This is a genomic window from Streptacidiphilus carbonis, from assembly GCF_000787775.1.
Taxonomy (GTDB): Bacteria; Actinomycetota; Actinomycetes; order Streptomycetales; family Streptomycetaceae; genus Streptacidiphilus; species Streptacidiphilus carbonis.
In genome coordinates, this window is sequence record NZ_BBPM01000008.1 from 57,672 (window position 1) to 112,306 (window position 54,635).

A 54,635-nucleotide genomic window follows, 5' to 3' on the forward strand; every position below is an offset into this window, starting at 1 on the left:
ACATGATCTGGGTGCCGCCGAGCTCGACCGTCTCCGCGCAGCGGCGCAGGATCTCCTCCAGATCCCGCGACCAGCCCTTCTCCACATCCTTGGGAGCGGCGTAGAAGGCGCAGAACTTGCAGGCCGTCACACACACATTGGTGTAGTTGATGTTGCGTTCGATGATGTACGTGGCGATGTGCTCGGTGCCCGCGTAGCGGCGACGGCGCGCGGCGTCGGCGGCGGCGCCGAGGGCGTGCAGGGGGGCGTGGCGGTAGATCTCCAGCGCCTCCTCGGGAGTGATGCGCCCCCCGGCCGCGGCGCGGTCGAGGACTGCCTGCAGATCCGTCTCCTGGGGCTGGGCGGTCTCAAGCACCTCGGCGTCCTCTCACTGTGTCCATACGGTCGCGCCCAGACTACGCCAGCGCCCCTACCGGACCTTGTGCAAGTCGCCGCTGGGCGTCCCACTGCCCGCGCCGTTGTCCTGGTAGTGCAGGGTGCCGTCCCTGTTGAGGGTGAACACCTGGGTGTCGGAGGCCGCCGAGCAGGTGCCGGCGCTGCTGCCGGGCAGCAGCCGGTCCTTGAAGGTGATCGTGGTCGCCGTGGACGACACCAGCTTGTCACCGCCCAGGCAGGCCACCCCGGCCAGGCCCCTGACGGTGGTGACGCTCGTGGTGTTCTCGGCGCCGACCGGTCCGGGCCGGATCGCGATCGCGTACGGCTCGCTGAGCAGGCCGTCCGAGGTGACCAGCGTCCCGGTCCAGATGCCGAGGAACACGGCCGGCACGGCGTTGGGACTGGTCGGACCGGGCGCCGGAGCCGGCGGGGGCGGTCCCGCGCCGGTCGTCGGCGACGAGGCGGAGGGGTTCGCCGTGGCGGGGGACGTTGCCGAGGGTATGGAGGAGGGTCCGGCGGACGGCGTGACGGAAGCCGTCGCCGTGCCCGCCCCGAGAACACCGCCGCTGGTCCCCGAACCGCCGTTGCCGCGCGTCAGCAGCGGGACCAGCACCGCTGCCAGCAGCACCACCAGCAGCACGCCGCCGACCAGCACCGGCGTCGCACGACGGCCCGGCCGGTGGGGCGGCGCCGCGTCGGACACCCCCGTCGAGCCCGGACCCGGCACCGGCCCCTGTCCTGGCACCGGCCCTGGTCCTGGCACCGCAGCCGGCGCCGACACCGGCACCGCCGCGGCATCCATCACCGGCGCGGGACCGAACCCGGCGGCCGGCCGTTCCGCCGTGCGGGGTTCCGCCGTGAGCGGTTCCGCCGTGAGCGGTTCCTCCACCGTCTCCAGATCCAGCAGCTCCGCCGTCCGCCGCCCCACTGAGGCGACCAGCAGCGGCGGCAGCCAGCCGTCGGCGGGACCGACCCCACCCAGCGCCGCACGCAGTTCCTCCAAGTCCGGTCGCTCCCCCGGCTCCTTGGCCAGGCAGCGCTCGACCACCGTGCGCAGCGGTCCGTCCGGCAGCCCCTCCAGCCGGGGCGCCTCGTGCATCACCCGGTACAGCAGCAGCACCGGCGAGGTCCCGCTGTCGCCGAAGGGTCCGGCACCGGTGGCCGCGAAGGCCAGCACCCCGCCCAGCGCGAAGACGTCGCTCGTGGGTCCCGCCGCCTCGCCCGCGCCCTGTTCCGGCGACATGTAGCCGGGCGAGCCCACGACGTACCCGGACCGGGTCAGCGCCGTCGCCGCGTCCAGGGCCCGGGCGATGCCGAAGTCGATCAGCCGCGGCCCGTCCAGGGTGAGCAGCACATTGGACGGCTTCAGGTCGCGGTGCACCAGCCCGGTTGCGTGGACGGCGGCCAGCGAGTCGGCCAGGCCGACGCCCAGCATCCGCACCGACTCGTCCGGCAGCACCCCGAACTCCCGTACCGCGACGTCCAGTCCGGGCCCGGGGACGTACCCGGTGGCCACCCAGGGCTGCTCGCTCTCGGTGTCCGCGTCCAGGACCGGCGCCGTCCAGACACCGCCCACCCGCCTCGCGGCCGCCACCTCGTGCCGGAACCGGGCCCGGAAGTCGCCGTCGTCGGCCAGGTCGGTGCGCACCAGCTTGACCGCCACGGTGCGGCCACCGGCGGTACGCCCCAGGTAGACCCGGCCCATGCCGCCCGCGCCGAGCCGCCCCAGCAGCCGGTACGCCCCGATCCGTCGCGGATCCCCCGCCGCCAACCGTTCCATGACTGGCCATCATGTCCGGCGGAGCGACGGCCTGTCAGCCGTCCAGCAGGATCACGTCGTCGGTGCTCGCGCCGATCCGGCGGGCGAACTCCCGCATGCCCTCCAACTGCCGTTCGCCGAAGGAGAAGTCCAGCGCCTCGGCGAAGTAGCGGCGCAGCAGCTCCTCGTCGAACAGCTCCCAGCGGGCGGTCTGCTCGGCGACCTTGTCGACCTCCTCCATGGACAGGTCCCGGGAGGCCAGGAAGGCCCGCCGCACCTCGCGCGCCATCTCCGGCTCACGTTCGAGGAAGTCCTTGCGCACCCCCCAGACCGCGAAGACGAAGGGCAGCCCGGTCCAGTCCTTCCACATCGCGCCCAGGTCGTGGACCTCCAGGCCGAGCCTCGGCCCGTCGATCATGGTGGCGCGCAGCGCGGCGTCGCCGATCAGCACCGCGGCGTCGGCTTCCTGCATCATCAGCGCCAGGTCGGGCGGGCAGCTGTAGTAGTCGGGCTGCACGCCGTACTGCTCGGCCAGCAGCAGCTGCGCCAGCCGCACCGACGTACGGCTGGTCGAGCCGAGGGCGACCTTGCGGCCGTCCAGCTGCTCCAGCGGCACCTGGCTGACGATCACACAGGAGAGCACCGGACCGTCGCTGCCCACCGCGATGTCCGGCATGACGACCAGCTTGTCGGCGTTGCGCAGGTACTCGACGCAGGTGATCGGGGAGATGTCCAGGTCGCCGGCGACCAGGGCGTCGCTGAGCCGCTCGGGGGTGTCCTTGCTCAGCTCCAGGTCGAACAGGGTGCCGGTGCGGGCCAGGCCCCAGTAGATCGGGACGCAGTTCAGGAACTGGATGTGCCCCACCCTGGGCCGCACGCGACGGTAGTCGCTGCCGCTTCCGGCGGGACCCTCCACACGGTCGAAGTCGTCGGGGTCGCCGTCACGCTCGGTGTATGTATCCACACCCAGCACAGTAGTCCGGGGGCTGAGATCGTCCCTGGCCGGGCCCGGAACCGCGTGCTAGGGTTTTCCGCAGTTGCAGTTTGATTTCCCATGCAGTACTCGAGCCTGCGGAGCATGTGACCGCGGGCTTCTGTCGTTTTCAGAAGCTTTGTCACAGAAGTACCTGAAGCGGGGCGATCAGCGCAGCGGACCGGGCGCCACGAGGTGTGGCGTCCTTTACGTCCCTCGCAAGGAGAACGGTATGGCGACCGGAACCGTCAAGTGGTTCAACGCCGAGAAGGGCTTCGGCTTCATCGCCCAGGACGGCGGCGGCCCCGACGTCTTCGTCCACTACTCCGCCATCAACGCGAACGGCTTCCGCTCGCTTGAGGAGAACCAGACCGTGGAGTTCGACGTCACGCAGGGTCCCAAGGGCCCGCAGGCGGAGAACGTCACCGCGATCTGAATCCCACCACTGATCACCCGCTCCTGATCATCCTTGATCGGGCCGCACGATCGTCCGGTGGCTGGTACAGCACCACCCAAGAGGGCCCGCGCCGCTGCAGCGACGACGGGCCCTCTGCCTGTCCCGGCACCGTGCCGCCGCGGCGCCCGGCTGCTCCGGCATCCTGCCGCCCCGGCTCCCCGGCGCGGCGGAACCCCGCTGCCCCCGCTGCCCCGTCAGCGCCCGTGCAGCCGCCGTCCCCGCAGGGCCAGCTCGATCTCGAAGCGGGCGTCGGGATCCGCCAGCACGTCCCCGAACAACTCCTCGATCCCCCGCATCCGCTGCCGCACCGTCTGCGGATGCAGCCCCAGCCGGGCCGCGACCTCCGGAGCGCTGCCGCTCGCGGTCTCCAGCCAGGCCAGCAGCGTCTCCTCCAGCCGGTCCCGGCGCTTCTCGGTCAGCCCCTCCAGCGGCGCCAGCCGGCGTACGCCCAGCAGCGCGACCAGGTCCTCGTCGCCCAGCAGCAGCACCGAGGAGAGCTGCCGGTCGCAGTGCACCAGCCCCGGCGCGGCACCCGCCGGCAGCCGCGTGGCGACGGTACGGGCCCAGCGCAGCGACTGCGCGGCCTGGACCACCGGGATCGTCGGCCCCAGCACCGCCGTACGGTCGGCCAGCACCTCGGCCAACTGCTCGATCCGCCCGGGCGTCTCCGGGTCCGCCAGGAACAGGCAGGGCTGGTGCCCCTCCAGGTCCGCGAGCACCGTCGGCATCGTCCGCAGCCCGGCGGCCGCGCCGGCCAGCCCGTCCGGGCGCAGCGCCACGGCGGCGATCCGCTCCGGCAGCGGGAAGCGGGCCATCCGCCCGCACTCCGCCAGCACCGGCTCGGCCGCGCCGCCGACGAGCAGCTGCACCAGCCTGCGCCGGGCCCGCCGCAGTGCGCCGGCCGCGTCCGCCCGCGCCTCGGCGTAACCCTCCACCGAGGCGGCGGCCATCTCGTCGATATGCGCGAAAATCGCCTCCGCGAGCGCCGTCATCGCCGCCGCCGGAACGCCGGCCCGGCGCGCGAGCGGGGCATACCGGCGCCATGCCAGCCTGGCCCCCAACCGGTAGGCCGCCTGCAGCGCGTCCAGGCTGCGGCCCTCGCGCCACTCGCCCCGCCCGAGCGCCCGGTACACCCGCAGCGACTCCTCGGGTGAGGCGTGGTCGTCCGCGACCAGCTCGGCGAACTGCGCCACCGCCCGCGCCGCGCCCTGCTGGATTCCGACCCCGAATCGACCGTCCAGCGGCCTCGCGTACTCGGGAATCTGACGGCGTATCTCCTGCACGATCTCCGGCACCAGCCGCACATTCTCGGCCCGGATCAGCACCGACAGTCCGGACGGCAGCGCCGCCCACGGACGGGGGTGCATATGGGCCCGGACCTGTGCCTCACCACTGCCCCGAGCGAGCCCCTGCATCTGTTTCGAAACGGCCATCAAACCTCCTGCGCCGGTCCGGGTATACCTGCCGTTGCAGCAATTCCAATAATTGCCAGCAATCGATGGCAGGTTCCGGAGGATCACATCCCCCGACGTGAAGAATCTGCGCACAATTTCATGCAGCAATGTAAATCATTGATGCCTGGGACGCAGTATCTGTCCCTTGTTACCGGAGTGTCAACGACAGAAAGCGGACGGCGATCACCCGCATGGGGAGACCGCCGCCGACGCCCGGACGGCGACTGTGAGTGGCCGACAGGGGCGGGACGCCGGACGGCCCGGGACGACGGACGGCCCAGTGTCCCCCACGGGTGGACACCGGGCCGCCGTGATCCGTCCGGCCGATCGAACCGGCCGAACCTTTCGCACCTGCCGAACCCGTGGGGACGTCAGGCGGTGACGAGCTCCTTCTCCGGAGCAGCCGCTTCCGCCGCCCCGGCCTCCGGGTCCGCCAGGTTGAAGTCACCCTTCGGGGCCGCGAACGCGGTCCGGTCGAGGATGCCCTCACGGGCCGCGACCAGGATCGGCACCACGGCTTGACCTGCGACGTTCGTCGCGGTCCGGATCATGTCGAGGATGGGGTCGATGGCGATCAGCAGGCCCACGCCCTCCAGCGGCAGGCCGAGGGTGGAGAGGGTCAGCGTCAGCATCACGATGGCGCCGGTGAGGCCGGCCGTCGCGGCGGAGCCGATCACCGAGACGAAGGCGATCAGCAGGTAGTCGCCGATGCCGAGGTGGATGCCGTAGACCTGGGCCACGAAGATCGCGGCCAGCGACGGGTAGATCGCGGCGCAGCCGTCCATCTTGGTGGTCGCGCCGAAGGGGACGGCGAACGAGGCGTACTCGCGCGGGACGCCCAGGTCGATGGTGACCCGGCGGGTGACCGGCATGGTGCCGACCGAGGAGCGGGACACGAAGGCGAGCTGGATGGCCGGCCAGGCGCCCTTGAAGAAGTCCAGCGGGTTGACCTTGGCGACGAAGCGCAGCAGCAGCGAGTAGACGCCGAACAGCACGATGGCGCAGCCGACGTAGACGTCGGCGGTGAAGGTCGCCAGCGGGGAGAGCAGGCTCCAGCCGTAGACGGCGACCGACTTGCCGATCAGGCCCAGGGTGCCCAGCGGGGAGAGCCGGATGATCCACCACAGCGCGGTCTGCACCAGGTCCAGCACGGACTGGGTGAGCTTGAGGAAGGGCTCGCCCTTCTTCTCGCCGATCTTGAGCAGGGCCGCGCCGAAGACGATGCCCAGGAACACGATCTGAAGGACGTTCACCTTGACGAACGAGTCGACGATGTTGGTCGGGACCAGCCCGGTGAGGAAGTCGGTCCAGGACGCGGTGACGTCCGTCAGCTTGGAGCCGTCGTGCGCGGTGAGCCCGGTGCCGTGGCCGGGGTTGGTGACGATGCCGATCAGCAGGCCGATGCTGACCGCGATCAGCGAGGTGATCGCGAACCACAGCAGGGTGCGGGCGGCCAGCCTGGCGGCGTTGTTGACGGTCCGGAGGTTGGCGACCGAGATCACGATCGCGCTGAAGACCAGCGGCGGGACGGCCAGCTTCAGCAGCTGTACGAAGATGGTGCCGATCTGGGTGAGCGTGGTGGTGAGCCAGCTCACCTCCGCTTCGCGGGCGACGAAGCCGAGGGCGACGCCCAGGCCCAGGCCGAGCAGGATCTGGGCCCAGAACGGGGTGCGACGGATCCGGCCGAAGAAGGATATGGAGGGCGCGGACTCGGAAGTCTCGGGCGATGACATGGGTGGGAGGGCTCCAGTGCGGGGAGCGGCCGCCGTCCGGCTCGGGACACAGGGTCAGGTCACGAAAGAGGGATGCCGGGGCGGTCGCGGGGTGGGAAGGGCTGGACGGTCGGAGGCGGCGGCGCGCTGGTCCTATCCCGCGAGCAGCGGACGGGACGGGCGCGACGCCCGCATACAGCCGCAGGCGAACGCGGACGCGGCGCGCAGCTCCGGCATGTTCGCCGCGCTCGACGTGCTCGCCAGCGCCCCGGCGCACGCGCGGGCAGCACGCAGCATCGCCGCGAGCCGGAGGCTCAGGACGTGGTGCGGGTGCGCGGCAGGGGCGTTCACGTAAGGGACCTTACCATCAAAACTTTGCCTTACCCAAAGCACTGGTTTGAGGTAGGCGAAGGAGGTGCCGGACCGGCCGCAGGAAGCTTTTGCTCTGGAGTGGTTATACGTATAACTTGGAGGGACGGAGCCACCCGCCCAGCCCGACCGAGGAGACCAGCCGTTGTGGGCTATCTGACCGTCCTGCGCAGCCCCCGGGTCGCCCGGCTGCTGCTGGGCACCCTCACCGGCCGACTCCCCGCCGGGATGACCGTCGTCGCCATCGCGCTGGCCCTGCACGGCGCGGGCGCGCCCTACTCCAGGATCGGGCTGACCACCGCCGCCTATGCCGTCGCCGCCGCCATCGGCGGCCCCGTGCTGGGCCGGCTGGTGGACCGGGCCGGGCAGCCGCGGGTGCTGCTGGTCTCCGCCGCGTTCGCCGCCTGTGGCTATGCCGCACTGGCGGTCGCGCCCGGCACCGCTGCTGTCGCACTGGCAGGCGCCGCACTGGCCGGGCTGGCCATGCCACCGCTGGAGCCGTGCCTGCGCTCGCTGTGGCCGGACATCGTCGCCCCGGCGGCGCTGGAGACCGCGTACGCGCTGGACTCCGCGGCCCAGCAGATCCTCTATGTCGCCGGGCCGCTGCTGGTCGCCGGGGTCGCCGCGTTCGGCACCCCCTCGGTCGCGCTGTGGCTGGCGGCTGGGCTGGGGCTGCTCGGCACCCTCACCGTGGCCACCTCCGCACCGGCCCGCGCCTGGCGGGCCCCGGTGCGCACGCCCGGCGCGGGCGCCGGCTGGCTCGGACCGCTGCGCTCCCCCGGCCTGGTACTGCTGCTGATCGCCTTCGCCGGGACCGGCTGGGCCATCGGCGCGCAGAACATCCTCTTCGTCGCCTACGCCCAGGAGCACCCCGGCATCCCCGGCGGCGCCGGCGCCCTGCTCGCGCTGGCGGCGCTGGCCGGACTGCTGGGCGCCCTCGGTTACGGCGCGGTCCGGTGGAAGGCGCCGACCTCCACCCGGACCTGGGCCCTCGCCGCCGGTATGGCGCTCTGCTACCTGCCGCTGCTGCTGGTGCCGGGACCGGGCTGGATGGGCGTGGCGGCCTTCGTCTCCGGACTGGGCCTCGCCCCGCTGCTCGCGGCGGCGTTCCTGCTGATAGCCGAGCTGGCCCCGGCCGGAACCAGCACCGAGGCGTTCGCCTGGCTGGTCACCCTGTTCGCGACCGGCAACGCCCTCGGCTCGGCCGCCTCCGGCGCAATCGTCGGCGGCTCGCTGCGCGCCGCCGCTCTCATCGCCGTCGGCGGGATCGCCGCCGGCGCGGTGCTGCTGCTGACCACCCGCCGTCTGCTGGTGCCCGCACCGGCCGCGGCCGGCTACGCGCCGCCGTCGCCGTCCTCAGCGGAGCCCGCGCCGAGCGCCCACTCCGCCACCGTCTCGTAGTGCGCGGGCCCGGCGCCCAGATGACTGCGCATCAGCCGCAGCGAGTCGGCCGGCCACTCCGCTCCGGAGAAGTCCGCCAGCGGGCCGGCCAGCCCGGACAGGCCCCGGCCCGCCGCCCTCGGCGGCCCGTTCCGACCGGCTGACCTGGCCAGGGTGAGATGGCCGCGGAACGGGCGCTCGTCCACGTCTATACCGGTGTCCCGGGCCGCCTTGACGACCTCGTCCGCGAGTCGGCGCAGCGGCAGGGTGTCCCCCGCGAGGCCCACCCAGAGCGCCCGTTCGCCGAAGCTGCCGCTGCCGGCCAGCCGCAGCCGGGGCGTCCGGTCGACGGCGGCCGCGACGGCGCCCAACCGGGTGCGCAGCGGATCCAGGTCCTCGGCGTCGACCTGGCCGAGGAAGGCCAGGGTGAGGTGCCAGGTCTGTTCACCGGTCCAGCGCAACCCGCCCGCCTGCGGCAGAGCGTGCAGCGGCGCCACCGCGTCGGCCAGTTCGCTGATCGCCGTCTCGGGGGGCAGCACAGCGGCGAAGAGTCTCATACGGGCAGTCTCGGCCACGGCCTTCTCCCGGGAAAGGGCTGACGGGTACAAAGATCATATGGAGATACGACTTGCTGCATCAGAAGACCTCCACCCCGTGCTGAAGATCCTGGACGGGACGGTGGAATGGCTCGCCGCCCAGGGGCGCACCGGCCAGTGGGGCACCGAGCCCTGGTCCACCCGTCCGGCCCTGGTGGAACGGATCACCGGACGGATCGCCCGCGGTGAGGCGCGGGTGGCGGTGCTGGACGGGGAGGTCGCGGGAGTGGTGTCGGTCTCGGGCGAGGCCGCGCCCTACGTCCGTCCGGCCGGGGAGCCGGAGCTGTACGTCAACCTGCTGGCGACCGAGCGCCGCCTCAAGGGCCGCCGCGTCGGCGGTGCACTGCTGGACGCGGCACGGGCGGAGGCCCTGCGGCAGGGGCTGGGGCTGCTCCGGGTGGACTGCTACGCCGGGGACGACGGGAAGCTGGTGGCGTACTACCGCAGCCAGGGCTTCACGGAGGTGGAGCCGTTCGACGTGCCCCGCGAGGGGCTGCCCGACTGGCCGGGGATGCTGCTGGCGCAGCGGTTGGGGTAGGCGGGGGTTTTCGGCTGCGGCGTGCGCCCGGCTTGTCGGGCACACTGTCGAATCAGCGCAGACCGACGCCCTTGTGCACCTGCAACTGCCCCGCTGCGAGCAAGTTGCAGCACCCCAGGGGCGCCGGGACCTGCGCACCAGCCATCTACGGTCCGCAGCCGAAAACCGCCAGAACCCACGGCTCACCCCGCCACGGCATGCTCCTGCCTCGGCACGAACGCGAGCAACTGGTGCTCGGGCCCGCGGTGCAGGTCGAACTGGACCCGGAGGTTGCCGATCCGGGCCAGCACCATGCCGATCCCGGCCGCCGCCGCGGCAGAGACGAGCCCGCAGGACAGCAGTCCCACCCGGGGGCCGTACTGCTCGGTGATCCAGCCGACCAGCGGCGCGCCCAGCGGAGTCCCGCCGGCGAAGACCATCATGTAGAGGCTCATCACCCGACCCCGCATCGCCGGGTCCGTACGCAGCTGGATCAGCGAGTTCGCCGCCGTGTTCACGGTCAGGCCGAACAGGCCGACCAGGGTCAGCAGCGCCGCGAAGGTCCAGTACCCGGGCGAGAGCGCCGCGGTCGACTCCAGCAGGCCGAAGACCAGCGCGGCGACCACCAGCAGCCGCAGCCGGGGCCTGCTGCGACGCGCGGCGACCAGCGCACCGGCCAGCGAGCCGACGGCCATCGCGGTGTTGAGCAGGCCGTAGAGCCCGGGTCCGACATGGAAGACCGAGTACGCGAACGCGGAAAGGATGGTCGCGAAGTTGAACCCGAAGGTGCCGATGAAACCGACCAGGACGATCGGCCAGATCAGATCGGGGCGTCCGGCGACATAGCGGAGCCCTTCCCGCAGCTGGCCCTTCTCGCGCGGCAGCCGCGGCGTGCGGTGCAGCTCGGAGCCGCGCATCGCCAGCAGGCCGAGGATGACCGCACCGAAGGAGAAGGCGTTGACCGCGAAGGCGTACCCCGCGCCGACCGCAGCCATCAGGGCGCCGGCGACGGCCGGGCCGATCAGGCGGGCGGTCTGGAAGTTGGCTGCGTTCAGGCTGACGGCGTTTCCGAGGTCCTTCTTGCCGACCATCTCCACGACGAAGGTCTGCCGGGTCGGGTTGTCGACCACGGTGACCATGCCCAGCAGGAAGGCGAAGAGGTAGATGTGCCAGACCTGGATGACGCCGGACAGCGTCAGCACGGCGAGGCCGGCGGCGAGCAGGCCCATGGCGGCCTGGGTGGCGATCAGCAGCTGACGCTTGGGGAAGCGGTCCGCGAGGACGCCGCCGAAGAGGCCGAACAGCAGCATCGGCAGGAACTGCATGGCGGTGGTGACGCCGACGGCGAAGGCGCTGCCGGTGATGCTGAGGACCAGCCAGTCCTGGGCGATCCGCTGGACCCAGGTGCCCGAGTTGGAGACGACCTGGCCGATGAAGAAGTAGCGGTAGTTGCGGTTCCGCAGCGCGGAGAACATCGCTCCCCGGCTCTTCTCCGCGGCAGCGGAGCCGGTACGGTCGCGCGAGCCCGCGCGTTCGGCGGAGCCGGTGCGGTCGCCGGAGCCGGTGCGTTCGTCGGGGTCGTCGTCGACGGGGACGACGAGTGGCTGCGCGGGGGTCTCCTCGGCGGCGTCGGCCTCGGTGGCGAGGCTGACCGCATTGGCGGTGGCGGCGCTGGTGGCGGTGTCAGTGATACGGGTGTTCGCTGTGGTGGCTCCGGTTGGTGCAGGCAATAGCTTGTCCCCTGGCTGGTAATGAATGATCAACTTCCTTGCGGCGGGCGGCGGGCGTCAGAGTTGCGCGAGACGCTCCAGCACCGGAGCGGCGGCGCGCAGCACGGCCCACTCCTCCTCGCTGAGCTCCCCGGCGAGGTCCGCGAGCCAGGCGTCCCGTTTGGCCCGGCTCTGGTCGAGGATGGACTCGGCCTGTTCGGTGCTGCTGACGACGACCTGCCGACGGTCGTCCGGATGCGGTTCCCTCCGCACCAGGCCCTTCTCCTCCAGCATCGCGATGATCCTCGTCATCGACGGCGGCTGGACGTGTTCCTTGCGCGCCAGCTCCCCCGGGGACGCGCTGCCGCAGCGGGCGAGAGTCGCCAGCACCTGCATCTCGGTGGGCGTCAGCGACTCCTCGACGCGCTGGTTGCGCAGGCGGCGGGAGAGTCGCATCACGGCTGACCGCAGCGTGCTGACCGCTGCGGCGTCGCTCTCGGAAAGCTCGGGCATGTTTGTTAGCCTAACTCATTACCGAGCCTAAGTAAAACCAATTGCACACGGCCCGCATCGGCCCGACCGACCCGGGGTGACTGACGGAATGAACACGGATGGGGCCGACCCGGGGTGGCACGGAGAAAAGCGGGAGCCTCAGGGCCGCAGGCTCGGTAGCGTGCGGGGCATGAACCTCGACGACCTTCCCTTGATGGAGTTCGACTTCCCCGGTCCGCTGCGGGACAAGCTGGTCGCCGCGGTCCTGTCCGGCGCCAAGACCTCTACCTCCGGGCTGGTGCTGGGATACGAGCGGGAGAACGAACCGTTGCCCGAAGTCGGCCAACTGTCGGCCGTGGTCGACTCCGAGGGGCGCCGGGTAGCGGCGATCGAACTGACCGACGTCCGGATCGTCAGACTCGCCGACGTCGACCTGCGGCACGCCCTCGACGAGGGTGAGGACTACGAGTCGGTGGCCGAGTGGCGTGCCGTGCACGAAAAGCTCTGGCACAGCGCAGCGGTGCGCGAGGAGTTGGGCGACCCGGATTTCACCGTTGACGAGGACACTCAGGTGCTGGCCCAGCGCTTCAGGCTGGTGCACACGGTCCCAGGAGCTGACCGCGAAGCAGCAGAGCCGGACCGGATCAGCTGAGACAACGCACTCCAATGCCCGCCGCAGTCACCCGATCGGGACTTCCACTTGATCGACACCACGTGATCGGTACGCCGCCTCAGTCCTGGGCGGCGATCCGGGCGAAGAGCTCGGGGTCGCGCAGTCCGACGCAGTCGTTTGCCCAGAAGGACTCGGAGTAGACGAACGTGCCGGTCATCCAGGGCTCGTAGGACGACAGCTTCGCGACCTGGAACGCCGGATCCGGGATGCGCAGCGAGGGTGATCGGAACCCGCACGCGCTGGCCCGTTGGAAACCACGCGTCCCGTAGTACGTCGGCGAGCCTTCCAGGAAGACCAGCGGTACACCGCGGTCGTCAGCTGCTTTCAGAGCTGCCTTGATCAGCTGGGTGCCGACGCCGTGGCGCTGGTGGTCCGGGTGGACGCCGAGCGGCGACAGGCTGAGGACGTCGACCAGCCGGGGCTGGGAATCCAGTCGGCAGGCGCTGAGCATGACGTGACCGACAACCTGATCATGCCGCGTCGCGACGAGCGAAATCGGCGCGTTCGCTCCCGGCGCGCCACGCAGCGCGTCGACCAGCTCGGGGACCTGTTCTGGATCGTCGAAGGCGAGTGCCTGGACACGGCGCACCGCCGAATGATCCTGATCCTGCTCGGGCCTGATCTCGTAGGCGAATGTCATGAGCGGCAGAGTAGGCAGCCATCCGCGGGCAGGCGAACGGAATTGCGGGCGCGAGGACGGGCGGTGGCGCCCTACCGCACCAGCACGGAACCCTCGTTCGGCCGTCAGGCGAACTACCCGATTCGGCAATGACCTCTGAGCGCATGCGCGCCCGAGCGCAACGGCCCGCCCCGCAACGAGCAGGGGGCGGGCCGCAGTAGCGCGCGACGGTACCGGTCAGCTGTGGTTGCCCGCGGCCTTCCGGCGCCGTGCGATCACGACGGCGCCCGCGCCCAGCGCGATCGCCGCAGCGCCGGCCAGCGTCAGCGGCATGGTGTCGTCGCCGCCACCGGTGGACGCCAGCGAACCGCCAGCCGAGGTGGACGGGGTGGACGGGGTGGACGGGGCCGCGTCGCTCGGCTGCGCCGAGGCCGGCGCGGACCCGGCGGAGGCAGTGGTGGCAGCGGAGCTGGGCGCTGAGGAACCCGAGGACGTCACCGCGTTGATGACCATCTTGGCGACGTCGTCATCGAAGTTGGCCGTCGTGTCCTCGACGCCCAGCGCCACGACATTGCCCCAGTCACCGCTGAACGTGTGCAGCGGCTTGACCCCGAAGGTGAAGGTCGCCGACTGGCCCGGGGCGAGAGCCTTCTGGGTGTCACAGGCGTAGGCGTGCGGAGTGCCGGATCCCGAGTACCCCTGACCGTCCGGGCCGGACTGCTCGGCCACGCACGCCTTGGGGACGGTCGTGACCTGGACGTCGCCGGGGAAGGTCACATAGGTGCCCACCGTGCCCTTGGGAAGGTAGGGCCCGATCTCGGTCAGCGTCTTGAAGCCGGTGTTCCCCGAGTTGCGGGTGCCCACGGTCACCGAGGACACCTTGCCGACGACTCCGTTCACCGTGCCGCCGACCGCTGCCACATCGCTGACGATGCCGGTGTCGAGGTTGGTGTAGTAGAGGTTGTTGTAGGCGTCGATGTCCTTGCTGGGGTCCGGTGCGGCCAGCGACCGGCCGACCGGGGAGACCTGGACGAGCTTCAACTCGGAACCGGTGCCCTTGGTCCCGGTCGTCGTGCCGATCCAGTCGTCGTGGCTGAGCCCGGCGAGGTACTGGATCTGGTCGCCGTGCGCACCGGCCGGCACCGAGACCGAGAGCGGGGTCTGCAGCTGGAACGTCTGCCCCGGCTTCACCACGGCGTCGGGGAAGGTGCACCGGACGTCGCGAACGCCGCCCTGGTACGACCCGTAGACGCAGTTGCTGAAGTTGCCCGGGATCGTGGCGTAGTCACGCTGGTCGTGCAGGCCGATGATGATGCCCTTGGCATCGGTGCTGCCGAGGTTGGTCACCCGGAGCGGAAGCGCGGTGGTCGTCCCGGCCGGGGCCTTGATGGTCGGGCCCAGGTCGGTGACGGCCAGGTCGGGGCCGTTCCCCACGGTGACGTTCGAGTAGTCATGGGCGCCCTGCTGCTCGACGGCGTTGTCAGCCGTCACCTTGAAGGTGACGTTGCCCTGCTGGCCCGCCACTGCGCCGACCGCGGCGCGGACGCCCACCACGAACTCCGTCGCGCCCTCGCCACCGAAGGCGCCCAGCGGCAAGTTCCCCAGGTCGCACGTCTCGTGCTGGTGGTCCGCGCTGGTGAAGGTGCAGTTCCTGCCGAGGGAGAGCTCGACCGCACCCTTCAGGGCCGAGGCGTCCACGGCGACCTTGACCCCCTGCAGGGCGGTCCCCTCACCGTAGATGGAGAGGTCCAGCGGCCGGAACGCCTCGCCGGTGCCGCCCGTACGCACCGGGACCGTGCGGTCGAAGCCGGGCTCGACGGAGAACCCCGGCTTGCTCGCCGCCGAGACGTGGGACACACCCGCGCCGACCAGCAGGCCGATGGAGGCGGTCATCAGAGCGGTCGCCGTAGCGGCAGCCCTCAGCGCGCGTATGTGTCCCATCAGTGTCCTTCGTTCACAGGGTTATCACGGCGGAGCATAGGCTCACGCACGGACCGGTCCCGACCCCGGACGCGCACGCAGAACAGACGGATACGGACATTCGCAGGTGAAGCGACGTCCTTCGTTATCGAAGTGGTACCGGGGCCCGGCCGACCGGCCGGTACGGAAGACAACCCGGTGCTCCTCCCGTCCGGGGACGGGAGGAGCACCGGGTTGCGAGCGGCACCGGGTGCGAGCCGGAGCGGGCCGGCTCAGGTCAGGCCGAGGGCCGGCATCAGGTAGTAGAAGGCGAAGACGGCGGCGACGGCGTAGAGGGCCACCGGGACCTCGCGGTAGCGGCCGGTGACCAGCTTGAGGACGCAGAAGACCAGGAAGCCGATGCCGATGCCGTTGGTGATGCTGTAGGTGAACGGCATGATCACCATGGTCAGGAAGGCCGGGACGGCCAGGGTGAAGTCGGACCAGTCGATGTCCCTGATCCCGTTGGAGAGGATCAGGAAGCCGACCACGACCAGCACCGGGGTGGCCGCCTGGGTCGGCACCATGGTGGCCAGCGGGGTGAGGAACAGCGCCACCACGAAGAACAGGCCGGTGACGATGGAGGCCAGGCCGGTGCGCGCGCCCTCGCCGACGCCGGCGGTGGACTCCACGAAGCAGGTGTTGGCCGAGCTGGAGGTCGCGCCGCCGATCGCGGTGGCGATGCCGTCCACCATCAGCACCTTGCTCATGCCGGGCAGGTTGCCGTTCTCGTCCAGCAGGTGTGCCTCGTCGCTGACGCCGAGGATGGTGCCCATCGCGTCGAAGAAGCAGGACAGCAGCACGGTGAAGACGTAGAGGATCCCGGTGAGGATGCCGACCTGGTGGAACCCGCCGAACAGGCTGACCTTGCCGAGCAGGCCGAAGTCCGGGGTGGAGACGAGGTGGTGCGGGACCGCCGGGACGGTGAGGCCCCAGTGGGCGGCCGGGATGTGCGCGGCCTTGTCCAGGATGACGGCCAGCACGGTGGCGACGACGATGCTGATCAGGATGGCGCCGGGGATCTTGCGGGCCATCAGCACCAGGGTGAGCAGTGCGGCGACCACGAACACCAGCACCGGCCAGCCGTTGAGGTGGCCGTCGTTGCCGAGCTGCAGCGGGACGGTGGTCTGCGCGGCGTCCGGGATGCGGGTCACGAAGCCGCCGTCGACCAGGCCGATCAGCGCGATGAACAGGCCGATGCCGATGGCGATGGCTTTGCGCAGGCCCAGCGGGACCGCGTTCATCACCCGCTCGCGCAGTCCGGTGGCGACCAGCAGCATGATCGCCAGACCGGCCAGCACCACCATGCCCATGGCGTCGGGCCAGCTCATCTTGGGGGCGAGCTGCAGCGCCACGATGCTGTTGGTGCCCAGTCCTGCGGCCAGCGCCAGCGGGATGTTGCCGATGACACCCATCAGCAGCGTGGTGAACGCCGCGGTGATCACGGTGGCGGTGACCAACTGGCCGCTGTTCAGGTGGTGACCGAACTTGTCCGTGGCCGACGACAGGATGATCGGGTTCAGCACGATGATGTACGCCATCGTGAAGAAGGTCGCGGCACCGCCGCGGATCTCCCGGGCGAAGGACGAGCCGCGCTCGCTGACCTTGAAGAAGCGGTCCACGGCGTTGGCCGGCGGGGCCACGGATGACATGCGCTGTTCCTTTTGCAAGTGCTGAACCCAGCAGCGGAGCGGATGACTCAGCAGGTGCTGATCGATCAAAGTCGGACCACGAAACGTCAAGAGGACTCGCCGTGCGATCCGGAATGGCCAGTATGAATTGCATAAACCGATGTGGCTATCTGCGCGCGTAGACTGTATGTTCCTCCAAAAATCGGCCGAACGGGGGTGTCATCCGTTCCCCTCGACGGCCCCCCGTACGCTTGTCCCCGTGAAGACGACCAAGCTGCCCTCGGCGCCGCCCATGGAGGCCAACGACGTCGCCATCGTCACCGGCGGCACCGTGGTCTGGCTGGTCGGCTTCGTCGTGCTGCTGCCGTTCCACGGCTGGCTCGCCCACCACGGCGACACCAAATGGCTCTGGACCTGCCTGGCCGGCTTCGGGCTGGGGCTGATCGGCATCTGGTACTGCCGCGCCCGCCGGGACGCCATCCGCCGTTCCCAGGCCGAGGCCCAGGCCGCAGCCGCTGGCCCAAGCGCCGGCCCGGGCGCCGGCCCGGGTACGGACACGGTCGCAGACATGGCCGCAGACCCGGGTGCGGACGCGCCCGCGACGGGGCAGCCCGGTCAGACACAGGCCGAGGCCGGGCACGCGCCCGGGCCGTCCCGAGCGGAGTAGGCCCGGCGGCGTCCGCGCACCCTGCCGTCTAGGGTCGGGAGCATGGCTGCTACGGGCGAACGCGCGACCGGGCTCAGCTCCGCCGAGGTCGCCGAGCGGGTCTCCCGCGGCGAGGTCAACGACGTACCGGTGCGGTCCAGCCGCTCCACCGCCGAGATCGTCCGGGCCAATGTGCTCACCCGGTTCAACGCCATCATCGGCACCCTGTTCGTCGTGATCATGGCGGTGGGGCCGTTCCAGGACGCGTTGTTCGGCTTCATCATCGTCGCCAACACGGGTATCGGGATCATCCAGGAGCTGCGCGCCAAGCGCACCCTCGACAACCTGGCCGTGGTCGGCGAGGCCCACCCCAGGGTCCGCCGGGACGGGACGAGCCTGGAGCTGACCAACGCCGAGCTCGTCCTCGGCGACCTGGTCGAGCTGGGCTCCGGGGACCGGGTCACCGTGGACGGCCGGATCAGCGAGGCCGAGAGCCTCGAAGTCGACGAGTCGCTGCTCACCGGTGAGGCCGACCCGGTGCTGAAGCACCCCGGCGACCCGATGCTGTCCGGCAGCTTCGTCGTCGCCGGCTCCGGGGCCTTCACCACCACCAAGGTCGGCCGCGAGGCCTACGCGGCCCAGCTCGCCGAGGAGGCCAGCCGGTTCACCCTGGTCTCCTCCGAGCTGCGCAGCGGCATCGACACCATCCTGCGCTACATCACCTGGCTGCTGATCCCGACCGCGATCGGGCTGATCCTCAGTCAGCTGTACGTCAACAATTCGGACATCGCCGAGGCCGTCCGCCGGATGGTCGCCGGGATCGTGCCGATGGTCCCCGAGGGCCTGGTCCTGCTGACCTCGATGGCCTTCGCCATCGGGGTGGTCCGGCTGGGGCGGCGGCAGTGCCTGGTCCAGGAACTGCCCGCGATCGAGGGGCTGGCCCGGGTGGACACCGTCTGCCTGGACAAGACCGGCACCCTCACCGAGGGGGGAATGGACGTCGCCGAGCTGCGCCTGCTGGACGGCACCGACCGGGGCACGGCCGAGCGGGTGCTGGGCATCCTGGGCACCGCCGACTCCCGGCCGAACGCCAGCCTGCAGGCGATCATCGACGCCTATCCGGTCGGGGAGGGCTGGCGGTTGCTCCAGGCCGCGCCCTTCTCCTCGGCCCGCAAGTGGTCCGGCGCGGTGCTGCAGGAGCCGGCCGGCGAGGAGGCGACCTGGCTGCTGGGCGCCCCCGACGTGCTGCTGCCGGCCGGGCACCCGGCGCTCACCGAGGTGGACCGGCTGGGCGCGCAGGGCCTGCGGGTGCTGCTGCTCGGACGGACCGGGACCCCGCTGGAGGCGCCCGACCCGACGGCCGGGCTGGTGCCGCTGGCGCTGGTGGTGCTGCGGCAGCGGGTGCGGCCGGACGCGGCGCAGACGCTGGCCTACTTCGGGCGGCAGAACGTCGCCGCCAAGGTGATCTCCGGCGACAACGCGGTGTCGGTCGGCGCGGTGGCCGCCTCACTGGGGCTGCCGGGGGCCGAGGACCCGGTGGACGCCAGGACGCTGCCCACCGACACCGGTCTGCTCGCCGACGTCGTCGAGAAGCACTCCGTCTTCGGCCGGGTGACGCCGCAGCAGAAACGCGACATGGTGGCCGCGCTGCAGTCGCGCGGCCACCATGTCGCGATGACCGGCGACGGCGTCAACGACGTGCTGGCGCTCAAGGACGCCGACATCGGCGTGGCGATGGGCGCGGGCAGCGAGGCGACCCGCGCGGTCGCGCAGATCGTGCTGCTGGACAACGGCTTCGCCACGCTGCCGCAGGTCGTCGGCGAGGGCCGCCGGGTGATCGGCAACATCGAGCGGGTCGCCAACCTGTTCCTGGTGAAGACGGTCTACTCGGTGCTGCTGGCGCTGGCGGTGATCATCTGCCGGGTGCCGTACCCGTTCCTGCCCAGGCACTCCACCGTGTTGAGCGCGCTGACCATCGGCGTTCCCGGCTTCTTCCTGGCGCTGGCGCCCAACAACGAACGGGCCAGGGCCGGGTTCGTCCGGCGGGTGCTGCGGTTCGCGGTGCCGGCCGGGGTGATCGCCGGTGCCGCCTCGTTCGCCTGCTATCTGCTGGCCCGCGCCGACCACGCGACCGGGCAGGTCGCGGACACCAGCAGCACCACGCTGACGCTGTTCCTGGTCGCGCTGTGGGTGCTGGCGATCATCGCCAGGCCCTACACCTGGTGGCGGGTGCTGCTGGTGCTGGCGATGGGCGGCGGCTTCGCGGTGGTGCTGGCGGTGCCGTGGCTGCAGACCTTCTTCCAGCTGCACCTGGTGGGCTGGCGCGACCCCTGGACCGGGGTCGGCATCTCGCTCACCGCCGGGGTGCTGCTGGAGGTGGTCTGGCGGCGGCTCAGGGCCCCCGGGGAGGAACCCGCCGACCCGACGCCCCACGCCGCGCCCGGCACGACCGCCCCCGGCGGCGCTGCGGACGGTGCTGGGGACGGCGCTGCGGACGGCGCTGTAGACGGCACTACGGGCGGTGCTGTTGACGGTGTCACGGGCGGCGTCACGGCCGAGGTCGGGGCCGACGTCACCGGAGGCGCCGGCAAATAGGCGCCGCAACGGTCTCCTGGCCGCATATGGATCCCCTGTACCGTTCTGGGCACACACGTTCCAGTCCGCAGGGGAGACCATGACCACTGACACCGATGCCCCCTACGCGGACATCGGCGCTGCGGACACCGGCTCCGGGGCCGGGACTCCGCGCCGCCGGCTCCGGATGCCGCCGCGGACCGCGGTGCCGCACCTGGTGCTGGGCCTGGTCTTCCTCATCGGCTACTGCGCGATCTCCCTGGTCCGCTACACCCACTTCGCCTCCATGTCCTGGGACACCGCGATCTTCGTCCAGGAGGTCAGGGACTACGCCCATCTGCAGGCGCCGGTCGTCACCATAAAGGGCGTCGGCTACAACATCCTCGGCGACCACTTCAGCCCGGTGCTGGCGCTGCTGGCCCCGTTCTACCGGGTCTTCCCCTCCCCGGTGACCCTGCTGGCGGCCCAGGCCGCGCTGTTCGCCGGCTCGGTCTCGATCGTGTCGGACACCGCAGCCAAGGTGACCACCCGGGCCAAGGGCCTGTGCGTCGGCATCGCCTACGGACTGTCCTGGGGGGTTCAGCGGGCCGTCGACTTCGACTTCCACGAGATCGCCTTCGGGGTGCCGCTGCTGGCCCTGGTGCTGCGCAACATCGTGCTCAGGCGCTGGTACCCGGCCGCCTTCTGGGCGCTGCCGCTGGTGCTGGTCAAGGAGGACATGGGGCTGACCGTCGCGGCGATCGGCATCGTGCTGGTGCTGCTGCGGCAGCGGATGATCGGCGCGCTGCTCACGGTCTACGGCGCGGCGATGCTGCTGATCACCGTCTATCTGGTGATTCCGCACTTCAACCCGACCGGGCACTACGACTACATGTCCAAGCTGCCCGGCGACTCCCCCACCCACGAGCTGTTCACCGCGCCGCTGGGGCTGCTGCACAGCCTGGTCTCGCCGGATGTGAAACTGCACACCCTCGGCTACCTGATCGCGATCACCGCCTTCCTGGCGCTGCGGTCGCCGCTGGTGCTGATCGCGCTGCCGACCCTGCTGTGGCGGTTCACCTCGTCCAACGACGCCTACTGGGGCATGGACTGGCACTACAGCGCCGTCCTGATGCCGATCCTGTTCCTGGCCCTGGTGGACGCGGTCCAGCGGTCCGGGGCCGGTTCCTGGGAGTGGCTGCGCGCCTACGCGGACCGGGCCGCGATCCCGGCCGCCACCGGGATCGCGGCGGCGCTGTGCATCACCATGAACCTGCCCGCCTCCAATGTGCTGTCGTCGTCCACCTATGCGTCCAACGACCGGGTCGGCATGCTGCAGCGGGCCTCGGCGGCCGTCCCCGACGGGGTGACGGTGGAGTCCAATGTGACGCTGATGGCGCACCTGGCCGGACGCACCCAGCTGTACTGGATAGGCGGCGACAAGACCTCGCCGCCGCAGTACGTGGCCCTGGACATGTCGTACGGCTGGTCGCCCAGCGCTCCGACCGACGTGCCCGGGTACGTGGAGGGACTGCACCCGGGCACGGTCTACCAGACGGTCTTCGACGAGCAGCAGTTCTACGTGCTGAAGCTGGTCAGCGGCTGATTCCGGAGCCGACTACTCGAAGTCCCTGGCCGCGCTGAGCTCATAGGCGCGGTCGGGGTCGCCGAGCACGGCCAGCACCTCGAACCGGCGGTGCCACTGGCCCGCCGCCCAGGCCAGCCCGGCGGCCAGGCCCTCCGGGGTGGCCGCGTGCAGGGCGCCGTGCGGGACCGGGGCGGCGAACTCGTCGCGCTCCGCCTCTTCCTCCTCCTCGGCCCCATCGGCCCCGCCGTCCGTGTCACCCGTCGGCCGGGGCGCGGGGCTGTCCGCGTCCCAGCGCCAGCCGACCGCCGCGTCCTGCCCGTCCGGGCCGACCACCAGCAGCTCGTCGTGCTCCTCGTAGACCTCGGGGCAGCCGGGCAGCAGCTCCTTGACCTCCTCCGGCACCCGGTGCACGGTGCCCTCGCTGAGCACCCGGCCGCCGGCCACCTCGCTGGCCAGCGAGACGTGCAGCCGCTCGCCGAGCGCGGCGGCCAGCGCCGGGGCGACCGTGATCAGCGGGAACCCGTCCAGCAGCTGGACCAGGTCGGGGGCGTCGGCGACGACCGCCTCGGTGACGTCGACGACCACCGTGCCGTCGGGGCGGCGCAGGGTCTCCGGGTCCATCGGCGGCAGCGCCCGGACCTCCTCGGGCAGGGCGATCCGGCTCAGCTCGACCGAGGCCAGCGCGGTGTAGAGGCCGTGCAGCTGACGGTGCGACACCTCGCTGTCCGGGTCGGTCATCCGGTACAGCACCTCGTCCGGGCCGTCGGCCTCGGCGAGCAGCGCGGACAGCGTGGTGCGGACCCCGAGGGCGTGCAGGAACACCTCGTCCAGGCCGGTACGCGCCTCCTCGTAGAGGCCGCGCAGCAGCGGGTCGGCGCCGGCGGCGCGCAGCCCGGCCGGGCGGCGGCCGTCCAGCACCGGGTGGTCCCGCAGCCACCAGGCGGCGTACGGCGGCACCTGGGCGGTGCGGCCGTCCGGCAGCAGCAGCCGTACCGGCACCACCACGGCGTCGCGCAGCGGCGGGGCGGCGAGCATGGCCAGCGCCTGCGGCCAGGCGTCGTCGGCGACCAGGTCGAGGTCGCGGACGGCGAGCAGCTCGGCCGCGACCGGCGGGACCTCGGGGCCCCGGGACCCGTCCTGGTCGTCCTTGTCCAGCTGCTCGGCGGCCTCCTCGGCCCAGTCGGCGAAGCCGTCCGGGGCCTCGTCCAGCAGGCCGACCGGCTCGCCGCCGGCGGCGCGGTCGGCCGGGACGGTGGGGTCGAGCCGCTCCAGGTCGTCCGGGTCCAGCACCACCTCCTCGGCGCGGACCAGCCCCAGGGTGTATCCGACGCCCACGGCGCGCAGCACCTCGGGGCCCCACCGCTCCAGCCACTCGTCGTCGAGGAACACCGCGTCGTCCTCGTGCACGATCGCGGCCAGCGGGCTGCCCGGGAGCACCAGTTCACCGGCTGCGACCAGCTCGCCCTCGTCGTCCGGCAGCGCCAGGTGCGCGAGCCACGGGTAGCCGCCCTCGGCCAGGTCCCCGGACCGCACGGCGGCCCTGACGATCCTGAGCACGGCCTCGGCGACGTCCTCGGCCTCGTCCTGGTCGTCCAGGTCGGCCGAGCGGCGGACGGCGGCCTGCAGTTCGGCGGTCTCCAGCAGGCCGACCGGGCCGGCGGTGCCGGCGCCCAGTTTCTCCAGCAGCGGGTGGGCTGCGTCGGGGTGGGCCAGCCGCAGGCCGAGCAGGGCCAGGTCCTCGGCGGGGATCGCCGAGTCGGCGGGCAGATCGGCCGGGACCAGCACCCGGCGCGGCCCGGTGACCAGCCGTCCGTCGGCGAGCGGGACCGGCAGCGCGCCCAGGGTCTCCGCGGCGGCACCCCCGGAGCCGCCGCCCGCCAGCGCACCGTAGAGGTTGCGCCACCAGGCGGGCTCCTTCTCCAGGTTGGCGAGCTGGTCCACGGTCTCGGCCAGGGCGACCCGGCGCACCCCCAGGGTGCGCAGCTCCTGCCTGCGCTCAAGACCGGCCGGCAGCAGCCCGGGCAGCACATCGGCGAGGGCGCGGACCGTCCCGGCGTCGGCATCCTCCAGCAGCACCGCGTCGCGCGGGCGGAGCGTGTTCCCCTCCTCGGCGACCGGCGGCAGGAAGGGCACCTCCGGCAGGCCGTCCAGCACCGCGCGGCGCAGCCGGGCGTCCAACTCGCCCTGGCCGAGCGGCCCGGGGACCAGGTCGAGCGAGCTCAGGTCGGCGCCGCGGTCGCGCAGCAGCGAGGCGTAGACCTCGCCGGCCCGGGCGACCAGGAAGTCGGTCAGCGGTCCGGGCGCGATATGACGGCGCGTCGAGTCCAGCGGGAAGGAGGCGATCAGCAGCGCCGGGACGCCCAGCGGCTCGTCGGTCGGCGTCGGCGCGTGCACGACCGGGGCGGTGCGCGGGCGCTGCGGGCGGCCCTCGGCGTCCACCGGGACGGCCCAGGTCAGCGACCAGTGCGGGCGGTGCCGCTCCTCGACGGTGCGGTCCTGCAGCAGTTCGGGGGCCAGCTCGCCGCCGGCCGAGGCCACCTGCCAGCGGCTCTCCCCGGCCTCTCCGGCCACCACGACCACGGCCGGGCCGCCGTCCTCATGGGTGGCGGCGGGGATTTCGCGGCGGGTCAGCGTCCTGGCGCCGGCCTCGGTCTCCACCACGACCTCGACCAGTCCGCCGAGCGTCAGCAGCAGCGCGTCGTCGACCTCGTCGAGCAGACGGCGGGTCAGATCGGCGGCGGCGGAGTCGCGCAGCGGCAGCACCACCACGGTGTCGTAGCCGTCCGGCGGGGTGCCCCGGGCCGGCAGCGGCAGCCGCAGCAGCGGGACGTGGCCGTCCCGGCGGCGCAGTTCCTCGGTCAGCTCGCCGCGCTCCTCGACCAGCGCCCTGGCCTCGCCCAGCGACCAGCGCACCCCGCCGGGGCGGCTCAGCACCGCGGGCTCGTCCGACACGGCGAGGACGGCGGCGAAACCGACGCCGAACCGCCCCACCTGCGACTCCTGCTCACGCTTGGACGAGGCCCGAAGCGTGGACAGCGACTCGACGCCCTGCGGGTCCAGCGGCGCACCGGTGTTGGCGGCGCAGAGCACACCGTCGCGCAGCGCCAGCCGCAGCCGCCCGGGCACCCCCGCGCGGGCCGCCGCGTCGGCGGCGTTCTGCGCCAGCTCGACCACCAGCCGGTCCCGGTAGCCGCCGAGGGCCAGCTCCTCCTCGGCGTTGGCGTCCTCCCGGAACCGCGCGGGCGAGGCCGTCCACGCGTCCAGGACCCGGTGCCGCAGCCCCGCCGTCCCGAAGGTGTCGGCCGCGCCGCCGGCCGTCTCGCCCACGATCCGTGTATCCATGGATGCCGTCTCCCCGTTCTCGCCGCCCCCACCCGTCGGCGAGGCTCAACCCGTACGGGTCGATCAACCTGTACGCGGGCATTCTGCCTGCTCCCGGTGACATGTCCGGACAGGGACTCCCCCGCACGCCCCCACGGCGCGAATGTTGCCCCGCTGTGACGGCTGGTGGACGACGCGGGGATCTTCCGGTGGCAGTCTTGTCGGTATCACCACCACCGTTCCCAGGGGGAACCTGCCATGTCCACTCGTGTCCGCATCGCCGTCGTCGCCGTCGCCGTCCTGCTGACCGCCGCCGTGACCGGCTGCACCGTGCTGCTGCCGACAGCCGCGCACGCGGCGGAGCCGACGCGGGTGGCGCACAGCAGCTCGGACGGGACCGACGCCGGGATGCTGGCCTGGGGCGCCGCCGCGTTCATCGGCACCGGCGTGGTGCTGATGATCGGCATCAGCCGCCACGGCCGGCACCGCCACTGACGGTGCGACAGGTCTGCCTTCTACAGACCCGCGTACGAGTGGACACCATTGATGCTGCATCCCCCCGGGGGGGCAACCCCCGGACCCCCGGCCTACAGACCGGCGTACGAGTGCACGCCGTTGATGAAGATGCTGACGCCGTAGGCGTTGATCAGGTAGCAGCTGAAGGCGATCAGGGCCAGCACCGCGGCCTTGCGGCCCTTCCACCCGGCCGTCGCCCGCGCGTGCAGGTAGCAGGCGTAGACGACCCAGGTGATGAAGGCCCAGGTCTCGGTCGGGTCCCACTGCCAGTAGTGGCCCCAGGCCGACTCCGCCCAGATCGCCCCGGCCACGATGGTGAAGGTCCACAGCGGGAAGACGATGGCGTTGATGCGGTAGGAGAGCTTGTCGAGGCTGGCCGCGGACGGCATCCGCTCGCAGATGTCGGACCAGCGGCCGCCCTTGGTGCGGCCCTCGGCCCGGGCGGCCTCGTAGAAGTCCTTGCAGATGTACAGGCCCGAGGTGATGGCGCCGGCGTACAGCGCGCCGCCGCAGATCATCGCACCGGAGACGTGGATCCACAGCCAGTACGAGTGCAGCGCCGGGACCAGTTGCTCGGAGGCCGCGTACAGGACGGTGACGGCGACGCCGAGGCCGGTCAGCACGCCCAGCATCAGGGGCAGGCCGAGCCACCGCACGTCGCGACCGGAGTACAGCAGCCCCAGGAAGAGCATCACCGCGACCAGCGTCATCGCGCAGGTGAACTCGTACAGGTTGCCCCACGGCGGGCGCCCCGCCGACAGCCCGCGCGCGACCACCCCGCCGAGCTGCAGCAGCGCGGCGAGGGAGGTGAGGCTGACCGCGATCCGGCCGAGCCGGTCGGCCTGGTCGTTGCCGCCGGCCGCGCCCGCGCCCTCGACCGGCGGCGCCGCGTCGCCCTTCGCCACGATATCGACCTTGCCGGCCTTCGCGGCGACGGTACGGGTCAGCGTGGTGGTGCCGCCGTTGGCCGCGGCGACGCTGATCGAGACCTTGGCCGGCGCCGCGGCCTCCGCCGCGGCCGCTTCCGCCTCGGCGAGGGCGGCCGACTGGCGGGCGACCCGGCTGCGTCCGCCGAAGGTCCACTCTGCCGTGTAGGCGAGGAAGGCGAAGAGGTACACCGCCATCGCCGAGTAGATCAGGACGTTGGAGACGTGGGCCAGGCTGCTGTTGACCGACTGTGCGGCTGCGATGTTCATTCGGCTTCTCCGGCTCCGGAAAGGGAGGTGGCGGTCAGTTCACGATCTGCTGCTGACGGATCGTCACCACTGTCGTCGCGGTCACCGTCGTCCCGGTCGGCCGGGGCGGTGTCCTGGAGCACCAGGGCCACTTCGGCCAGCTCCTCGGCGATACGGGAGGACTCGCTGCGGGCCAGCCCGGCCAGCTCCACCGTGGTCACCCCGTCCGGGCCGGTCACGGCGCGCACCCAGATCCGGCGGCGCTGGACGAACAGCGAGCCGATCAGTCCCAGGATCGCCAGCGCCGAGCTGACCAGTGCGGACCCGGTGCCCGGGTTGTGCGCCACGGTGAAGTTGGCCCACTGCTTGAGGCCGGTCATGGTGATCGTGCCGCCGTCCGGCAGCTTCATGCCCTGGCCGGAGTGCAGCTGGGCCTTCCAGGGGTTGGTCTTGTCCAGCTTGAGCTGCTTCATCGCGCCGGTGTCCAGCTGGTAGACGCTCTGCGCGTTCCCGGTGTCCATGCCCAGGTCGCCCTGGTAGCCGGTGATGAACAGGCCGGGGTCGGTGGCCGCCGGGAAGGTAGACCGGGGGCCGAGGACCGGGTCGATCTCGGCGGTGGGGGCGAAGATGCCGGTGAAGCCCAGCTGGGTCTTCTTTCCGTCCTTGCCGACATAGCCGTCGGTGACCTTGATGGTGCACAGCGAGGTCACGTTGGCGTCCTGCGGCAGGCAGGGCGTCGCGCCGTCGAAGATGACCTCGCCCTTGGCGTTGGTCACCTTCATCACCGGGGCGAAGCCGTGCGCGGTCAGGTAGATGTTGTCGCCGTCCACCTGGAGCGGGTGGTTGACCGAGGCCGTGCCGGAGGTCTGCTTGCCACCCGAGCCCAGCCAGTAGCTGAGCTTGGCGGCGAAGGTGATGGCCTGTCCGCGCGCGCTGCCGCTGGTCTGGAAGCTGGCGTCGAAGCCGTCCAGGGTGAAGCCGAAGGGCGGCAGACTGTCGGCGGTGTAGAGGGTGCTGGGCTCGAAGTCGTCGTACTGGGTCACGTTGTTGCTGAAGGAGCCGCCCTCGACGACGATCACCGTGCCCTGGCCGCCGGCCAGCTTGGTGACCGCGAAGGCGATCAGCATCGCCACCAGCGAGATGTGGAACAGCAGGTTCCCGAACTCGCGCAGGTAGCCCTTCTCGGAGCTGATCGCGCCGCCCGCGGTGGAGGTCCGGAACCGGCGCTTGCGCAGCGCGCCCTGCGCCGCGGTGAGGACCGCGTCGGCGTCGGCGCTGCTGCGCCAGGTCGCGTACACCGGCAGCCGGACCAGGTGCCGCGGGGCCGCCGGCGGCCTGGCCCGCAGCACGCCGACGAACTGCCAGGTGCGCGGGATGATGCAGCCCACCAGGGAGATGAACAGCAGGATGTAGATCGCCGAGAACCAGAACGAGCTGTAGACGTGGAACATCCCCAGCTTGTCGAAGAGCGGCACCCAGAACTTGTGGGCCTGCTGCCAGGCCTCGACCTTGGCCGGGGAGGCCGCGGTCTGCGGGACCAGCGAGCCCGGGACCGCGGCGAGGGACAGCAGGAACAGCAGGATCAGCGCGACCCGCATGGACGTCAGCTGCCGCCAGGCCCACCGGGTCCAGCCCAGCACGCCTATGCCGACGACCTCGGCCTCGGGCTGCTCCTGCTCCGCGAGCGGCGCGCTGCTGAGCCGTCCGGCGGCGGACAGCTCGTCACGCTCGTCGCCGTCACCGGGCTCGTCGGCGGCGGCCTCGTGGGCGGCGGCCTCGTCGGCGGCGTCGGGCAGGTCGGGGTCCGGCTCGGACTGCTCCGGGCTGTCGGCCTCGGCCGCTGCGGCCCGCTCGGCGGCGGCGGCGCGGGCGGCGTCGTCCGGCTGGTCGGTGGTGGTCATCAGTCAGATTCCCGTGGTGAAGTCGGAGGTCCAGTAGCGCAGCTGGCCGACCAGCTGGTCCCACGCCCCCGTGACCAGCAGGACGCCGACCACGACGAGCATGCCGCCGCCGATCCGCATCACCCACTGGTAGTTCTTCTTGATCCACCCGAACGCGCCCAGCGCCCGCCGGAAGGCGAGCGCGGCCAGGATGAAGGGCAGGCCCAGGCCCAGGCAGTAGACCGCCATCAGCAGCGCACCGCGGCTCGCGCTGGCCTGGTTCATCGACAGGGCGTTCACGGCGGTGAGGGTCGGCCCCAGGCAGGGCGTCCAGCCGACCCCGAAGACGATCCCCAGCATCGGCGCGCCCAGCAGCCCGACGATGGGCTTGCGGTGGCTGCGCAGCTCGCGCTGGGTGAAGCCGGGCAGGAAGCCCATGAAAGCCAGTCCCATGGCGATGGTGAGCACCCCGGACACCTCGGAGATCACCCGCTGGTGGGCCAGCAGGTGGTTGCCGAAGAAGCCGAACAGCGCGCCGCCGGAGACGAACACGGCGGTGAAGCCGAGGATGAACAGCAGCGCCCCGAGCACCACCCGACCCCGGCGCCTGCCCTCGGCACTGGCCAGGTCCACCGCGGAGAAGCCGGTCACATAGGAGAGGTAGCCGGGTACCAGCGGCAGCACGCACGGGGAGAAGAAGGAGACCAGCCCGCCGAGCAGCGCCACCGGGACGGCCAGTACCAGCGCGCCGGAGACCTGGCTGCTGATGTCCGCGAGCTGCAGCACCGGCGCCGCGGCGCTCACGACTTCTCCGCGAGGAGCGGCGCGAGCATCTGCGTCAGCTGCGGGGCGCTCAGCGGGAGCAGCGCCCGGGCGGCGACCCGGCCCTGCCGGTCCAGGATGATCGTGGTGGGGATGGCCTGCGGGTTGAGCGTGCCCGCCGGGAACTTCAGCAGCAGGTCGCCGGTGGGGTCGTAGAGGCTCGGGTAGGTGAGGTGGTGGTCCGCCACGAAGGCCTTGGGCTGCGCGGTCTGCAGGTCGCGGGTGTCGATGCCGACGAACTGCACGCCCTTGGCCTTGTCGGCGGTGTACACCGTCTCCAGACCGTCCGCCTCGGCCCGGCAGGGCGAGCACCAGGAGCCCCAGACGTTGAGGACGACGATCCTGCCCCGGTAGTCGGCGACGCTGAGCTGGTTGCCGTCCAGGTCCTTGCCGGAGATGCTGATCGGCGCCTTGCGGTCCTTGACCGCCACGGTGCTGGTCTGTCCGGTGCCCTTGACGAACTGCGTGTTGGCGCTGTCGCTCGACCCGGAAGAGGTTGAGCAACCGGCCAGAGCCAGGGCCGACGCGGCCGCGAGGGCGGCGATCAGCGTACGAGCGGAGCTGCTACGGAGCGGACGGGAACGCATGTGAAGAGTTTCGCATGGGTGTTTTGAGCAGTTTCACCGGCCCCGGCACGGTGTCGCGGCAGGCCTGCTGACCTGCCGCGACAGCGTGTTCTGTCAACCAGTCAGATGATCTGTCCGGCCCTCGTTCGAACGCGAACGCTGTGCTGTGGACGCCGTGCTGTGGACTCTGTCCCGTGGACGCCGTGCTTCGAACGCTAGGCGCCGAAGCTCTTGGCGACCGGGGCGTCGCCGAGGCGACCCTTGCCGGTGAGGTGGGCCGGCAGCAGGTCCCTGGCCGGCTCGCTGTAGCCGATGGAGACGATCTTGTCCCCGTGGTACGTGAAGCTGGTGAGGCTCGCCAGCGAGCACTGCCGCTTGCGCGGGTCGTGCCACAGCCGGCGGTGCTCGGTGAAGCTGCGGGTGATCCAGATCGGCAGCTGGTGGCTGACGCACACGGCCTCGTGCCCGCGGGCGGCGTCCCTGGCCGCGTTCAGCGCGCCCATCATCCGCACCACCTGCTCGATGTACGGCTCGCCCCAGGACGGGCGGAAGGGGTTGGTCAGGTACTTCCAGTACTGCGGGTTGCGCAGCGAGCCGTCGCCGACCCCGAAGGTCTTGCCCTCGAAGATGTTGCCGGCCTCGATCAGCCGCTCGTCGGCGGCGACGGCCAGCCCGTGGGCCGCGCCGATCGGAGCCGCCGTCTCCTGGGCCCGCTCCAGCGGGGAGGCGACGACATGCGTGACGTCCCGCCCGCTGAGGTGGTCGGCGACCCGGTCGGCCATCTTCCGCCCCAGCTCGGAGAGGTGGTAGTCGGGCAGCCGCCCGTAGAGCACGCCCTCCGGGTTGTGCACCTCGCCATGCCGCATGAGGTGGACGACGGTGGTCTCAGGACTGCTCACCTGTGCTGCTCCTCTACTAACAACAGACGTTCTGCCAGTATCGCCCCACAGCCTCGCGCGCCCTAAGGGGCGCGAGGCTGTCCTTGGCCAAAGGCGTGCGCGGCCGACCGGGACCGAGCCGCACCCCGCCGCAAACCCGTAGCCCCACCTGCCTACCCGGCGACCGCCGCGGCAGCGGCCTGCGCCGCCGCGGGCAACGCCTCCGCGATCCGCTCGACCGCACGGTCGTCGTGCGAGGCCGACACGAACCACGACTCGAACGCCGACGGCGGCAGGTACACCCCGTTCGCCAGCATCGACTGGAAGAAAGCCGTGAACCGGAAGGACTCCTGCCGCCGTGCCTCGTCGTAGTTGGTCACGGTGTCGTCCGTGAAGAACACCGAGAACATACTTCCGGCCTTCTGCACCCGGTGTGCGACGCCCTCCTTGCCCAGCGCCTCGCTCACGAGCCCGGAGACCTCGGCCGACACCCGGTCCACCGTCGCGTACACCTCGTCGGTGCAGCCCCGCAGCTGGGCCAGCCCGGCCGCCGTGGCCACCGGGTTCCCGGAGAGCGTGCCCGCCTGGTACACCGGCCCGGCGGGAGCCAGCTGCGCCATCACCTCGGCACGTCCGCCGAACGCCGCCGCGGGGAAGCCGCCGCCCATGACCTTGCCGAAGGTCATCAGGTCCGGCACCGTCTCCGGGCCCCAGCCCTCGTTCGCCGACTCGTACCCGTACCAGCCGGACCGGGACACCCGGAAGCCGGTCATCACCTCGTCGGAGACGAACAGCGCGCCGTCCTCGCGGCAGAGCCGCGCCAGCCCGGCGTTGAAGCCGGGCAGCGGCGGGACCACGCCCATGTTGCCCGGCGAGGCCTCGGTGATCACGCAGGCGATCTCGCCCGGGTGCGCGGCGAACGCGGCGCGGACCGCGTCCAGGTCGTTGTAGGGGAGCACGATGGTGTCGGCCGCGGTGGCGCCGGTGACCCCGGGGGTGTCCGGCAGCGCGAAGGTGGCCAGCCCGGAGCCGGCCGCCGCCAGCAGCGCGTCCACGTGCCCGTGGTAGCACCCGGCGAACTTCACGATCTTGGTGCGCCCGGTGAAGCCGCGAGCCAGCCGGATCGCCGACATGGTCGCCTCGGTGCCCGAGGAGACCAGCCGGACCTGCTCGACCGGAGTGACCCTGCTCACAATCTCCTCGGCCAACTCGACCTCGCCCTGACCGGGCGTGCCGAACGAAGTGCCGCGTGAGACGGCCGCCTGTACGGCCTCGACGACATCGGGGTGGGCGTGGCCGAGGATCATCGGACCCCAGGAGCAGACCAGGTCGACGTACTCCCTGCCGTCCGCGTCGGTGAGGTAGGGGCCCTGGCCGGACACCATGAACCGGGGCGTCCCGCCGACCGCTCGGAATGCTCTGACCGGGGAGTTGACGCCGCCGGGGGTCACCGCGGAGGCGCGATCGAACAGCTTCTGGGACTCGGGGGCTTCGTAGGGGTAGCTCACAGGGACCATGGTCTCAAATCCCCATCTTCTCCAAACCGCAGCCTGTCCTTCGGCATGTCCCGGCCGATCATCTGGGACGATGATCGGGCCGCAGTGCACAGCCGCATGCCGACGGGACTCGGTGTCAGGTGCGCCTTTTCGGGAGGCCGGACTGTCACACGCCCGTTGCCTGTTGGCAAAACGATGACTGCCAGTAAGGATGGTGCCGTGTCCGAGCCGCGCGAAGGGTCCGAGGGTCCGACGAGGGCTTCGCGCAGGCGTCGCGAGGGCAGTGGTAGCGGTAACAGCAGTGGTGGCAACAGAGGCGGTGGCGGTGTGGGGGTGACCTACAAGTACTTCGGTGCACCCGACCGCGCCACCGCCGCCCGTGTCCCCACCGCGCTGGGCCGGGACGGCCTCGGCCTGGACGCCGGCGAGCTCGGCACCCTCGGCCGCCTGGGCGAGCTCTACGGCGCGGAGGGCCGCGACGGCGACGAGACCTTCAGCGGCGGCCTCTCCACCAAGATCAAGCCGGAGACCATGAGCGCGATGGTCCTCACCGGCATCAAGGGCATCCCGCTGGCCAACGTCCCGCCGCTGGAACTGGTCGTACTCCACCCCGACTACGCCGTCTTCCAGCTCCCGCACACCGTCGTCGAACCGCTCCGCAAGGCCGACGAGGCCGAACTCGGCACCGCCGCCTTCATCTGGTCCACGGTCCCCGACCGCCGCGGCCCCCGCGACGCCTTCGTGATCTACCAGATGCTCCACGAGTGGCACGACTTCGCCAACCGCCTCCACGACGCCGGCCACCAGCTCTACTGCCTGATGTGGCCCTGACCTGCGGGTTCTCCGGCTCGCACGGGTGAATCCCGGGCTTGCGAACGAACACCCGCTCCGGGTCGCGCAGGAGAACCAGCGCGGGCGCGGCAGTCCCGTCAGCCGATCCGTCAGGTCGGCCGTCCTCGGGCAACTCCTCAATCAGGGCGACTCGTTCGGCAGTCGGCGGGTGCGAATCGTAGTCATGCGGACGCCGAGAACGCTGCCCGGCGGAAAGCGCGGCGAGCCGCTCGCTCGTCCGGGCGGCGAGCAGGCGTGGGAAGCCGGCGTGTACCTCGCCCACCGGCGGCAAGGCTCCCACCGGCTTGCCCATCCCGGCGTACGTCTCGAGATAGTAGGTGTGCGCGGCGTCGAGTAGCGGAAGGGCGCGCAGCGCAGCCGCCATTGCGTCACGACCTGCGTACCGAGCGGCCACCTGGTCGGCTGCCAGTTCCTGTTGGCGGGCCACGGGCTGCGAGGTCCGCAGGAACATCCGGGCATATCTGACGTAAAGGGAGCCGATGAGGTGGCTCAGCCGGGTGCCGACCCCGCCGAACGCCTCCACCGTGTGCATAACAGCCGCCCGGCCGCGCATGGTGACCCCGCCTAGCCTCGTGTCACGGTTGCTGTAGTGCCCGAACTCGTGGGCGAGGACGGCACGCAGCTGCGGGACGTTCAGCCCGGCGAGCAGCGGCAGACCCAGGAGCATACGGCGCCGTCCGGGCAGCAGCCCCAACAGGCGGCCTTGTTCGGAGACCCCCGCGTTGACCTCGGCGATCAGGTAGAGCTCGTCGGGCGGCCGCTCCCCGGTCGCTTCGGCCGCGGCCCGCACCTGATCCCACAGCTCGGGCTGCTCCTCGGGCGTGACCGCGGCCGCGTGGGACGCGGGCCCCAGACGTCCGGCACGCAGAAAGGCGAACATGCCCCGCAGGATCGCCACCGCCGCCAGAACGGTGCCCATCAGGGCAGTCGTTACGGGCCAGATCGCGACTGAGACGGACAGTCGCGTCACCACCAGCCAGTCGACCGTCGCCATGGCCGCCAGCAGAAACAAACCCAACAGATAGAAGCCCGCCAGCAGTACCAGCGCACGAACAGCGCGCAGTCGGAACGTCATCGCCGTATCCCCCACAGGACTCGGTCGGCCGGAGCGGCCGAGGAGCGCTCGCGGATCGTACCGCCCGCCCTCCGAGCAGGTCAGTCGGCCAGTGAGTGCGTATCCGTCCCGGTAGACGGGCTGGTGTTGATGTGCCGCATGGCCGCATGGCATTTCGGTACAGTGCAGCCGTTACGGACACATGGAAGGCGCGATCGGGTCAGACTCCGATGACAGTGATCGCCTGGCTGTCGTGAATCTGGTCCAGATACGCCTGGATGTCGTCCTGGTCCGAGGTCGCGACGATCGTCGCTTCGATCTCCACAGCCGTGAGCGCGACCAGGCCATCCACCGGATCAGGTTTCTTCTTCGGGTTGAGGTCCGCTCTGCCGATCAGCTCGCCCACCCTTCGCCACTCCGCCTCGGTGTAGCAGCACACCACCGCGCAGTCCTTGAGCGCCCGCGCCAGGTAGGCAGTGCGGGCACCTCCTCGCCACGCCTGAGCGACCACCGGGGCAGGAACGACCGGACGCCCGGTCAGGCAGTACTCCCCGTGGAGTACTCGGGTGCGCCGATCCCGCGGGTCGGAGAGCGCGATGAGCATCCCTGCGTCGTACACCACATCGCCGAGTGAATCGGCGTCAGGACACGTCGGGCAGCCCCGATTCATGCCACGTTCCGACGGGCACGGATCGCTGTCGCCCGAGCTCGGGCTGCCGCAACCTGCTCCCTGATCCGAACCGAATCCTCCGTCAGGGCGTCGCTCGCCGGCGGCCAGTCCAAGGACTCCGCCTCAGCCTCAGCAGCGGCGATGGCCGCGTCGATATCGGCAAAAGACGCAGCGATCCGCTCCCGGCGCACGGCCTCGGTGAGCGCGGCTGCCACCACGTAGGCGGAAACGTCCTGACCACCTTCCTCCGCGGCCAGCCGGATGCGTTCGGCCTGTTCGAGATCCAGGCTGATGGAGATCCTCGTCTTCGCCATGACGAAATCGTATCACGCCGTAATACGGCGACTGGAGCAGCAGCCCGGGCGGCCCCGTCTGCGAGCTAGAGCCAGGACACGGCCGCACCGTGCCCTCAACGCCACGGCCTGAACCAACCGCGAACCGCAGCCCCGGAGTGCCGTGGGACGAGCTCACGAGAAGGCAAGCGGCAGAAGGACGACTCAGGAGGCGGACGGCCCGATCTCCCCGGCAAAGACGATGACCTGGTCGATGAGGCTCCGCCGCAGATGGACGACGTCCGTTCCCGCCAGGCGGGGGCCTCCATCCGGCGTGGTGAAGACCCACTGGTACCGGGCCCACTCGTCAGGCATGTCCACCGCTGAGCAGCGCACCATCGTGCCGGCGCCCGCCGGGTGGTTCCGGATGTCCAGCATGAACCGCTCGACCGCCGCGATTCCTTCGCTGCGACCCAACGGCCCCCAGAAGACCACGTCTGAGGTCAGGGCCTGGGAGAGCAGGGCAGTCACATGGCTGTCGTCCGAGGCGTTGAACGCGGAGATGAACGAGTCGATCGCGGAGCGTGCCGTCTCTTCCTGCATGCCCCAGTAATACCAGCCGTTGCGCGTGAACGCGTCCCGCGAGCATGCGTCCTAGCCGCAGGACGCTCTCAAGGGCGCCTGTGGGGATGGTGTGGCAGTGGCGGGTCGGGTCGGGTCTAATGCTTGGTTGTGGATGCGAGCGCAGCGGCGGTCATAGGAGCGGCAGTTGGCGCGGTCAGTGGGTTGGGGGGCGGCTGGCTCTCTGTGGTCGGGCAGTCCCGGCAGCACCGGCTGCAGCAGGTGGGGGAGCGTGAGCGCTGGCGCGAGGAGATGCGGCGCGACGCCTACAACACCTTCATCGCCACCGGGAAGAGACTGTCGTCGGCGTGGTGGAAGTCGGCCGACCAGTTGCTGGAAGCGGGCAGTACGCCGACCGACTGGCAGGCCCGCTTCATCGATGCACACGAGGCCTGGGTGGAGTTCAGCACAGCTGCTGCCGCGGTGAGCGTCGCCGGTCCCCGAGCGGTGGCCGAAGCGGCGGACGAGCTTCGCAGGGCGATGTCCGAATGGGAGACCATCGGTACGGCGTGGAGCCATGAAGCCATCCGAGGGGGCGTCGGCCGGCTCGAACATTTCAACACCCGCTTCCAGGCTGCGGCGCAGGCGAAGCGGGTCCCGGACAAGGCGTTCCAGGCGGCGGCCCGAAAGGCACTCGGGACTGACGACTGACCGGCCGATCCCGCGCGCCGTCGACGCGGTGGAAATCGAGCGGCGCCCCCCGGCAGGCGCAGCAGCAGCGTGGACGTACCACGGGCGACCACGCCGACGACGCCCTCGGCCGCAAGCAGAGCGCCCTGGGCGCACAGCACCGCGAGCAGCGCGGTGTTCTGCCGCACGGTCAGCGGCGGCCCCGTGTCCGCCCCGTGTCCGGCCACGCTACCCGCCCCGGGGAGCACCGTGCAGGGGCGTGACGGCGAGGTAGACGGTGTTGGCGGCCTCGCGGCCCTGCAGCGGGTTGTCGAAGGTGACGATCTCCGCGCGCACCTCGGCGAAGGCCCGGGCCTCGGCCAGGGACGACATGAACTCCTGGTCGGGCGGGTCGTTGGACCAGAGGGCGAACACCCCGCCGGGGTTCAGCATCCCGGCGAGGCGGCGCAGCCCCGTCGGTCGGTAGAGGTCGGCGTTGCCGGGGTGCAGCCAGTGGCGCGGCGAGTGGTCGATGTCCACCACGATCGCGTGGAAGCGCCGCTCGCGGGTGTCCGGGTCGAGTCCGGAGCCGGTCCGGACCATCGCGAAGAAGTCGCCCTGCACCAGCCGGCAGCGCGGATCGGCCGCCAGTCCGGAGGGGATCAACTCGCGTTGATGCCATTCGATCACCTCGGCGAGGGCGTCCACCACGACCAGCGAGCGCACCGCCGGGCTCTCCAGCACGGCCTGCGCGGTGCAGCCGAGGCCGAGGCCGCCCACCACCACGTCGAGGGTCGCGTCGGCCGCGCCCGCCAACTCGGCGAGAGCCAGCCGCCCGAGCTCCAGCTCGGCGACGGTGAACAGGCTCGACATCAGGTATTCGTCATTGAGCTTGATCTCGTAGACGTCCCGGTCCACACCGCCCACATCGGGGTAGCGGCGGCGGCGGAGCGCCAGCTCACCGAGGGCCGTCCGGCGCCAGTCGAGCTCCTGAAAACGCACACTCACCGGTACTCCCTCGTCCGTCCTGCCCCCAGCTTGGCACTGCGGCGGACGTTCCGGGCGCGGGCGGCGCCGGTCAGCGCCGCGCCGCTCCGACCGTCTCCTGCTGCGAGACCGTCTCCTGCTGCGGGACGGTCTCCGGAGCCGGGACGGCCCCGTCGGCCGGGGTGTGCTCCCGGTACTCGTCCAGTGCCCTGGTGACGCCGCGTTTCAGCAGCCGGGCCAGCGGGCGCTCGACCAGCCGGTGCACCAGCCAGGCGAAGGCCAGCATGGTGACGGCGGTCAGGCCGACCAGCGGCCACGGGGCGATCCGCTGGTGCAGCAGCCTGATCATGGTCCAGCCGATGTTCTCGTGCACCAGGTAGAAGGGGTAGGTGAGCGCTCCGGCCCAGGTCAGCCACTTCCACTGGATGCGCGAGAGCAGGCCGAGCGCCACCATCGCCATCACCGCGTAGCAGAGCACCACCAGCACGGCGTCGGGCCAGACCGGATAGGTGTAGCCGAGCCACGGGTTCGACTCGCGCTGGTGCTCGTTCGCGTAGTCGATCGAGATGATCAGGTTGACCGCGACGATGCCCCACAGCAGCAGGTTCGGGCGGAACCGGTACATCAGGTAGTAGGCCAGACCCGCGATGAAGAAGGACGAGACCCCGGGCATGGCGACCAGGCTGAGCAGCGGCTCCTTGGTGGTCGGGCTCACCATCCCGGCGACCGTCCAGATCAGGCAGAAGGCGACGACCCGGTTGTAGGTCACCCCCTTCCAGACGACCAGGGCGAACAGCAGGTAGAAGCGCAGCTCGAACCAGAGGGTCCAGTAGACCGCGTCCAGGTTGAGCACCCCGACACCGGTCTGGAACATGGTCAGGTTGGTGACGATCGAGAAGAAGTCCAGCGGCTGGGTGACCATCGGCCAGGTGGTGAGCACCACCGTGGTGGCCAGGATCGCGAACCAGTAGGTCGGGTACAGCCGGGTCACCCGGGAGGTGAAGAACGCGCCGAGCCCCTTGCCCCAACTGCTCATGCAGATGACGAAGCCGCTGATCAGGAAGAACAGGCAGACGCCGGTCCACATGTAGGCACCGAGCCAGGCGGCGGTGGGGAAGACTTGGCGGATCGGCCGGCCCCAGGCGTTGTGCGCGGCTGTCGGGCTGCCGCCGAAACCGACGTAGTGGTGGAACATCACGGTCAGCGCGGCGAGGATGCGCAGACCGTCCAACACGACCAGGCGGGGAGGCCTGATCTGCTGCGGTACGGCCGACTCTCGGGCGTTCTGCGCTGTTGGTATCACCAGCCGGAGCCTATCCGCCGCACAACCGATCGACAGAACCCGGAGGGCTCGGGCCTCCCGTGATCCGTCCCACAGTGGTGGTCACGACTGTGTCAGGGCTTGTCGGGGAGCCCGGCGCCTGTCGGGAGAACGCCCGGCGTTCGCCGGCGGGATCGCCCGGCGCCGTCAGGCGTCCTCGCCGTCAGGCGTCCTCGCCGTCAGGCGTCCTCGGCGTCGACCACGGCGAAGCCGACCCCCTTGCAGGTCCCGCAGGGCGCGCCGTCCGACACCCCGTCGCCGTGGCACTCGCCGCACAGCCCGTCGTGCCAGAGCGTCCCGTCCAGCGCCAGATGCGGCGCCGGGTAGTGCGTGTCCGGCAGCACGCACTCGACCTGCGTGAGCGCGTGCCGCCTGAGGCACAGGTCCCCGCCGGGACGCCGCCATCCACTCTCCGCTTCAGCCATGTCGCCCGCTCCTGCCACCCGCCGCTGTTCCCGTGCTCTCCAGCTTCCCAGAGGGCACTGACAGTGGGCCCCGGGCCCGCGGCGCCCGCCTCAGGCCGTCGAGCGGCCCAGGTAGGTGAGCGGGCCCGGGTCGGTGACGGGGATCACATGGAAGCCCAGCCGGTCGTAGAAGGCCCGGGCCGGGGTGTTGGCGGTGACCATGCCGAGGTGGACCCGGGGGACGCCGGCCGAGCGCAGCGCCGCGAACAGCGCGTCCATCAGCTCGCGTCCATGGCCCAGCCGCTGGTGGCTGGGCAGCAGGTCGATGTGCAGGTGCGCCGGGTACTCCGCCAGCTCGTCCAGCAGCATCCGTTCCGGACGGTGCATCAGATCGACCATGGCCTCGCTCGGCGTGGTCGGCTCGCGCTCCGGCAGCGGGTAGCGATCCGCCAGGGTCGGCAGCCATTCGGTGCGGAAGCGCTTGACGAAGCTCGCGGTGTCGGCGGTGCCGACCACATAGCCGACGGCCCGTTCGCCGTCGTCCACGACGAAGGCCAGTTCCGGCTCCAGGACCGCGTAGGGGGCGGCGAAGATGCTCGGCATCAGCTCCAGGTCGGGGTAGACGTGCCGGGAGTCACCGCCGTCGTGGGCGGTCCGGACGCAGATGTCGAACAGGGCGTCGCGGTCCTCCGGCCGGTACGGGCGGACCGTTGCTCGCAGGGTCATGGCGCCGATGGTGGTCCATTGGGAGCGCTCTCACAAGCGGATTACTCCGCGGTAGAACGCTCTTCCCTCAGCGGTTGACAGCTGCTACTCTGCCATCAGCATGTGAGATCGCCGTAGTCCGGCGCCCGTGCTTCTTCGCACCACCGTTCCGCATCGCCGACTGCCCACTGACGCAGCCCGTCCTTCTGTGACCGGCTTCCAGGCGCAGCCCTCGCTCCACCTCCACCTGTATCGCAGGCCGCGCCGCTGTCCCGGGCGATGATCGCCGACACCTGCCGCCGTCTGCCTCGCCCTGTCCGCGAGAGGACTCCATCATGACCACCCTTCTTGAACCCCCGGTCACCCCGACCGAAACACCCGAACCCGTCCTGGCCGGCACCGCCGCAGCCACGGTCACCGCGGGCGTCTTCGACCTCGCCACCGGCCGCAACGCCACCGGCGGCGTCCTGCGCGGCCCCGGTTGCCTGCCGCTGCCCGGCGATCCGCGGATCACCGCGCAGCAGGTCCGCCGATACGGCCTGCGCCGCGGCGACCTGGTCGAGACGGCCGGCGGCGGCATCGTCCGCGTCAACGGCCGAGCGCCCGAACTGGCGCTCAAGCGGCCGCACTTCGCCGATCTCACCCCGGTCCATCCGCACCAGCGGCTGCGCCTGGAGACCGGGGCCGCCGGGCTCACCACCCGGATGATCGACCTGCTGGCGCCGATCGGAAAGGGCCAGCGCGGGCTGATCGTCGCCCCGCCCAAGGCCGGCAAGACCGCCGTACTGCAGGCCGTCGCCGACGCGGTGGCCCGCAACCACCCCGAGTGCCGACTGATGGTGCTGCTGCTGGACGAGCGCCCCGAGGAGGTCACCGACATGCGCCGCTCGGTCCGCGGCGAGGTGCTGGCCTCCACCTTCGACCAGCCGGCCAAGGAGCACACGGCACTGGCCGAGCTGGTCGTCGAGCGGGCCAGGCGCCTGGTCGAGGCCGGCGAGGACGTGGTGCTGCTGCTCGACTCGATCACCCGGCTGTGCCGGGCCCACAACACCACGGCCACCGCCGGCAGCGGCCGTACGCTCAGCGGCGGCGTGGACGCGAGCGCCCTGCTGGCCCCCAAGAAGCTCTTCGGCGCGGCCCGCAGCATCGAGGGCGGCGGCTCGCTGACCATCATCGCCACCGCCCTGGTGGAGACCGGGTCCCGGGCCGACGACTACTACTTCGAGGAACTGAAGAGCACCGGCAACATGGAGCTCCGCCTCGACCGCACGCTCGCCTCGCACCGGATCTTCCCCGCCATCAGCCCCGCCCCGAGCGGCACCCGCCGCGAGGAGCTGCTGACCGCCCCCGACGAGCTGGACGCGATGCACCGGCTGCGCCGCGCACTGCAGGCCCAGGGACCGCAGCAGGCCGTCGAACTGCTGCTGGAACGGCTGCGGAAGTCGTCCGGCAACGCCGAGTTCCTGACCCGGATCCTGCGCACCACCCCCTGACCGGGGCACAGCGTTCGACCGAAACACGGCGCCGTCGTCCCGGACGGGCCTGCCGCACCGCGCTGACCAGCCATTCGGGAGGCGCTTGCCGCATGCTCTCGTCACCCGGCCGGACAGCCGATAGGATACGCGATATGTCGCGAGATCCGATCCTCCACACCCACCGCCCTGACGACGACCACCAGGCCATGCGGGCCTCGCACGAGGACCGGGACGAGATCGTCGAGCAGCTGCGGGTCGCCGCCGGTGACGGACGGCTCACCGCCGAGGAGCTGGACGAGCGGCTCGGGATCGCGCTGGAGGCGCGCACCTACGGCGAACTGGCCGTCCTGGTACGGGATCTGCCGGCCACCACCGCCGGACCGCCGGCCCCGGCCGCTGCGGCCGTGGACGCCAAGGACCTGATCCGACTGCAGGCCCACCACTCCAATCTGCAGCGGCTGGGCCCCTGGATCGTGCCGCGCCGACTGGAGGTCGAGTGCCGCGCCGGCAACGTGGTGCTGGACTTCACCCAGGCCGCCATCGGCGCACCCGTGCTCGACATGGAACTGGTGGTGCGCCACGGCAATGTCCGGTTGATCGTCCCGCCCGAGGTGGTGGTGCAGATCGACAGCGTGGAGATGCACGGCGGCAATGTGCACCAGCGCGCGACCACCCCCGAACCCGGCACGCCGGTGCGGCTGCTGGTGAACGTGTCCGGCGAGGTGCGCCACGGCAATGTGGAGGTGCGAAGCCCGCGGGTGGGCTTCCGCGAACGGCGCCGCCGCCGGCAGCTGCAGCGCGATCAACTCGGCCGGTACGGCAAGTAAGCCGCACCCCGGCCCTGCTGGTGGCCCGGCACGGAAGGATCACTAGTCTGGGTCGATGACGACGAGACATATCGCGTTCGAGCGACTGCACAACTTCCGCGACCTGGGCGGCTACGCCGCGGCGGACGGCCGTTCGGTGCGCTGGGGTCGGCTCTACCGCTCCGACTCGCTCGGAAAGCTCACCCCGGGAGGCCCGGACCACCAGCGGTTCCTCGACCTCGGCATCCGTACCGTGGTCGACCTCCGCTACCCCTGGGAGGTCGAGCGCGGCGGGCGGGTCCCCGAGCAACCCGGCCTGGAGTACCACAACCTCAGCATCGAGCACCGGCCGTACGACCAGGCCGCGATCGACCCGGACGCCGACCCCTGGCGCCACCTCGCCGACCGCTACGCCGAGGTCGTCGAGGACGGCGCGAAGGAGATCCGCGAGACCCTGGACGTGATCGCCGCGGACGGACGGCCCGACAGCGCCCCGCTGGTGTTCCACTGCGCCTCCGGCAAGGACCGCACCGGGCTGATCGCCGCGCTGGTGCTCAGCCTGCTCGGGGTGGGCGAGGACGACATCCTCGCCGACTTCGCCCTGACCGAGCTCGCCTCCGCCCGGCTGCTCGCCGACTACCGCGCCGCCTATCCGGACCGCGAGCAGATCTGGCCCGGCTACGGCCGCGCCCCCGCCGCGGTGCTGCGCCACGTCCTCGACGACCTGACCGCGGCCCATGGCTCGGTCCGCGGCTACGCGGTGGAACGGCTGGGTGTGGACGACGAGTTGGTGGGGGCGCTACGAGCGCGACTGCTGGAGTGAGCAATAACTGGAAAGAGTGTTGACAGTTCATTGGTCTAGTCCAAAGATGTCAGTGTCCAGCCAGAGGTCTCCACCAGTCACACCCCCACAGGAGAGCCCGCATGAGACGCACGACATCACCGTCCACCCCGCTCCGCTCGGTCCTCACCGGCCTGGTCGCCGCTGCCGCCGCGGCGACGACCGCGCTGGCGGGAGGGGTCGGCACGGCGCACGCGGCGACCGGGACCCCACTCCCGGCGCATGTCTTCTCGCCCTACTTCGAGGCGTACAACGGCGACAGCATCACCTCGCTGTCGAGCCAGTCCGGCGCCGACTACCTGTCGATGGCCTTCATCCAGACCGCCAGCCAGGGCTCCTGCACCCCGGACTGGAACGGCGTCAGCAGCACGCCCATCGCCGCCGCCAACTTCGGCAGCGACATCGCCGCCATCCAGGCCAAGGGCGGCAATGTGGTCCCGTCCTTCGGCGGATACACCGCCGACGACACCGGCACCGAGATCGCCGACAGCTGCACCGACGTCAACGCGATCGCCGCGGCCTACGAGAGTGTCATCACCACCTACAACGTCACCCGGATCGACCTGGACACCGAGGACAACTCGCTGACCAACAGCGCCGGGATCGACCGCAGGAACAAGGCGATCGCCCGGGTCGACGCCTGGGCCGCGAGCAACGGGCGGAACGTCCAGTTCTCCTACACCCTGCCGACGACCACCGGCGGCCTGGCCCCCAGCGGCCTCGCCGTGCTGCAGAACGCGGTCCAGAACAATGCCCGCGTGGACGTCGCCAACATCATGACCTTCGACTACTACGACGGCGCCACGCACGAGATGGGCAATGACGCCGAGAGCGCCGCGACCGGCCTCTACAACCAGCTCGCCACGCTCTACCCGTCCAAGACCGCCGCCCAGCTGTGGAACATGATCGGGATCACCCTGATGCCCGGCATCGACGACTACGGCGCGGCCGAGACCACCACCGTGGCCGACGCCAGGGCCGTGGAGGGCTGGGCCGCCGGCAAGGGCCTGGCCGAACTGTCGTTCTGGGCGCTGCAGCGGGACAACGGCGGCTGCGTCGGAACCAAGGGCTCCGACTCCTGCTCCGGCATCGCCCAGGGCACCTGGGACTTCAGCCATGCTCTGGAGCCGTTCACCGGCGGCGGCAGCACCAACCCCAGCAATGACTTCTCGGTCGGCGTGGCACCGGGTTCGGGCACGGTCGCCGAAGGGGCCTCCACCACGGTGACGGTGAGCACCGCCGTCACCTCAGGCAGCGCCCAGTCGGTCAGCCTCAGCACCAGCGGGGCCCCGAGCGGCGTCACCGCCGCCGTCAGCCCGGGTTCGGTCACCGCGGGCGGCTCGGCCACCCTCACCCTGACCGCCTCGGCCACGGCGCCCGCGGGCACCTACCCGATCACGGTCACCGGCAGCGCGGCCTCCGGCAGCCACACCGCGACCTACTCGCTCACGGTCACCGGCACCGGTGGCGGCGGGGGCTCCGGTTCGCTGGTGAACGGGAACTTCGAGACCGGCAGCCTGAGCCCCTGGACCTGCCAGCCCGGCGGCGCGGTGGTCGGCACCCCGGTCCACGGCGGCAGCCACGCCCTCCAGGTCGCGCCGACCTCCTCGCAGACCGGGCAGTGCAGCCAGACGCTGACCCTCGCCGCCAACCACAGCTACACGCTGAGCGGCTGGGTCCAGGGCAGCTACGCCTACCTCGGCGTCAGCGGCGGAGCCACCGCCAGCACCTGGGCCAGCGGCACCGGCTGGACCAAGCTGTCGGTGCCGTTCACCACCGGCGCCAGCGGCACCGTCACCGTCTACGTCCACGGCTGGTACGCCCAGGGCAACGTCTACGCGGACGACCTGACGGTCGGTTAGCCGACCGGTCGGCGGTTCGGGCCGGGATCAGCCGGCCGGGCCGGAAGAAGCAGAGGTCAGGACCGCACCGGAACGTCGAGGTGCACCGTGCCGGCGATGCCGAACATCAGCATCACCGGCACGGTGCCCCCGGCCTTGGCCTCCGCCGTCCTGACCGCTGCCGTCGCGGTCGGCGGCAGCACGATCGAGGGGTCCTTCACATCCGTGGGCGCGCCGAAGACCAGGCTCTGCCCGGAGTCCAGCCGGATCCCGGCGGTGGACAGCAGCCCCTCGGCGGCGGGGCCGCCGTTCAACCGGGCCTGTCCGCCGTCCACGGTCACCAGCCCCAGGTGCTCGGTGACCGGACCCTTGTTGTCCACCGTGAACTGCAGGCTCGCCTTCCCCGACGCCGGGTCCAGCCGCAGCGTCGCACCGGTCAGCGCCAGGTCCACATTGCGCGCCTGGACGCTGTAGGACACCCCGTCCGGACCGGTGCTCAGCGTTGTCTGCGCCGAGTCCGGCGCCGCCCGTTGGACCCCGTCCGCCCCACTGGCCGAGCAGCCGGCCAGCAGCAGGCCCGCCGCCAGCGCGGCGGCCGGCGCCGCGGCGCCGGGCAGAGGGCTGCGGAGGGGTTTCCGTGGGTATCGCATCCCGCCAGTATGGTCCCCGGTCCCGGACCGCCCTCAGCGGGCCCCGGTGAGGGCCGGGGCGGCCGGGCCGTGCTGCGCCGCCGCGTTCCACTGGCTCCTGCCGGTCGGGTACCAGCGGCCCCCGCTCTCGCGCACCATTCCGTACTTCAGCAGGCCGTTGACGTGCCTGCCGATGGTCTGCGGCTGGTAGCCGACCACCGCGCTGATCTCCTCGACGGTGGCGCCGGCGGAGTCGGACTCCAGCAGGTGCCGCCAGGTGCGCGCCGCCGGGAGCCCGAGGCCGCCGTCCCTGACCGCCGTCTGGAACAGCGCTCCGACCGCCTCCTCCGCCGACACGGCAGGGGCCACCGGGACCGGCGCCACCTCGACCGGGGCCACCGCATCCGGCACCTCCGGGGTCGACGCCACCGCATCGGGCGCCACCGGGGTCGACCCTGCCGGGCGGCGGACGGCGGTGCCGACCGGGCGTGGCGTGCGGTCGACCGTGCGGTGCCTGCGCCCCTTCTGGGATTTGCTCATGGTTGTCCCCACTCCTGCTGATCGGCTACATTCCGACAATCGGCCGGGTGTTCAACGACCTCGGGAACAACAGGAAACGGTCGGCACCCGAACAGGCCCCCGTACACGCGGCGGCTTCGGTCATCCGGCTCTGCGAAGGCACGCGTTCGGGTGAAGGGGCGAAACGACCGTTGCGCCCGGGCCCTCCGCGCGTTGTTCCGACTGACGTTCTCTCAAGGACTTCGTGTCAACCACGCTCATTACGAGAAAGGACCTACGCACATGAACGCCAAGCGCACCATGTTCGTCGCCGCCGCCGCCGTCAGCATGATCGCCGCTGGTGCGGGCGCCGCCTCGGCCAGCAGCACCGCCGCCGGTGCCGCGACCAACTCCCCCGGCGTCCTCTCGGGCAACAACATCGCCGTGCCCGTGCACGTGCCGGTGAACGTCTGCGGCGACACCGTCGATGTCATCGGCGCCCTGAACCCGGCCTTCGGCAACACCTGCCACAACATCGGCTGATCACAGCGTCGGCCGACCGGCGAGAGGCGGGCCTCCCTCACGGAAAGGCCCGCCTCTCGCCATTTCCGTGCCATTGGACCGTACGTATGAATACGCCGTGTCGCACCCGCCGGTCGGGCTGACAGCGCCGAAGTATCACCTGTAGGAGACAACACCCGCGGGTGGGCACCGAAAGGGAATCCACCCCGGATGTTCCATCACACTGAAGGAGATCCCATGGGTTCGATTCGCAAGGCCGCACTGGTCCTCGGCGCCTCCGGCGCCCTGCTGTTCGGGGCCGCCGGCGTCGCCAGCGCCGACAGCAACGCCTACGGTGCCGCCAACAACTCCCCGGGCGTCCTGTCCGGCAATGTGGTCCAGATCCCGATCGATGTTCCGATCAACCTCTGTGGCAACTCGGTGAATGTCATCGGCCTGGCCAACCCGGCCTTCGGCAACACCTGCGTCAACGGCTCCGGTGAGAACGGCGAGAACGAGCACTCGTGGCACGCCGGCCACTGGGGCCACCACTTCTTCGGGAACGACGAGAACGGCGAGCACAGCGAGCACGGCGACAACGGCGACGACTGCAACTGACGGTCCGGAAACGGGCCCGCCGCATTCCGCGGCGGGCCCGTTTCCGTGTTCCGAGGTGGAGACAGGATTCGAACCTGTCTGTACGGCGTTGCATGCCGCAGCCTAACCACTCGGCCACTCCACCGGATATCGCCGCCACTCTACGCCGGGACAACTCACCGACAAAGGCGAATCGCCAGCAGTTGGGCATTCCGGGGGAATTGCCGGTGACCGGGACGGCCTTCGCGCGTTAAGCAGCACATGACCAAGCACAGACTTCTCCTCATCACCGCCGCAGCCGCGTCGATCATGGCGGCCGCGGCCCCGAGCGCATCGGCCCTCGACTCCTCCGTGCCGGCCGGCACCATCACCGGGGCGGCCGGAAAGGCCGCCGGAGCCGCCGCGCTGCGGGCCCTGCCGCTCGCCGCCGGAGCCGTCGGCGACCAGCTGGGCCGGAAGGTCGGCGATGTCCAGGGCACGGTGACCGACGGCGCGGACGCCGTCGGCCGGGTGAACGACCTCGTCGGCTAGGCCCTGTCCGGAGTCGCCCCGCGCAGCACAGCGGCCGACCGCTCCGGGAGCGGACGGCCGCTTGCCCGACCCGGGCCGGCCGGGAGTCAGCCCGCGTTGGTCGCGCCGTTGCCGAAGGCCGGGTTGAGCAGGCCGATCACGTTGGCGCTGACACCCGAGACATTGACCGGCACGTGGACCGGAACCTGGACGTTGTTGCCGGAACCGGCACCCGGGGAGCAGGCAGCGTCACCGGCCGAGTGCGAGCTGGCGAAAGCGGCGCCCGCGCCGCCCGTGATGGCACCGGCGGCGGCGACGGTGACCAGGGCGCCCTTGACAGCGTTCTTCATTGCTACTCCATCAATCGGTCTGCATCGGCCGGGCCGTACAGAAAACGGAACATATGGCGGAACGCGCAGGCGCGTGCGACGGTTTCGGCGGCGGAACACAATTCACCCGGAAGAAGCAGGCGTTCTGTGCGCTACAAGAGTGGTTGTGCCGGATTTCGCGCATCCACAGCGGCTCCGTACTCGTTCGCACGTTGTCCGATCCGCACAGGACGGCAGAACACAAAGGATTCTCGATGCGCAACGTGATGAAGACCGTGGCCCTCTCCGCCGCCGCTGTCGGCCTGGCCCTGTCGGGTGCCGGTGTCGCGGCCGCCGACGCCGGCGCCATCGGCACCGCCTCCAACTCCCCCGGCTTCCTCTCCGGCAACCTGATCCAGGTTCCGGTCCACGTCCCGGTCAACGTCTGCGGTGTCACCGTCGACGTGATCGGCCTGCTGAACCCGGCGTTCGGCAACACCTGCGTCAACAGCTGACGCAGTCCATCTCGCTCAGGAAGAAGAAGATGCGCAACTTCAAGAAGGCCGCCGTCATCTCGGTGGCCGCCCTCGGAACCGTGCTCGTCGGTGCCGGCGCCGCCTCGGCGGACGCCACCGCGACCGGTGCCGCCTCCAACTCCCCGGGTGTGCTGTCCGGCAACCTGATCCAGGTTCCGGTCCACGTCCCGGTCAACGTCTGCGGCGACTCCGTCGACGTGATCGGTGTGCTGAACCCGGCGTTCGGCAACACCTGCGTCAACGCGCCCGACAACTGCTGAGAGTTCACCCCGGCAGCTGACCGTGCCCCCCCGAATGGAACGCCTCGGGGGGGCACCGCTGCCTGCGCCGCACGGAACCGGACCCACGGAATCGGAGCCTTCCCCATGGCAGTTGCACGGATCCTCGCCCTGGCGACCGGGACCACCCTGGTCCTGGGCGCCATGGCCGTCCAGCCCACGATCTGCTCGGCGGCCGGGAGGGGCGCCGCCGAGCCCAGCATGGCGCTGCAGAAACCGCAGGTGGGGCCCGCCCTGGGCGGCCTCACCGGCGCGACCGGGTACGCCGTCTCACCGGTCAAGGTGCTGCGGCTGGACCCGTTGGCGCAGTCCTCCGCCGACCCGCTGTCCAACGCGGTCGCGCTGGAGCCCGACGGCCCCAAGGACCAGCCGGTCTCCACCACCCTGCTCACCGACTCGCTCAGCCACGGTGGCGGCGTGGGCGCCCTGCCGGTCGTCGGGACGGCCGCCGGCCTGCTCCCCGGCTGACGGACACGAACGGGCTGACGGACACGCACGGAAGGGCCCGACATCCCGGGGTGGGATGTCGGGCCCTTCCGCGTGTCCGGTCGGCTATCCGTTCGAGAGCTCCTGCGCGGTCGCCTTCGCGGTGGCCAGGAAGTCGCCCACGGTACGGCCCATCGGGCGCTGGGTGGCGCGCTGGTCCAGCGAGAGGAACGCCTCCGGGTCGCTCACCAGCTGAGGGCTGGTCAACTGCGGCTGCAGCTTGGTGAGGTCGAGCTGCTCCCTGGGGGTGTCGGCCGGCACGGTGCCCGGCTTGGGCACGCTGCCGGACCAGGTCAGCGGCGATCCCAGCGAGGCCGCCGAGCCGACCGCCTTGAGCGGCGCCTTGGGCAGCGACACGTCGACGCCGTTCGGCTTGACGCTCCCGTTGCCGGCCAGCGCGGGGGCCAGCAGGTGCAGGTCCGGGGTCTGGTCCGCGGCCTGGAGCGCGGGCACCAGCGGCTGCGGCAGCAGCGCGTGCTCGTCCCGCGCGCCCTGGGCCGGGCTCTGGACCGGCAGGCCCGGCAGCGAGCCCTGGACCGCGGTGGACGTGGTCGCGCCGGTCAGCGGGGCCAGTCCGGACCCGAGCGGAACGTCGAACGGGACCCGGGTCCCCGCTGCCGCCGCCTCCGCCGCCCCGGCCTGCTCGGGCGTCATGGCAGTCGCCGAGGCGACCTGGGCGCCGCCGGCCACACCGGCGACCGCCAGCAGGGCCACCACCGACACGCGTGGGCTGAATTTCATTCTTATCTCTCTTCCTTATTCTCCGGGACCGTTCCGCACCCTGAACCAACGAGCGAGGAAACAAGACACGGCCCCGAGTCACCTGTATGCCGCAGCAAAACCTCCCGGCAATGCGCGGAACGGGTGAATCCAAGAACGGTGCGACACAGAAGGTAACCACTCGGAGGCCGCGTCGTTACCCCTGGTGAGCCCGTGCTCAGCGGGGCTTGCACAGTGTCGGCCAGTGCCGGTTCAGCGGTCCGCACCCTGGCTCCGGGTCGGATATCGATCTGGTTCTCGCGCACACCGCCCATGCGACTGAATCCGTTCGCAGCGGGTTGACCGCGCATGCTCCTGTTCGTACTCAGACTCACCGAAACGAAGGAATCTCTCATGCTGAAGAAGGCCCTCGCTGCCGCGGGTATCGCCGCCGCCGCCATCGCCTCGACCGCCGGCCCCGCCTCCGCCATCGGTGACTCGGACGGCTCCGCCGCCGCGATGCAGGGCGCCGGCGGCACCAACGTCACCGGCACCTGGGGCGACCACAGCCCCAACTTCCACTTCCTGGACAACCCGAACATCTGCCTGCCGGAGATCCACCACGTCCAGGTCGGCCTCATCCCGGTCCAGGTCGACGTGCCGGTCGCCAACCAGCAGTCGCACCAGACCTGCAACATCGGCCAGGGCACCCAGAGCGTCGGCGACGGTCCCGCGTCGCACCTCATCGGCTGACCGAACCGCAGACCCGCCCGTACTCAGGAGAACCACCATGCTCAAGAAGACCCTCGGCACCGCCGGCTTCGCCGTGGCCGCCCTCGCGATGGCCACCGGTTCCGCTGCCGCCATCGGCGACTCGGACGGCACCGCCACCGCGATGCAGGGTGCCGGCGGCACCAACGTCACCGGCACCTGGGGCGACCACAGCCCCAACTTCCACTTCCTGGACAACCCGAACATCTGCCTGCCCGAGGTCCACCACGTCCAGGTCGGCCTCATCCCGGTCCAGGTCGACGTCCCGGTCCTGAACCAGCAGGCCCACCAGACCTGCAACGTCGGCCAGGGCACCCAGAGCGACGGCGACGCGCCGGTCTCTCACCTCGTCGGCTGACGCGCTCCACCCACCCCCTCACACCCGCTACCCCACTCGAAGGAGTAACACCGTGCTGAAGAAGACCCTCGCGACCGCTGGTCTCGTTCTCTCCGCAACCGCCATGGCGATGTCCCCGGCCGCGGCTCTGGGCAACTCGGACGGCTCCGCCACCGCCGTGCAGGGCGCCGGCGGCACCAACGTCACCGGCACCATGGGCGACCACAGCCCCAACTTCCACACCCTGGACAACCCGAACATCTGCCTGCCCGAGGTCCACCACGTCCAGGTCGGCCTCATCCCGGTCCAGGTCGACGTCCCGGTCCTGAACCAGCAGCAGCACCAGATCTGCAACGTCGGCCAGGCCAGCCAGAGCGACGGCGACGCCGCGCTCTCGCACCTGATCGGCTGAGACCGGTCCACGAAGGATCGGCGTAGGGGTCCCGGTCGGCCGGGGCGGGCGAAGCATCGTCCGCCCCGGCCGACCTCCGTCGTCCGGGGCCTTGCCGGGCCCGCCGGGTCGGCCCGCGCAGCCCGGGTCGGCCGCGCAGCCCGGTCAGCCGCGCAGCATCCGGGCGGCCTCGACGGCCCAGTAGGTGAGCACCTGGTCGGCCCCGGCCCGGCGGATCGAGGTCAGCGTCTCCATGATCGCCCGCTCCCGGTCGATCCAGCCGTTGGCGGCCGCGGCCTCGACCATCGCGTACTCGCCGGACACCTGGTAGGCGGCCACCGGCACCGGGCTCACGTCGGCGACCTGCCGCAGGATGTCGAGGTACGCCATGGCCGGCTTGACCATCACCAGGTCCGCGCCCTCGGCCAGGTCCAACTCCAGCTCACGCAGCGCCTCACGGGCGTTGGCCGGGTCCTGCTGGTAGCTCCTGCGGTCCCCCCTGAGCGAGGAGCCGACGGCCTCCCGGAACGGCCCGAAGAAGGCCGAGGCGTACTTGGCGGTGTAGGCCAGCACGGCCACGTCCTGGTGCCCGGCCTGGTCCAGCGCCTCGCGCACCACCGCGATCTGACCGTCCATCATCCCGGAGGGGCCGACCATGTGGACGCCGGCGTCGGCCTGCACCACGGCCATTTCGGCGTAGCGCACGAGGGTGGCGTCGTTGTCCACCGAGCCGTCCTCGGCGAGGACCCCGCAGTGGCCGTGGTCGGTGTACTCGTCCAGGCACAGGTCGGACATGATCACGAGCTGGTCGCCGACCTCGGCGACGACATCCCTGATGGCCTGCTGGAGGATGCCCTCCGGGTTGGTCCCCTCGGACCCGACCGCGTCCTGAACCGCGGGAATGCCGAACAGCATCAGGCCGCCGAGGCCGGCCTCCGCCGCCTCCACTGCGGCCTTGCGCAAGGTGTCCCTGGTGTGCTGGACGATGCCGGGCATCGAGCTGATCGGCACCGGCGAGGTGATGCCCTCGCGCACGAACAACGGCAGGATCAGCTCCGCCGGATGCAGCCGCGTCTCGGCGACCAGTCGCCGCACGGCGGGAGTCGTCCGCAGCCGCCGGGGCCGAACCACCGGAATCTGAACGCCCATCACTCACTCCTAGAAGTAGCTGCACCACTTGAGGGGCGCGGGGACTGCGCGACCAGCCCTGTACGGAGGTGCATGGTTGGCAGCGCAGTTCCCCGCGCGCCCCCGCCCCCAAGTAGTAACGGCTTGGTCCCATGCGAGAAGTCCCGCGCCCCCTTCACAACAGGCTAACGGGCCTTGCGGCGGGAGCCGGGGCGCCTTTCCGAGGGCCGGTAGACCTGTTCGCCGGCCTGCATGGCCGCGTCGCGGCGCGCGGCGCCGAAGTCCGCCAGGGCTTCGGCGAGTGCGGCGACCGAGGGGGCCGGCGCCAGGACGTCGACCCGGAGCCCGTGCTCCTCCGCGGTCTTGGCCGTCGCCGGGCCGATGCAGGCGATCACGGTCACGTTGTGCGGCTTGCCGGCGATGCCGACCAGGTTCCGCACCGTCGAGGACGAGGTGAAGATCACCGCGTCGAACCCGCCGCCCTTGATGGCCTCCCGGGTCTCGGCCGGCGGGGGCGACGCCCGCACGGTTCGATAGGCCGTCACATCGTCGACCTCCCAGCCCAGTTCGACCAGGCCGGCGACCAGCGTCTCGGTGGCGATGTCGGCCCGTGGCAGCAGCACCCGGTCGATCGGGTCGAACACCGGGTCGTAGACCGGCCAGTCCTCCAGCAGTCCGGCCGCGGACTGCTCCCCGCTGGGGACCAGGTCCGGCTTGACGCCGAAGTCGACCAGGGCCTGCGAGGTGGTCTCGCCGACCGCGGCGACCTTGATGCCGGCGAAGGCGCGGGCGTCCAGCCCGTACTCCTCGAACTTCTCCCGGACCGCCTTGACCGCGTTGACCGAGGTGAACGCGATCCACTCGTAACGGCCGGTCACCAGGCCCTTGATGGCCCGCTCCATCTGCTGCGGGGTGCGCGGCGGCTCGACCGCGATGGTCGGCACCTCCGACGGCACCGCGCCGTAGGACCGCAGCTGCTCCGAGAGCGCCCCGGCCTGGTCCTTGGTGCGCGGGACGAGCACGTTCCAACCGAACAGCGGCTTGGTCTCGAACCAGGACAGCGTGGCCCGGCTCTTCACCTGCTCGCCGACCACGGCTATGACGCTGCTGACCGGGTCCACCGGCGCCGACACCGGCGAGGGCAGTACCCGCGCCGCCTTCAGCTCGGCGGCCAGCGTGGCCAGCGTGGCGATGTAGGTGCGCTGCCGGGTGGTGGTACCCTCCAGGGTCACCGAGACCGGGGTGTCCGGCTTGCGGCCCGAGGCGACCAGCGCGGTGGCGGATCCCGGCAGCGCGTTCAACCGGGTCCGGACCACCAGGGTGGCGTCGCAGCCGCCGAGGTTGGACCAGTCGTAGGCCTCGGGCTGGCAGTGCGAGGCGTCCACGAAGCGCACGTCGGCGCCGGCCGCGGCGCCGCGCAGCGGCACCCCCGCGTAGGCGGGGACGCCCACCGACTGGGCCACCCCGGGCACCACCTGGAACGGGATGCCCGCCTGCGCGCAGGCCAGCATCTCCTCGGCGGCGCGGCCGTCCAGGCCCGGGTCGCCGTCCACGGTGCGCACCACGTGCTTGCCCGCCTGCACCACCGGGAACAGCCGCGCCAGCGGCCCGCCCTCGGGGAGGTCGAAGCCGTCCGCCCCCGGCAGCGCGTCGTGCAGTTCCACCCCGTCCGGGCAGTGCGTCCGCACCGCCGCGGCCGTGAGCGGGTCGGTGACCAGGACGTCGGCCGCCGCCAGCACCTCGACGGCGCGCAGCGTCAGCAGGCCCGGGTCTCCCGGACCCGCACCGAGGAAGGTGATCTGGCCGGCCGGGCGCCGACCCGCCTGGACTGCTGCATTCGGAGTGGGGCTCACAGGGCTCGCTCCCCCATCAGGCCGGCCGCGCCCTCGGCGAGCATCCGGGCCGCCAGCTCGCGGCCCAGGGCCGCCGCTGTCTGCTCGGACGCCACCGAGGGCCCGAAGGCGCCGGTAACGGACAACTGCACGACGGACGAGCCGTCAACTGTGCCGACCAGCGCCCGGAGGAGCAGCTCGTCGGCGGATTCGGCCCCGGCCGCGCCGGCGGTGCCACGCTGCACCTCGGCCAGGGCTCCGACCGGGGCGGAACAGCCCGCCTCCAGCGCGGCCAGCAGCGCACGCTCGGCCGCGACGGCGGCCCGGGTGGGCGCGTCGTCCAGCACGGCCAGTGCGGTGGCCAACTCCGGGCGGTCGGCGCGGCATTCGATCGCCAGCGCCCCCTGTCCCGGGGCCGGCAGCATCAGCGTGCTGTCGAGGATCTGGGTGGCCTCGCCGAGCCGTCCGAGCCGGTTCAGCCCGGCGGCGGCGAGGACGACGGCGTCGAGCTTCCCGGAGTGGACGTAGCCGATCCGGGTGTCGACATTGCCGCGGATCGC

At 71.4% G+C, this 54,635-nt stretch carries 55 protein-coding genes, 1 tRNA gene and 1 pseudogene (2 of these 57 cut by a window edge); 23 read left to right on the top strand and 34 right to left on the bottom strand.

Going from position 1 to position 54,635, the window contains the following annotated elements; all coding sequences use genetic code 11:
* The 3 genes in view from mqnC to TR46_RS08535 are tightly spaced (at most 54 nt apart) and all read right to left on the bottom strand, a layout consistent with a single transcriptional unit that may run on beyond the window.
* Positions 1-355 carry the 5' portion of a cyclic dehypoxanthinyl futalosine synthase gene (gene mqnC, locus TR46_RS08525; RefSeq protein ID WP_042396305.1) on the bottom strand. It extends 860 nt beyond the left edge of the window, so 355 of the gene's 1,215 nt are visible here — the first part of the coding sequence; it begins with the start codon at positions 353-355; the stop codon falls past the left edge of the window.
* Between the two features lie 54 nt (positions 356-409).
* Positions 410-2,155 (bottom strand): serine/threonine-protein kinase, encoded by a 1,746-nt coding sequence (locus TR46_RS08530; RefSeq protein WP_042396306.1) that lies wholly within the window; start codon positions 2,153-2,155, stop codon positions 410-412.
* A 34-nt stretch (positions 2,156-2,189) separates the two neighbouring features.
* A complete protein-coding gene (locus tag TR46_RS08535) occupies positions 2,190-3,050 on the bottom strand; it encodes a menaquinone biosynthetic enzyme MqnA/MqnD family protein (protein WP_042396524.1) in 861 nt (286 codons plus the stop codon).
* 289 nt (positions 3,051-3,339) lie between these two features.
* On the opposite strand from TR46_RS08535, the gene TR46_RS08540 reads away from it, so the two are divergent.
* Positions 3,340-3,543, top strand: a complete 204-nt coding sequence (locus tag TR46_RS08540; RefSeq protein WP_030261200.1) for a cold-shock protein — start codon at positions 3,340-3,342, stop codon at positions 3,541-3,543.
* Positions 3,544-3,758: 215 nt separating this feature from the next.
* Here the strand turns inward: TR46_RS08540 and TR46_RS08545 are convergent, their stop codons facing one another.
* Positions 3,759-4,997: a PucR family transcriptional regulator gene (locus TR46_RS08545; RefSeq protein ID WP_236655255.1), complete on the bottom strand. Its 1,239-nt coding sequence runs from the start codon at positions 4,995-4,997 to the stop codon at positions 3,759-3,761.
* Between the two features lie 392 nt (positions 4,998-5,389).
* The gene (locus TR46_RS08550) at positions 5,390-6,751 is read right to left on the bottom strand and encodes a dicarboxylate/amino acid:cation symporter (RefSeq protein ID WP_042396310.1); all 1,362 of its coding nucleotides are present in this window, start codon (positions 6,749-6,751) and stop codon (positions 5,390-5,392) included.
* Between the two features lie 495 nt (positions 6,752-7,246).
* Between TR46_RS08550 and TR46_RS08560 the strand changes: the two genes are divergently transcribed.
* Positions 7,247-8,500, top strand: a complete 1,254-nt coding sequence (locus tag TR46_RS08560) for an MFS transporter (protein ID WP_042396314.1) — start codon at positions 7,247-7,249, stop codon at positions 8,498-8,500.
* Here the strand turns inward: TR46_RS08560 and thpR are convergent.
* Positions 8,434-9,036 carry an RNA 2',3'-cyclic phosphodiesterase gene (gene thpR / locus TR46_RS08565; RefSeq protein ID WP_042396316.1) on the bottom strand — a complete coding sequence of 201 codons (603 nt, stop codon included), beginning with the start codon at positions 9,034-9,036 and terminating at the stop codon, positions 8,434-8,436. The genes TR46_RS08560 and thpR overlap by 67 nt on opposite strands.
* Positions 9,037-9,094: 58 nt before the next feature.
* On the opposite strand from thpR, the gene TR46_RS08570 reads away from it, so the two are divergent.
* Positions 9,095-9,613, top strand: coding sequence for a GNAT family N-acetyltransferase (locus TR46_RS08570; protein ID WP_042396318.1), 519 nt, complete (start codon positions 9,095-9,097; stop codon positions 9,611-9,613).
* 182 nt (positions 9,614-9,795) lie between these two features.
* Here the strand turns inward: TR46_RS08570 and TR46_RS08575 are convergent, their stop codons facing one another.
* A complete protein-coding gene (locus TR46_RS08575; RefSeq protein ID WP_439654350.1) occupies positions 9,796-11,349 on the bottom strand; it encodes an MFS transporter in 1,554 nt (517 codons plus the stop codon).
* Positions 11,350-11,379: 30 nt separating this feature from the next.
* Positions 11,380-11,814: a MarR family winged helix-turn-helix transcriptional regulator gene (locus TR46_RS08580; protein WP_030261178.1), complete on the bottom strand. Its 435-nt coding sequence runs from the start codon at positions 11,812-11,814 to the stop codon at positions 11,380-11,382.
* 169 nt (positions 11,815-11,983) lie between these two features.
* Between TR46_RS08580 and TR46_RS08585 the strand changes: the two genes are divergently transcribed.
* Positions 11,984-12,445, top strand: a complete 462-nt coding sequence (locus TR46_RS08585; protein ID WP_042396322.1) for an ASCH domain-containing protein — start codon at positions 11,984-11,986, stop codon at positions 12,443-12,445.
* Positions 12,446-12,524: 79 nt separating this feature from the next.
* On the opposite strand, the gene TR46_RS08590 is transcribed toward TR46_RS08585, so the two are convergent.
* The 3 genes from TR46_RS08590 to TR46_RS08600 all read right to left on the bottom strand — a co-directional run bounded on the left by TR46_RS08590 (position 12,525) and on the right by TR46_RS08600 (position 16,696).
* A complete protein-coding gene (locus TR46_RS08590; protein WP_042396323.1) occupies positions 12,525-13,106 on the bottom strand; it encodes a GNAT family N-acetyltransferase in 582 nt (193 codons plus the stop codon).
* Between the two features lie 216 nt (positions 13,107-13,322).
* The gene (locus TR46_RS08595; RefSeq protein WP_152626354.1) at positions 13,323-15,026 is read right to left on the bottom strand and encodes an LPXTG cell wall anchor domain-containing protein; all 1,704 of its coding nucleotides are present in this window, start codon (positions 15,024-15,026) and stop codon (positions 13,323-13,325) included.
* Between the two features lie 251 nt (positions 15,027-15,277).
* Positions 15,278-16,696: an NCS2 family permease gene (locus TR46_RS08600; RefSeq protein WP_042396326.1), complete on the bottom strand. Its 1,419-nt coding sequence runs from the start codon at positions 16,694-16,696 to the stop codon at positions 15,278-15,280.
* A 238-nt stretch (positions 16,697-16,934) separates the two neighbouring features.
* Between TR46_RS08600 and TR46_RS38800 the strand changes: the two genes are divergently transcribed.
* The 3 genes from TR46_RS38800 (at position 16,935) to TR46_RS08615 (ending at position 21,480) form a co-directional block, all read left to right on the top strand.
* A complete protein-coding gene (locus tag TR46_RS38800) occupies positions 16,935-17,342 on the top strand; it encodes a DUF2530 domain-containing protein (protein WP_063770552.1) in 408 nt (135 codons plus the stop codon).
* Between the two features lie 42 nt (positions 17,343-17,384).
* On the top strand, positions 17,385-19,916 hold the full coding sequence (locus TR46_RS08610; RefSeq protein ID WP_084718109.1) for an HAD-IC family P-type ATPase: 2,532 nt from the start codon (positions 17,385-17,387) through the stop codon (positions 19,914-19,916).
* Positions 19,917-19,995: 79 nt separating this feature from the next.
* The gene (locus tag TR46_RS08615) at positions 19,996-21,480 is read left to right on the top strand and encodes a DUF2079 domain-containing protein (RefSeq protein WP_052432636.1); all 1,485 of its coding nucleotides are present in this window, start codon (positions 19,996-19,998) and stop codon (positions 21,478-21,480) included.
* Between the two features lie 12 nt (positions 21,481-21,492).
* Here TR46_RS08615 and TR46_RS08620 read toward each other — a convergent pair whose 3' ends face one another.
* Complete coding sequence (locus TR46_RS08620; RefSeq protein ID WP_042396328.1) at positions 21,493-24,804, bottom strand: sacsin N-terminal ATP-binding-like domain-containing protein; 3,312 nt, start codon at positions 24,802-24,804, stop codon at positions 21,493-21,495.
* A gap of 237 nt (positions 24,805-25,041) precedes the next feature.
* On the opposite strand from TR46_RS08620, the gene TR46_RS08625 reads away from it, so the two are divergent.
* On the top strand, positions 25,042-25,278 hold the full coding sequence (locus TR46_RS08625; protein ID WP_042396330.1) for a hypothetical protein: 237 nt from the start codon (positions 25,042-25,044) through the stop codon (positions 25,276-25,278).
* A gap of 92 nt (positions 25,279-25,370) precedes the next feature.
* Here the strand turns inward: TR46_RS08625 and ccsB are convergent, their stop codons facing one another.
* The 6 genes from ccsB to hemL all read right to left on the bottom strand — a co-directional run bounded on the left by ccsB (position 25,371) and on the right by hemL (position 32,137).
* Positions 25,371-26,495 carry a c-type cytochrome biogenesis protein CcsB gene (gene ccsB / locus TR46_RS08630; protein ID WP_042396332.1) on the bottom strand — a complete coding sequence of 375 codons (1,125 nt, stop codon included), beginning with the start codon at positions 26,493-26,495 and terminating at the stop codon, positions 25,371-25,373.
* Positions 26,492-28,375: a cytochrome c biogenesis protein ResB gene (resB, locus tag TR46_RS08635; protein ID WP_084718111.1), complete on the bottom strand. Its 1,884-nt coding sequence runs from the start codon at positions 28,373-28,375 to the stop codon at positions 26,492-26,494. Before resB ends, ccsB begins: the two co-directional genes overlap by 4 nt.
* A 3-nt stretch (positions 28,376-28,378) precedes the next feature.
* The gene (locus TR46_RS08640; protein ID WP_236655256.1) at positions 28,379-29,158 is read right to left on the bottom strand and encodes a cytochrome c biogenesis CcdA family protein; all 780 of its coding nucleotides are present in this window, start codon (positions 29,156-29,158) and stop codon (positions 28,379-28,381) included.
* On the bottom strand, positions 29,155-29,763 hold the full coding sequence (locus TR46_RS08645; protein ID WP_042396334.1) for a TlpA family protein disulfide reductase: 609 nt from the start codon (positions 29,761-29,763) through the stop codon (positions 29,155-29,157). Before TR46_RS08645 ends, TR46_RS08640 begins: the two co-directional genes overlap by 4 nt.
* 194 nt (positions 29,764-29,957) lie before the next feature.
* On the bottom strand, positions 29,958-30,608 hold the full coding sequence (locus TR46_RS08650; protein WP_169790638.1) for a histidine phosphatase family protein: 651 nt from the start codon (positions 30,606-30,608) through the stop codon (positions 29,958-29,960).
* 185 nt (positions 30,609-30,793) lie between these two features.
* On the bottom strand, positions 30,794-32,137 hold the full coding sequence (gene hemL / locus TR46_RS08655) for a glutamate-1-semialdehyde 2,1-aminomutase (RefSeq protein ID WP_042396337.1): 1,344 nt from the start codon (positions 32,135-32,137) through the stop codon (positions 30,794-30,796).
* 312 nt (positions 32,138-32,449) lie between these two features.
* On the opposite strand from hemL, the gene TR46_RS08660 reads away from it, so the two are divergent.
* Positions 32,450-32,947: a hypothetical protein gene (locus tag TR46_RS08660; RefSeq protein ID WP_084718153.1), complete on the top strand. Its 498-nt coding sequence runs from the start codon at positions 32,450-32,452 to the stop codon at positions 32,945-32,947.
* A gap of 145 nt (positions 32,948-33,092) precedes the next feature.
* Here the strand turns inward: TR46_RS08660 and TR46_RS44060 are convergent.
* From TR46_RS44060 to TR46_RS08680, 4 genes and pseudogenes are all read right to left on the bottom strand, one after another.
* Positions 33,093-34,196: pseudogene (locus tag TR46_RS44060) on the bottom strand (M48 family metallopeptidase); the annotation flags it as partial.
* 46 nt (positions 34,197-34,242) lie between these two features.
* Positions 34,243-34,626: a hypothetical protein gene (locus tag TR46_RS08670; protein WP_152626355.1), complete on the bottom strand. Its 384-nt coding sequence runs from the start codon at positions 34,624-34,626 to the stop codon at positions 34,243-34,245.
* 62 nt (positions 34,627-34,688) lie between these two features.
* On the bottom strand, positions 34,689-35,006 hold the full coding sequence (locus TR46_RS08675; protein ID WP_042396346.1) for a hypothetical protein: 318 nt from the start codon (positions 35,004-35,006) through the stop codon (positions 34,689-34,691).
* A 183-nt stretch (positions 35,007-35,189) separates the two neighbouring features.
* Positions 35,190-35,567: a nuclear transport factor 2 family protein gene (locus TR46_RS08680; protein ID WP_042396348.1), complete on the bottom strand. Its 378-nt coding sequence runs from the start codon at positions 35,565-35,567 to the stop codon at positions 35,190-35,192.
* A 270-nt stretch (positions 35,568-35,837) separates the two neighbouring features.
* Here TR46_RS08680 and TR46_RS08685 point away from each other — a divergent pair, with 270 nt between their 5' ends.
* Positions 35,838-36,236 (top strand): hypothetical protein, encoded by a 399-nt coding sequence (locus TR46_RS08685; RefSeq protein WP_152626356.1) that lies wholly within the window; start codon positions 35,838-35,840, stop codon positions 36,234-36,236.
* 207 nt (positions 36,237-36,443) lie between these two features.
* Here TR46_RS08685 and TR46_RS08690 read toward each other — a convergent pair whose 3' ends face one another.
* The 4 genes from TR46_RS08690 to TR46_RS08705 all read right to left on the bottom strand — a co-directional run bounded on the left by TR46_RS08690 (position 36,444) and on the right by TR46_RS08705 (position 39,632).
* Positions 36,444-37,202 (bottom strand): polyamine aminopropyltransferase, encoded by a 759-nt coding sequence (locus TR46_RS08690; protein WP_042396352.1) that lies wholly within the window; start codon positions 37,200-37,202, stop codon positions 36,444-36,446.
* A gap of 70 nt (positions 37,203-37,272) precedes the next feature.
* Entirely contained in the window at positions 37,273-38,484 is a 1,212-nt protein-coding gene (locus tag TR46_RS08695; RefSeq protein ID WP_152626357.1) for an acyltransferase family protein, read from the bottom strand.
* Positions 38,485-38,681: 197 nt separating this feature from the next.
* Positions 38,682-38,927, bottom strand: a complete 246-nt coding sequence (locus tag TR46_RS08700) for a hypothetical protein (protein ID WP_042396354.1) — start codon at positions 38,925-38,927, stop codon at positions 38,682-38,684.
* Positions 38,928-39,017: 90 nt separating this feature from the next.
* Positions 39,018-39,632, bottom strand: a complete 615-nt coding sequence (locus TR46_RS08705; protein WP_042396356.1) for a GNAT family N-acetyltransferase — start codon at positions 39,630-39,632, stop codon at positions 39,018-39,020.
* Between the two features lie 314 nt (positions 39,633-39,946).
* On the opposite strand from TR46_RS08705, the gene rho reads away from it, so the two are divergent.
* The 4 genes from rho (at position 39,947) to TR46_RS08725 (ending at position 44,595) form a co-directional block, all read left to right on the top strand.
* Positions 39,947-41,104 carry a transcription termination factor Rho gene (gene rho, locus TR46_RS08710; protein WP_042396358.1) on the top strand — a complete coding sequence of 386 codons (1,158 nt, stop codon included), beginning with the start codon at positions 39,947-39,949 and terminating at the stop codon, positions 41,102-41,104.
* Positions 41,105-41,238: 134 nt separating this feature from the next.
* On the top strand, positions 41,239-41,913 hold the full coding sequence (locus TR46_RS08715; RefSeq protein WP_042396359.1) for a DUF1707 SHOCT-like domain-containing protein: 675 nt from the start codon (positions 41,239-41,241) through the stop codon (positions 41,911-41,913).
* 55 nt (positions 41,914-41,968) lie between these two features.
* Positions 41,969-42,715, top strand: a complete 747-nt coding sequence (locus TR46_RS08720; RefSeq protein WP_042396362.1) for a tyrosine-protein phosphatase — start codon at positions 41,969-41,971, stop codon at positions 42,713-42,715.
* A 101-nt stretch (positions 42,716-42,816) separates the two neighbouring features.
* Entirely contained in the window at positions 42,817-44,595 is a 1,779-nt protein-coding gene (locus tag TR46_RS08725; protein ID WP_042396363.1) for a carbohydrate binding domain-containing protein, read from the top strand.
* Positions 44,596-44,651: 56 nt separating this feature from the next.
* Here the strand turns inward: TR46_RS08725 and TR46_RS08730 are convergent, their stop codons facing one another.
* Both TR46_RS08730 and TR46_RS40790 read right to left on the bottom strand, forming a co-directional pair.
* Positions 44,652-45,224 carry a hypothetical protein gene (locus tag TR46_RS08730; protein ID WP_042396365.1) on the bottom strand — a complete coding sequence of 191 codons (573 nt, stop codon included), beginning with the start codon at positions 45,222-45,224 and terminating at the stop codon, positions 44,652-44,654.
* Between the two features lie 33 nt (positions 45,225-45,257).
* Positions 45,258-45,743 carry a hypothetical protein gene (locus tag TR46_RS40790; protein WP_152626358.1) on the bottom strand — a complete coding sequence of 162 codons (486 nt, stop codon included), beginning with the start codon at positions 45,741-45,743 and terminating at the stop codon, positions 45,258-45,260.
* A 261-nt stretch (positions 45,744-46,004) separates the two neighbouring features.
* On the opposite strand from TR46_RS40790, the gene TR46_RS08740 reads away from it, so the two are divergent.
* Entirely contained in the window at positions 46,005-46,244 is a 240-nt protein-coding gene (locus tag TR46_RS08740; RefSeq protein ID WP_042396368.1) for a chaplin, read from the top strand.
* 216 nt (positions 46,245-46,460) lie between these two features.
* Positions 46,461-46,820 carry a chaplin gene (locus TR46_RS08745; RefSeq protein WP_042396370.1) on the top strand — a complete coding sequence of 120 codons (360 nt, stop codon included), beginning with the start codon at positions 46,461-46,463 and terminating at the stop codon, positions 46,818-46,820.
* 53 nt (positions 46,821-46,873) lie between these two features.
* Here the strand turns inward: TR46_RS08745 and TR46_RS08750 are convergent.
* Positions 46,874-46,944, bottom strand: a tRNA-Cys gene (locus TR46_RS08750).
* A gap of 116 nt (positions 46,945-47,060) precedes the next feature.
* On the opposite strand from TR46_RS08750, the gene TR46_RS08755 reads away from it, so the two are divergent.
* Entirely contained in the window at positions 47,061-47,330 is a 270-nt protein-coding gene (locus TR46_RS08755; protein ID WP_042396372.1) for a hypothetical protein, read from the top strand.
* A gap of 86 nt (positions 47,331-47,416) precedes the next feature.
* Here TR46_RS08755 and TR46_RS08760 read toward each other — a convergent pair whose 3' ends face one another.
* Positions 47,417-47,659 carry a chaplin gene (locus tag TR46_RS08760; RefSeq protein WP_042396374.1) on the bottom strand — a complete coding sequence of 81 codons (243 nt, stop codon included), beginning with the start codon at positions 47,657-47,659 and terminating at the stop codon, positions 47,417-47,419.
* Positions 47,660-47,892: 233 nt separating this feature from the next.
* Between TR46_RS08760 and TR46_RS08765 the strand changes: the two genes are divergently transcribed.
* The 3 genes from TR46_RS08765 to TR46_RS08775 all read left to right on the top strand — a co-directional run bounded on the left by TR46_RS08765 (position 47,893) and on the right by TR46_RS08775 (position 48,899).
* Positions 47,893-48,132: a chaplin gene (locus TR46_RS08765; RefSeq protein WP_042396376.1), complete on the top strand. Its 240-nt coding sequence runs from the start codon at positions 47,893-47,895 to the stop codon at positions 48,130-48,132.
* A gap of 29 nt (positions 48,133-48,161) precedes the next feature.
* Positions 48,162-48,413, top strand: a complete 252-nt coding sequence (locus TR46_RS08770; RefSeq protein WP_042396379.1) for a chaplin — start codon at positions 48,162-48,164, stop codon at positions 48,411-48,413.
* A 105-nt stretch (positions 48,414-48,518) separates the two neighbouring features.
* Positions 48,519-48,899 (top strand): hypothetical protein, encoded by a 381-nt coding sequence (locus TR46_RS08775; protein ID WP_052432639.1) that lies wholly within the window; start codon positions 48,519-48,521, stop codon positions 48,897-48,899.
* 84 nt (positions 48,900-48,983) lie between these two features.
* Here TR46_RS08775 and TR46_RS08780 read toward each other — a convergent pair whose 3' ends face one another.
* On the bottom strand, positions 48,984-49,658 hold the full coding sequence (locus TR46_RS08780; RefSeq protein ID WP_152626359.1) for a hypothetical protein: 675 nt from the start codon (positions 49,656-49,658) through the stop codon (positions 48,984-48,986).
* Between the two features lie 372 nt (positions 49,659-50,030).
* Here TR46_RS08780 and TR46_RS40795 point away from each other — a divergent pair, with 372 nt between their 5' ends.
* Genes TR46_RS40795 through TR46_RS08795 form a run of 3 tightly spaced genes read left to right on the top strand, consistent with a single transcriptional unit; the run spans position 50,031 to position 51,136 of the window.
* A complete protein-coding gene (locus tag TR46_RS40795) occupies positions 50,031-50,369 on the top strand; it encodes a hypothetical protein (RefSeq protein WP_042396385.1) in 339 nt (112 codons plus the stop codon).
* 37 nt (positions 50,370-50,406) lie between these two features.
* Positions 50,407-50,745: a hypothetical protein gene (locus tag TR46_RS08790; RefSeq protein WP_042396388.1), complete on the top strand. Its 339-nt coding sequence runs from the start codon at positions 50,407-50,409 to the stop codon at positions 50,743-50,745.
* A gap of 52 nt (positions 50,746-50,797) precedes the next feature.
* Complete coding sequence (locus tag TR46_RS08795; RefSeq protein ID WP_042396391.1) at positions 50,798-51,136, top strand: hypothetical protein; 339 nt, start codon at positions 50,798-50,800, stop codon at positions 51,134-51,136.
* Between the two features lie 144 nt (positions 51,137-51,280).
* Here the strand turns inward: TR46_RS08795 and hemB are convergent, their stop codons facing one another.
* From hemB to hemC, 3 genes are all read right to left on the bottom strand, one after another.
* Positions 51,281-52,264, bottom strand: coding sequence for a porphobilinogen synthase (gene hemB / locus TR46_RS08800; protein WP_042396393.1), 984 nt, complete (start codon positions 52,262-52,264; stop codon positions 51,281-51,283).
* Positions 52,265-52,428: 164 nt separating this feature from the next.
* A complete protein-coding gene (locus TR46_RS08805) occupies positions 52,429-54,096 on the bottom strand; it encodes a bifunctional uroporphyrinogen-III C-methyltransferase/uroporphyrinogen-III synthase (protein ID WP_042396397.1) in 1,668 nt (555 codons plus the stop codon).
* Positions 54,093-54,635, bottom strand: partial view of a hydroxymethylbilane synthase gene (gene hemC, locus TR46_RS08810; protein WP_042396537.1) — the 3' portion only. It continues 498 nt past the right edge of the window; only the last 543 of its 1,041 coding nucleotides appear in the window; the start codon falls outside the window, past its right edge — the gene reads right to left on this strand; it ends in the stop codon at positions 54,093-54,095. The genes TR46_RS08805 and hemC overlap by 4 nt, the downstream gene beginning before the upstream one ends.

What these genes read in the sequence shown, in the direction of transcription:
- TR46_RS08530 (WP_042396306.1), bottom strand. Translation starts at nt 2,155, where the DNA reads ATGGAACGGTTGGCGGCGGGGGATCCGCGACGGATCGGGGCGTACCGG.
- TR46_RS08540 (WP_030261200.1), top strand. Translation starts at nt 3,340, where the DNA reads ATGGCGACCGGAACCGTCAAGTGGTTCAACGCCGAGAAGGGCTTCGGC.
- TR46_RS08545 (WP_236655255.1), bottom strand. Translation starts at nt 4,997, where the DNA reads ATGGCCGTTTCGAAACAGATGCAGGGGCTCGCTCGGGGCAGTGGTGAG.
- TR46_RS08550 (WP_042396310.1), bottom strand. Translation starts at nt 6,751, where the DNA reads ATGTCATCGCCCGAGACTTCCGAGTCCGCGCCCTCCATATCCTTCTTC.
- thpR (WP_042396316.1), bottom strand. Translation starts at nt 9,036, where the DNA reads ATGAGACTCTTCGCCGCTGTGCTGCCCCCCGAGACGGCGATCAGCGAA.
- TR46_RS08570 (WP_042396318.1), top strand. Translation starts at nt 9,095, where the DNA reads ATGGAGATACGACTTGCTGCATCAGAAGACCTCCACCCCGTGCTGAAG.
- TR46_RS08580 (WP_030261178.1), bottom strand. Translation starts at nt 11,814, where the DNA reads ATGCCCGAGCTTTCCGAGAGCGACGCCGCAGCGGTCAGCACGCTGCGG.
- TR46_RS08585 (WP_042396322.1), top strand. Translation starts at nt 11,984, where the DNA reads ATGAACCTCGACGACCTTCCCTTGATGGAGTTCGACTTCCCCGGTCCG.
- TR46_RS08590 (WP_042396323.1), bottom strand. Translation starts at nt 13,106, where the DNA reads ATGACATTCGCCTACGAGATCAGGCCCGAGCAGGATCAGGATCATTCG.
- TR46_RS08595 (WP_152626354.1), bottom strand. Translation starts at nt 15,026, where the DNA reads ATGGGACACATACGCGCGCTGAGGGCTGCCGCTACGGCGACCGCTCTG.
- TR46_RS08600 (WP_042396326.1), bottom strand. Translation starts at nt 16,696, where the DNA reads ATGTCATCCGTGGCCCCGCCGGCCAACGCCGTGGACCGCTTCTTCAAG.
- TR46_RS08610 (WP_084718109.1), top strand. Translation starts at nt 17,385, where the DNA reads ATGGCTGCTACGGGCGAACGCGCGACCGGGCTCAGCTCCGCCGAGGTC.
- TR46_RS08615 (WP_052432636.1), top strand. Translation starts at nt 19,996, where the DNA reads ATGACCACTGACACCGATGCCCCCTACGCGGACATCGGCGCTGCGGAC.
- TR46_RS08620 (WP_042396328.1), bottom strand. Translation starts at nt 24,804, where the DNA reads ATGGATACACGGATCGTGGGCGAGACGGCCGGCGGCGCGGCCGACACC.
- TR46_RS08625 (WP_042396330.1), top strand. Translation starts at nt 25,042, where the DNA reads ATGTCCACTCGTGTCCGCATCGCCGTCGTCGCCGTCGCCGTCCTGCTG.
- ccsB (WP_042396332.1), bottom strand. Translation starts at nt 26,495, where the DNA reads ATGAACATCGCAGCCGCACAGTCGGTCAACAGCAGCCTGGCCCACGTC.
- resB (WP_084718111.1), bottom strand. Translation starts at nt 28,375, where the DNA reads ATGACCACCACCGACCAGCCGGACGACGCCGCCCGCGCCGCCGCCGCC.
- TR46_RS08645 (WP_042396334.1), bottom strand. Translation starts at nt 29,763, where the DNA reads ATGCGTTCCCGTCCGCTCCGTAGCAGCTCCGCTCGTACGCTGATCGCC.
- TR46_RS08650 (WP_169790638.1), bottom strand. Translation starts at nt 30,608, where the DNA reads ATGCGGCATGGCGAGGTGCACAACCCGGAGGGCGTGCTCTACGGGCGG.
- hemL (WP_042396337.1), bottom strand. Translation starts at nt 32,137, where the DNA reads ATGGTCCCTGTGAGCTACCCCTACGAAGCCCCCGAGTCCCAGAAGCTG.
- TR46_RS08670 (WP_152626355.1), bottom strand. Translation starts at nt 34,626, where the DNA reads ATGCTCATCGCGCTCTCCGACCCGCGGGATCGGCGCACCCGAGTACTC.
- TR46_RS08675 (WP_042396346.1), bottom strand. Translation starts at nt 35,006, where the DNA reads ATGGCGAAGACGAGGATCTCCATCAGCCTGGATCTCGAACAGGCCGAA.
- TR46_RS08680 (WP_042396348.1), bottom strand. Translation starts at nt 35,567, where the DNA reads ATGCAGGAAGAGACGGCACGCTCCGCGATCGACTCGTTCATCTCCGCG.
- TR46_RS08685 (WP_152626356.1), top strand. Translation starts at nt 35,838, where the DNA reads ATGCGGCGCGACGCCTACAACACCTTCATCGCCACCGGGAAGAGACTG.
- TR46_RS08700 (WP_042396354.1), bottom strand. Translation starts at nt 38,927, where the DNA reads ATGGCTGAAGCGGAGAGTGGATGGCGGCGTCCCGGCGGGGACCTGTGC.
- TR46_RS08705 (WP_042396356.1), bottom strand. Translation starts at nt 39,632, where the DNA reads ATGACCCTGCGAGCAACGGTCCGCCCGTACCGGCCGGAGGACCGCGAC.
- rho (WP_042396358.1), top strand. Translation starts at nt 39,947, where the DNA reads ATGACCACCCTTCTTGAACCCCCGGTCACCCCGACCGAAACACCCGAA.
- TR46_RS08715 (WP_042396359.1), top strand. Translation starts at nt 41,239, where the DNA reads ATGTCGCGAGATCCGATCCTCCACACCCACCGCCCTGACGACGACCAC.
- TR46_RS08720 (WP_042396362.1), top strand. Translation starts at nt 41,969, where the DNA reads ATGACGACGAGACATATCGCGTTCGAGCGACTGCACAACTTCCGCGAC.
- TR46_RS08725 (WP_042396363.1), top strand. Translation starts at nt 42,817, where the DNA reads ATGAGACGCACGACATCACCGTCCACCCCGCTCCGCTCGGTCCTCACC.
- TR46_RS08730 (WP_042396365.1), bottom strand. Translation starts at nt 45,224, where the DNA reads ATGCGATACCCACGGAAACCCCTCCGCAGCCCTCTGCCCGGCGCCGCG.
- TR46_RS40790 (WP_152626358.1), bottom strand. Translation starts at nt 45,743, where the DNA reads ATGAGCAAATCCCAGAAGGGGCGCAGGCACCGCACGGTCGACCGCACG.
- TR46_RS08740 (WP_042396368.1), top strand. Translation starts at nt 46,005, where the DNA reads ATGAACGCCAAGCGCACCATGTTCGTCGCCGCCGCCGCCGTCAGCATG.
- TR46_RS08745 (WP_042396370.1), top strand. Translation starts at nt 46,461, where the DNA reads ATGGGTTCGATTCGCAAGGCCGCACTGGTCCTCGGCGCCTCCGGCGCC.
- TR46_RS08755 (WP_042396372.1), top strand. Translation starts at nt 47,061, where the DNA reads ATGACCAAGCACAGACTTCTCCTCATCACCGCCGCAGCCGCGTCGATC.
- TR46_RS08760 (WP_042396374.1), bottom strand. Translation starts at nt 47,659, where the DNA reads ATGAAGAACGCTGTCAAGGGCGCCCTGGTCACCGTCGCCGCCGCCGGT.
- TR46_RS08765 (WP_042396376.1), top strand. Translation starts at nt 47,893, where the DNA reads ATGCGCAACGTGATGAAGACCGTGGCCCTCTCCGCCGCCGCTGTCGGC.
- TR46_RS08770 (WP_042396379.1), top strand. Translation starts at nt 48,162, where the DNA reads ATGCGCAACTTCAAGAAGGCCGCCGTCATCTCGGTGGCCGCCCTCGGA.
- TR46_RS08775 (WP_052432639.1), top strand. Translation starts at nt 48,519, where the DNA reads ATGGCAGTTGCACGGATCCTCGCCCTGGCGACCGGGACCACCCTGGTC.
- TR46_RS08780 (WP_152626359.1), bottom strand. Translation starts at nt 49,658, where the DNA reads ATGAAATTCAGCCCACGCGTGTCGGTGGTGGCCCTGCTGGCGGTCGCC.
- TR46_RS40795 (WP_042396385.1), top strand. Translation starts at nt 50,031, where the DNA reads ATGCTGAAGAAGGCCCTCGCTGCCGCGGGTATCGCCGCCGCCGCCATC.
- TR46_RS08790 (WP_042396388.1), top strand. Translation starts at nt 50,407, where the DNA reads ATGCTCAAGAAGACCCTCGGCACCGCCGGCTTCGCCGTGGCCGCCCTC.
- hemB (WP_042396393.1), bottom strand. Translation starts at nt 52,264, where the DNA reads ATGGGCGTTCAGATTCCGGTGGTTCGGCCCCGGCGGCTGCGGACGACT.